Below are 57039 nucleotides of genomic sequence, written 5' to 3' on the forward strand. Positions count from 1 at the left end.
CCCGATGCATCCGTAGCTCAGCTGGATAGAGTACTCGGCTACGAACCGAGCGGTCGGAGGTTCGAATCCTCCCGGATGCACCATATTTTGAGGAAATGGCAGCAAGTGTGTCGTTTCCGAAGCGGCGGAAAAACCGCTTGCACCAGGGGGATAACGTTGCATTAGCAACGGCCCGCAGGGCGAGTCGAGAGACGAGTCATCCTCCCGGATGCACCATATCTCAGCAAAATCTCCACTTCATGTTCCACAAACACCTCCTCTTCTGAAAACCATATCCTGCGAACCCTCTCAATAAAGGCGTCTCAGCTTTCTCGTACCAGCAGCGACAAAAATCACTGTTTACGTTAAAGTAACTGTTTGTTATCCGCTTTGTGAGAACATGATGTACGAACGTTACGCTGGTCTGATTTTTGATATGGATGGTACCATCCTGGATACCGAGCCGACCCACCGTAAAGCCTGGAATGAAGTGCTGGGGCGTTACGGGATGCGTTTTGACGAGCAGGCAATGGTCGGGCTAAATGGCGCACCAACCTGGCGTATCGCGCAGTTCATCATTGAAGCTAATCAGGGCGATCTCGATCCGTATGCACTGGCGCAGGAGAAAACCGCAGTGGCTAAAATGATGTTGCTGGATTCAGTGCGCCCTCTGCCATTAATCGATGTTGTAAAAGAGTGGCACGGCCGTCGCCCTATGTCGGTAGGAACCGGCAGTGAAAGCGCTATTGCAGAAGCGTTATTGGCGCACCTTGGCTTGCGCCACTATTTCAATGCGGTTGTTGCCGCCGATCATGTTAAAAATCACAAACCTGCACCGGATACCTTCCTGCTTTGCGCCCAACAAATGGGTGTGGAACCGACGCGATGCGTGGTATTTGAAGATGCGGATTTCGGTATCCAGGCGGCGCGGGCCGCCGGTATGGATGCTGTTGATGTACGCTTATTGTGAGTGACAGCCTGTCGCTCCTGTCATTGTTTGCCAGTAGCTTCCTCAGCGCCACGCTGTTGCCTGGCAATTCTGAGGTCGTGCTGATTGCGATACTGCTCTCGGGTGTCAGTCAGCCCTGGCTGCTCGTAGTTATAGCAACAATGGGTAATAGCCTTGGAGGGCTGACTAACGTTATTCTTGGGCGTTTCTTTCCGCAGCGTAAAACATCGCGCTGGCAGGAAAAAGCGACTCACTGGCTCAGACGTTACGGCGCGGCAGCGCTGCTTCTGAGCTGGATGCCTGTTATAGGCGATGTGCTGTGTCTGCTGGCGGGCTGGATGCGCCTTTCATGGGGACCAGTGCTGTTCTTTTTATGCCTTGGCAAGGCGTTACGCTATGTGGCGATAGCCCTGGTAACGCTACAGGGTATGACGTGGTGGCACTAATTGGACTGAGTGAGTGACCTTTAATCGTCAACCATTACAATTATGCTTAATAAAATGATTATTACAGGCGGGAGGTCAACTTGATCCCGGACGTATCACAGGCATTGTCCTGGCTGGAAAAACATCCTCAGGCAGTAAAGGGGATCCAACGCGGTCTTGAACGTGAGACGCTGCGCGTAAACGCAGATGGCTCGCTGGCGACTACTGGTCATGCGGCGACGCTCGGCTCTGCCTTAACTCATCAGTGGATCACCACTGATTTTGCGGAAGCACTTCTGGAGTTTATTACGCCGGTCGATAGTGATATCGATCATATGCTGACCATCATGCGCGATATTCATCGCTACACCGCCCGCCAGATTGGCGACGAGCGGATGTGGCCGCTGAGTATGCCGTGCTATATCAAAGACGGCCAACAGATTGAGCTGGCACAGTACGGCACCTCTAACATCGGTCGCCTGAAAACACTCTATCGCGAAGGGTTGAAAAACCGCTATGGCGCGCTGATGCAAACCATTTCCGGCGTGCATTACAATTTCTCGTTGCCGATGGAGTTTTGGGAAGCGAAAAGCGGCGGTACCGATAAAGAAACGGTATCCGACGGCTATTTCCGCCTGATCCGTAACTATTACCGTTTTGGCTGGGTGATCCCGTATCTGTTTGGTGCGTCCCCGGCGATCTGTTCATCATTCCTGCAAGGGAAACCGACCACTCTGCCGTTTGAGAAAACGCCGAATGGTATGTATTACCTGCCGTATGCCACGTCGCTGCGCTTAAGCGATCTGGGCTATACCAATAAATCGCAGAACAACCTGGGCATCACCTTTAATAATCTGCACGATTATGTGGTGGCCCTGAAGCGGGCGATAAAAACGCCTTCGGAAGAGTACGCTAAAATTGGCCTGAAGAAAGACGATAAGTATCTGCAAATCAATACCAATATTTTGCAGATCGAGAACGAGTTGTATGCGCCGATTCGCCCGAAACGCGTAACCCGCAGCGGTGAAACGCCGTCGGATGCGCTGCTGCGTGGCGGCATTGAATATATTGAAGTGCGCTCACTGGACATCAATCCTTTCACGGCGATTGGCGTTGACGAGCAGCAGATTCGCTTCCTCGATCTGTTTATGGTCTGGTGCGTGCTGGCTGATGCGCCAGAGATGAGCAGCGACGAACTGCTGTGTACGCGTACAAACTGGAATCGCGTGATTCTGGAAGGGCGCAAACCTGGCTTGACGCTGGGTATTGGCTGTGAAACCGCGCAATTCCCGCTGGCGAAGGTTGGCAAAGATCTGTTCCAGGATTTGAAACGAGTGGCGCAGACGCTCGATGGCGTGTACGGTGGCAACGAATATGAGCAGGTGTGTGAACAACTGGTCGCCAGCTTCGATGATCCGGAGCTCACTTTCTCGGCGCGCATTCTGCGTTCGATGATCGATAACGGAATTGGTGGCACCGGCAAAGCACTGGGCGATCAGTATCGTTCACAGCTTCGCGAAGAACCGCTGGAAATCCTGCATGAGGAAGATTTTATCGCCGAGTGCAAAGCATCACTGGCGCGTCAGGCAGAAGTTGAAGCCGGGGATACCGAGCCATTTGAAGCGTTACTCGCGCGTCACGCCTGACAGAAAAGAAAAAGGCCACATCGCTGTGGCCAAAATTTCATCTCTGAAAATCAGGGATGATGATAACAAATGCGCGTCTTTCATATACTCAGACTCGCACGAAAAAGAAGAGTTCATTTTTTTTAAAAAAAATCACTGTCGGAGGTGACTAAATGCCATTGTTGGATAGCTTCACTGTCGATCATACCCGTATGGAAGCCCCTGCTGTCCGTGTAGCCAAGACCATGGACACGCCGCATGGCGATACCATCACCGTATTCGACCTGCGTTTCTGCGTGCCTAACAAAGAAGTCATGCCAGAAAAAGGGATCCACACGCTTGAGCATCTGTTTGCTGGTTTCATGCGTAATCACCTCAACGGCAACGGCGTTGAGATCATCGATATTTCGCCGATGGGTTGTCGCACGGGCTTCTACATGAGCCTGATTGGTACGCCGGATGAACAGTGCGTTGCGGATGCGTGGAAAGCGGCGATGGCCGATGTGTTGAAGGTGAAAGAACAGAACCAGATCCCGGAACTGAACGTCTACCAGTGCGGCACTTATACCATGCACTCGCTGGAAGAAGCACAGGAAATCGCCCGTCACATTCTTGACCGCGATGTCCGCGTTAACAGCAACGAAGAGCTGGCCCTGCCGAAAGAAAAATTGCAGGAACTGCATATCTAGTTAGTGCTGTCAGTGTAGCGCCCGGTAGCTCGCATACCGGGCCTGCTTTCGCGCCCCCACCTTGACCTTCTCCTTTACTCACCGTTCGTTGCATCCCTTCGCTCATGATTATCTGCGTAGCGCATGAGTAATACACTGTTTCGGCCAGCGGCGATCGGGCAGGGCGAAAGGGAACAAGGCGCGGCGAACCGCGCCAAAGATCAGTGCGCGCCGCCTCCGCCGCCACCGGCGCCGAAAGGTGGTTTGGCAAACCACACCAGGCTGAGCAGGAGCAGGAACACGCCCGCCGAGAACCAGAAGATCTCATTGGCGGAAATAATCAGCCCCTGATTGGTGATCTGCTGTGCTATCCAGCCGGAGGCCTGCTGTTGCGACATCCCCATGCCTTGCAGTTGGTTATACATCTCCTGCGCGTTGGGGTTGTACGGGTTGACCGACTCGGTGAGCTGCGCATGGTGCATCGACTCCCGGTTAGTCCACAGCGTGGTGGTGATCGAGGTCCCAATTGAACCGGCCAGCGTGCGGGTGAAGTTCGACAGGCTGGACGCTGCCGCCAGTCGCTCAGGCGGCAAGCCGGAGAGCGTAATGGTGGTGAGCGGCATAAAGAAACAGGCCACGGCGAAACCCTGAATAAATTGCGGCCAGGCCGAAGCGCCAAAGTCCATTCCCGGTTCGAAGGTATACGCACGCCAGTAGAAGCACACCGCATACATAATAAAGCTGAAGGTCACCAGACGACGCATATCCAGCTTATGGGCGAAGCGGCCAATAATCGGCGACAGCAGCACAGGGATTACCCCGACAGGCGCGGAGGCCAGCCCCGCCCATGTTGCTGTGTAGCCATACACCTCCTGCAATAGCTGCGGCAGCAGAACAATCGCGCCGAAGTAGAGCATATAGGCGAGGCTAATGCAGAGGCAGCCGATGGTAAAATTACGCGATTTAAACAGCGACAGATCGACTATCGGGTTCTCATCGGTCAACTCCCAGACCACTAAGAAACTGATTGCTACCACGGCGACAATCGTCAGCACGATGATCTCCGTCGAGTTAAACCAGTCCAGCTCTTTGCCCTGGTCGAGCATTACCTGCAAACTGCCGATACCGAGAATCAGCAGCGCCAGACCAATGCCGTCAATGCGTCGCTGTTCGGTTCGCGTCTCACGACCACGCAGGGTTTGCAGCGTCAGCAACACCACCAGCGCGCCGATCGGCACGTTGATAAAGAAGATCCAGCCCCAGTGGTAGTTATCACTGATATAACCGCCAAGGATCGGCCCGCAAATCGGCGCGACAATTACCGTCATTGACCACAGCGCCAGCGCGATGGAGCGTTTGGCTGGTGGGTAGTTGCTCAGCAACAAACTCTGGGAGAGCGGGATCAACGGCCCGGCGACAATCCCCTGGATCACGCGGAAGAAGATCAGCATCGTCAGGCTGCTGGAGACGCCGCACGCCCAGGAGGCGATAGCAAAGGCCACCGTTGACCAGAGGAACAGCTTCACTTCCCCGACGCGCTTTGCCAGCCAGCCGGTGATTGGGATCGAGATGGCGTTCGCCACCCCGAAAGAGGTGATCACCCATGTCCCCTGGCTCAGCGATGAGCCAAGGTTGCCGGCAATCGTGGGAATAGCCACGTTAGCGATGGTGGAGTCCAGCACCTGCATGAAGGTCGCAAGCGACAGCGCAATGGTCATAATGACCAGTTGCGCGCCTTCCAGCGGTTTCTGTTGCATTGCACTCACCTCAGATTAACCGGCGTTGGCTTTCACGATGTTTTCGATAAGCGTATTGACCGGGTCAAGGCTAATCTCCCGTGCGTTGCTTTCATACGCCGGGCTGCTGCGCACCTGGCTTGCCAGTACCTGACCTTCACGATCGGCGGTATCGATCTTCACCAACGTTGAGAGACCAATACGCAGTGGATGTTCGGCAAGTTGTTTGGCGTCCAGCTCAACACGTACCGGCAGGCGCTGAACCACTTTGATCCAGTTACCGGTAGCGTTTTGTGCAGGCAGCAGTGAGAACGCGCTGCCGGTACCCATATCGAGGCCGACCACTTTCCCGCTGTAGGTCACTTCATCGCCATAGATGTCGCTAACCACGGTAGCCGTCTGACCAATACGCATATGCGCAAGCTGTGTCTCTTTGAAGTTAGCGTCCACCCACAAATTGGTGGCCGGAACAACGGCCATTAATGCGGTGGTTGGGCTGATTTGCGCCCCAGGCTGTACCGCGCGACGTGAAACGTAGCCAGTGATCGGGCTGACGATTTTCGTACGTTGCAGCGCCAGCCAGCTATTGCGGACTTCAGTCGCGGCCTGTTTAACGGCCGGTTGATCTTCCAGCGGCGTATCAAGCACGATCGCCTGGTTGGCGTTGTATTGCTGAATGGCCACATCCAGATCGGCCTGCGCGCTGGTCACGGCATCACGGGCGTGTTGCAACTCTTCGCGGCCAATCAAATTGGCGCTACCCAGCGGAATACGGCGGTTTAAATCGCTCTGCGCTTGGGCGAGGGCGGTTTTTTTCACCTCGATGCTTGCGAGCAATTGCTTGCTATTGATCATCGACTGGCGGGTTTGACGAACGCTGCTTGCCAGTGCAGTCTGCGCTTTTTCAAACGCCTGCTGCGCATCGGTGGCATCCAGCGTAACTAATACATCTCCCTGTTTTACAAAATCAGTATTGTCAGCCCAGACTTTCGTCACGCTGCCGGATACCTGCGCCATGATTTGCACCTGGTTCCCTGCTACGTAAGCGTCATCGGTTTCTTCATAATGACGCAGTACCAAAAACCAATAAATTCCATATGCCACGGCAATAACAATAAAGAGCAAGGTCAGCATTAGAAGGGCACCCTTACGCTTGCCTCTCTTTTTAACCGGTTGCTGCGGGGGATTATTCTCCGCATTTGCGCTCATGCTTTTCTCCACGATCTTATTATTTGATGTCGACACAGCCGACCTTCTGTCAGAAAGGCCAGCATCAGGCTGGCCCTTATATTCTTATATCCTGGATATTCGAGCGGCTTGTCGCGTTAGCGCAGCGCCTCAAGAATGACGCCGTCTTCTTCCATCTTGTCGAGACGCGTAAGTAACTTACGTGTGATCTGCTCAAGCTGCGCTTTCTCCGCGTCGCTCAGGGAAGACCACAGTAGATGCAGACAGTTGTGCTGCGGGGGTAAAACCTGACGCAAGAATTCGTGACCTTTATCGGTCAGTTGCAGATACAGGCAGCGGCGATCGTTATCGCTTTCACGACGCTCGATCCAGCCGCGTTTTTCCAGCTCATCGGCGATACGTGTGGCATTGGTACGTGAAGAACCCAGAGCACTGCTCAATTCAGACGGCTGAATGCTGTGGTTTTCCTGTGACTCCAGCGTGATCAATGCCATAAACAACGTCTCGTTAATACCCTGCGCTTTCAGCATTTTGTTGCGGTTTTCCAGCAGCTTACCCTGCATATGCATGCAAAGACGGGTGAGCAAAATCTCCTGAAACGGAAAATCCTCATAGCGGCTGGCGCGAAACTTAAGCATTTGCTCTATGGGCGTAAACGAACTATCCATTTGTGTATGACCTCATTAGTTGCAGTCGATATAGTAACGACAGTGACAAATAAAGTAAATATATTATTGCTGCTAATAGATTTTCCTTATCTATACATCCGTCAGCAGTTTCCATGCGATTCCGTACGCAAGTGCGCTCAGTAGCGTGGGGAGAATAATGCTGTGTGTTCTCCAGAAACTCAGACCCAGCACCGCGAAGCCAACCAGCGTTGGCAGCAGGCGGCGGCCATCATGAATGATCTCTGGTACACATGACACCACCAGTAATGAACAAATAGAGGCGATACCGATGGTGTCCAGCAAGATGCCAGTGACTCCGCGTTTTATCGGGTTTGGTCGCCCGACGCGAATGTGCAGAGGAAGGTAGCGAAATAAAAAATTAACGCAGCCTACCAGCAGACCGAGCAGTAAAATTTCATGCCTCATCGGTGACCCCCTGATAAAACGCCTGCACCAGCGCGGCAACGCAGCCAGAACCGATCCCGGCAAGGATTGCCGCAGGGATAGAGAACAGCGTTAAACCGGCCAGCGCACCAAGCAGCGCGGCGGTGACACTCGGCGTCTGGCGACGCTGGAACGATGCCAGCAGGAAGCTCATAAACAGGGCGGGCAACATAAAACCTAATGCTGATTCAACTGCCGGATATCCCTCCAGCAGGCCGCTGCCGGAAAATGCGCCCAGCACCGTTCCTGCGACCCAGGAGAGCCATGAAAATAACGCGATGCCTATCATCCAGTTTTCGCTCCAGCGACGATTATCTCGCGCCAATTTGGCGGTTGCGGCGGCAAACACTTCGTCCGTCAGACCAAAGGCCCAGATCGCGGTTTTCGGATTTTTAAGCGGCTGCAGAATACGGCTGCGTAACGATGGGCCATACAGCACGTGGCGAACATCCATCGCCATGACGGTCAGCGCAGCAACCCACAAAGTGCTGCCCGCAGCAAGCAGGGTGGTAATCACAAACTGGCTGGCGCCCGCGTAGATAATGCAGGAGAAAAAGAGGCTTTCGGGAGGAGAAAAACCAAGTTTGCTGGCATTCATACCAAAGGCAAATGCAACGGGGATGTAGCTTAAAACGATGGGAAGACTGTCTTTGATGCCTTCCTGTAGTGTGGCTACTTTCACTGACCCGGAATCTGGGGGTATTGCTGAACTATCCATAGTGTTTGTTATATATCACCCACGTTAATATAACCGGGATAAACAAGTCCTGTAACCTTAACAGACTGAGGGACTTGTTAACACCCGGTTTTTAGTGGAATGATGTAAAGGTGAGCGCTTGCTTACATCGCTACTTGCTGGCGGTGAAAGCCTCGCCACCAGACCAGCAGATCCAATAGCGCCAGCGTACCGCCCGCTGCACAGACGCCCGTCCAGCCCGCATGCTGCCAGGCGAAGGCCGAGATCAACGAACCTGCCGCACCGCCAATAAAGTAGCTGGTCATATAACCGGCGGTCAGGCGGTTACGCGCGTCCGGTTTGATGCGGTAAATCACCGTTTGGTTGGTGATATGCACGCCTTGCACAGTGAGATCCAGCACGATGATGCCAATAATCAGCGCAATAACCGAGCTGTGACCAAGCCAAATGGCTACCCATGAAAGCAGCAGCAATATCAGACTGCCCGTGGTGGTGAGGTGCGATTTACCGCGATCCGCCAGGCCACCAGCCTGACGCGCACCTAATGCGCCCGCCGCGCCGACCAGGCCGAATAAACCGATCACCGCTTCGGAGAAGTTGAACGGCGGCGAGGCCAGCAGAAACGCCATTGAGGTCCACAAAATACTGAAATTGGCGAAACTCAGACAGCCGAGCAGGGCGCGGGTACGCAGCACTTTATCACCCGCGAACAGCGTAAAAATGGAGCCAAGTAGTTGCAGATAATTGAGGTGCGTTTCCTGTTTAAGCTTTGGCAGGCCGCGCCACAGCGCCAACGCCATCAGCACCATTAGCACGCTGGCGACCCAATACACTGTGCGCCAGCCGCCGAGACTGGCGAGTAATCCGGCAACGGTGCGCGCCAGTAAAATCCCCAGCAGCAACCCGCTCATGATGGTGCCGACCACTTTGCCGCGTTTATCCGGCGTGGCTAATGTTGCGGCCAGCGGCACGAGGATCTGTGCGACAACGGAGAATAACCCGGTCAGCGCAGTGCCGAGGACCATAAAGCTCAGCGACGAACTGCTGGCGGTAATCAACATGCCGCCCGCCGACAACAGCGTCATTACCACAATGAGTGTGCGCCGTTCAAACATATCGCCGAGCGGTACCAGAAACAACAAACCTGCGGCATAGCCAAGCTGGGCGGCGGTGACAATAAAGCCTGCCTGGTTAGGCGAGAGCGAAAAGGCATGAGCGATGGTGTCGAGCAGCGGTTGCGCATAGTAATTGCTGGCGACCGCAAGGCCGGTGGCAACGGACATCAGCGCGATCAACGCCGGGCTAAGAACGTGGTTTGCTTGTGTTGTCATAGAATGCGTAGTCAGATAATGGTTTTTTGAGAAACCTATCATAGTCAATCGCTTGAGAGGGCATGTTGTTATTTGTGCAGTCATCGCGGGGAAGTCGATGGCGCTTTGATTGCCGGATGGCGGCACAGCTTTAACCGGGCTGGGGGCTGTGTCCGAATGTGCAGCTCTGGCGGTATATTGTATGCAGACCAAATAAGCGAAAGCGCCATCCGGCATAAACCGAATAGCGCTTTATTGGAGGGGATTTACTTCTGCGCGGCCAGCGCTTCTTTTATCCAGCCGTCAAACTGCTGCTGGTGGGCTTTGATCCAGCCGTCAACATGACCCTGGATATCCGCTTCAGAGGCTTTGCCGTTATGCATCATCGCGTTTTGCGCATTGATGTCGGCAATAGGCAACTTCATCACCGAGAACAATTTCGCCGCTGCCGGGTTTTTCTCCGCCCAGGCTTTGTTGGCGACAATGTGCATGCTGCTCACCGGGAAGCCATAGTTCATGCCGTTCGGCAGTTTGGTGTCGATATCTTTCTGCTTACCCGGCAGGGAAGAGAATGGTACCTGCAACCAGACCACATCTTTACCCGGTTTCAATACATCGCTCACCCAGTAGGGTGTCCAGGTGTAATAAAGCACCGGTTTACCTTCTTTAAAGCGGGTAATAGTGTCCGCCATCATCGCAGCATAATTACCCTGATTATGCACCACGGTGTTACTCAACCCGTAAGCATCGATCTGGTGATTAATCACCGCTTCACAGCCCCAGCCGGGCGTACAGCCGGTCAGATCGGCTTTGCCGTCGCCATTGGTATCGAACAGTTTGGCGATTTTCGGATCTTTAAGCTGATCGATGCTTTTAATGTGGTACTGCTCGGCGGTTTTCTTGTCGATCAAGTAACCCTGCGCCGCACCGGTGACAAACACCCCGGAACGGTAGAACTTGCTGTCACCGCCCGCAGCGGCATACATGTCGTCATGCAGCGGCTGCCAGTTAATGGCGGTAAAGGTGACGTCACCAGCGGCAAGGGAGGTGTAACCGACGTTGTAATCCACTTCACTCGGTTTATTCACCGTATAGCCGAGTTTTTCCAGCCCGCGACTGACCAGCAGTGTCTGGAAGGTTTCTTCAGAAATGGTGCTCTGGAAGGGCTGTACGGTGATGCCTTTGCCGGGCAGGTCTGCAGCAAATGTGCTGGTAGAGACAAGGGTGGCAAACGCTGTGGCAAAAAGTACGCTATGTCGCATCGTTGTTCCTTATTGTTCAGGTGGGACGTGTTGACCCGGCGCTGAGCGCCGGGAAACAGGTTTATTTTGCGAATGGACGGGTCAGCAGACCCAACGGGCCGGTTTGATACCAGCGACGATTTCCGCGGCTGCGGGAATCGCGGCCGACAGCCTGCGTCAGACGGTCGAGAATGATGGCGAGGATGACGATCCCAACGCCGCCGACGGTCGCCAGCCCCATATCGAGGCGGCCAATACCGCGCAGTACCATCTGGCCAAGCCCGCCAACGGCGATCATTGAAGCGATCACTACCATGGAGAGGGCAAGCATCAGCGTCTGGTTAATTCCCGCCATAATGGTAGGCATGGCCAGTGGTAACTGTACTTTGAATAACATCTGACGCGGGCTGGCGCCAAATGAACGTGAAGCTTCAATCAAATCAGCCGGAACTTGGTTAATACCGAGTATTGTCAAACGCACCACCGGCGGCAGGGCGAAGATAATCGTCACTACCACGCCGGGCACGTTGCCGATACCAAACAGCATCACAATCGGCACCAGGTAAACAAACGCCGGCGTGGTCTGCATGGCATCCAGCAGCGGGCGAATGATTTTCGAAGCCCGTGGGCTACGCGCCAGCCAGATCCCCAGCGGCAAACCGATCATCACGCAGAACAGCAGCGCGGTCAGCACCAGCGCCAGCGTGACCATCGCCTGCGACCAGGCACCAATCGCGCCAATGGCAATCAGCGATACCAGCGTAGCAATCCCCATGCCGATGCTGCTCATCTGCCAGGCGATCAGCGAGAACACGATAATCGCGACCGGCGCTGGCATCCCCAGCAGCAGTTGCTGGAAAGCGCTCAGGATATAGTCGATAGGAATGCGGATCCCCTGGAACACCGGGCGGAAGTGCATAACTACCCAGTCGATCCCCTGCGTTACCCAACTATCCAGCGGGATCAGTGTTTTATGGAATGGATCCATAATATTGAAATGTTCTGGCGCGGGCGCTGGTGCACTGTGCAGCCAGTCGGCGCCGCTGCCGTCGGTGGGCGTGGCAGAACCGCCGCCCCAGGCATCTGCGGATTGCGCCGCGCTATCGGTTGCTGGCGCGCTATCCCATGGGTTATTTTGATCAGCCATTGTTTGCCCCCTCGCGATCTAAAGCCTGTAGCAGCATCCGTTTCGAGATGATGCCCACGTATTGTTGTTCTTCACCGACGACTGGCACGGCGCAGGGTGCCTGGCCGACATGGGAGAGCAACTCGCTGAGTGGCGTTTCCGCATCCACCGCAAGCGGGGAGTCAATTAACGCCGCCTCGATGCCCTGGTTCTGGCTGAGCGCCGCTTTCAGGGAGTCGATGGAGACAATGCCGACAAATTTATTGCCGCGTTCAATCACATAACCGTATTCACGGTCTTCATCCTGCAACAGTTTCAGCGCCGAGCGCGGGCCGAAACCCGGCGTTTTACGGATCAAACCCACCGGCGTTCGACGCGCAATATCTTTCGCGCTAAACACCTGGCTAATATCCACACCGCGGAAGAACGTACGCACATAATCATTGGCCGGATTATTCAATATTTCATCCGGCGTACCGACCTGTACCACTTCGCCGTTTTGCATAATGGCAATCCGGTCACCAATACGCATGGCTTCATCCAGATCGTGGGAAATAAACACGATGGTACGCTGATGTTTCGCTTGCAGTTTTACTAATTCATCCTGCATTTCCGTACGAATTAAAGGATCGAGCGCCGAGAAGGCTTCATCCATTAATAGAATATCCGGATTAATGGCTAATGCGCGCGCTAGGCCAACACGCTGGCGCATACCACCGGAGAGTTCATCCGGATACGCGTGCGCGTAATTTTCCAGCCCGACCTGACGCAGGGCGTCGAGCGCTTTTTCCTGCCGCGCCTGCGGTGCAATTCCCGCTAACTCCATACCAAATGCGGTATTATCCAGTACCGTCATATGGGGCATTAACGCAAACGACTGGAAGACCATCGCAATCTTTTTCCTGCGCACCTCACGTAATTCGGCGTCTGAGATTTTGGCGATATCCACGCCATCAATCAGCACCTGTCCACGGGTGGGTTCAATCAGGCGATTGAGAAGGCGTACCATAGTGGATTTACCCGAGCCGGATAACCCCATGATGACAAATATCTCGCCTTCTTCAATGGCCAGACTGGCGTCTTTAACGCCAAGCGACAGCCCCGTTTTTTCCAGAATTACTTCTTTTGAAAGTCCTTTTTCAATATATTTGAAAGCCCGCTGTGGATGCTCGCCAAATATTTTATATAGGTTTTTGATTTCTAATTTAATTGCCATGCAATAAAAGAGTTCCTGTTATTTATTGTGTCGATATCATACCTGGTGATAATAATTGACTGACTATACCCTAACATACTCAGAATCTGAGACAACCCTCAATTGCCGGGCATGCGCAATTTGACATTTGTAGAATCACCTCTATTTCCCATGAGATAAGGGCTGATGGCGGGTGATAATTTTTTCGAATTCGTCACGAAATCGCACCTGAAATGGCGTACTTCAGGTGAAAATGACAAGGAAATTACAGTGTAGTGCCTGCTTGGATATTATGCAGGAGAAATGTACATATATTCTCATAATAATAATAACCTTTTTCGCAGGCGGGATTTTTGAAAAGAATATTGGCGGGAATATTCCTCTCCCGGAAAGGGAGAGGTGCGAGCGGTTAAAAACTCCAGTCTTCGTCTTCGGTTTCGACGGCTTTTCCCATCACATATGAGGAGCCGGAGCCGGAGAAAAAGTCGTGGTTTTCGTCGGCATTTGGCGAAAGCGCGGCAAGGATCGCCGGGTTCACTTCCGCCATTTCCGCCGGGAATAACGCGTCATAACCGAGGTTCATCAGCGCTTTGTTGGCGTTATAACAGAGGAAGGCTTTCACCTCCTCGGCCCAGCCGCTCTCCGCGTACACATCTTCGGTGTATTGCAGCTCGTTATCGTAGAGATCCATCAGCAGATCCAGCGCGAAATTCTTCAACTCCTGGCGTTTTTCTGCGCTAACTTTCTCCAGCCCTTTCTGATACTTATAACCAATGTAGTAACCGTGTACCGCTTCATCGCGAATGATCAGCCGAATGAGGTCGGCCGTGTTGGTCAGTTTGCCGCGGCTTGACCAGTACATTGGCAGCCAGAAACCGGAATAGAAGAGAAAAGATTCCAGAAAAACGCTGGCGATCTTCTTCTTCAGCGGCTCATCGGCGCGATAGTGTTGCAGGACGATCTGCGCTTTGCGCTGCAATGCCGGGTTCTCTTCGCTCCAGCTATACGCAGCATCGACATCTTTGGTCTGGCATAGCGTGGAGAAAATTGAACTGTAGGAGCGGGCATGCACTGCTTCCATAAAACTGATGTTCGACAATACTGCTTCTTCATGCGGCGTTAGCGCGTCGCTCATTAACACTGGTGCGCCAACGGTATTCTGAATGGTGTCGAGCAGCGTCAGGCCGGTAAAAACGCGGATGGTAAGTTGTTGCTCTGCCGGGCTTAACGTCTGCCAGGCGGGAATATCGTTCGACAGCGGCACCTTCTCCGGTAGCCAGAAGTTACTGGTCAACCGGTTCCACACCTCCAGATCTTTATCGTCCTGGATTTTGTTCCAGTTCACCGCGCTGATACGTGTTAGTTGGCTCATCCTTTTCTCCTTATAACGCGCAGGACACGCAGCCCTGGATCTCAGTACCTTCCAGCGCAAGCTGTCGCAGGCGAATGTAGTACAGCGTCTTGATACCTTTCTTCCAGGCGTAGATCTGCGCTTTATTGATATCGCGCGTGGTGGCCGTGTCTTTGAAGAACAGCGTCAGCGACAGCCCCTGATCCACATGGCGCGTGGCTTCGGCATAGGTATCAATGATCTTTTCCGGGCCAATCTCATACGCATCTTCGTACAGCGCCAGGTTTTCATTGGTCATAAACGGTGCAGGGTAGTAAACGCGCCCGGTTTTGCCTTCCTTGCGGATCTCAATTTTCGACACAATCGGGTGAATACTCGATGTCGCATGGTTGATGTACGAAATGGAACCGGTAGGCGGAACCGCCTGTAAGTTCTGGTTATAAATGCCGTAACGCATCACATCTTCGCGCAATTGCTGCCACATCTCGCGCGTGGGGAGGGTGATGCCGGAACGGGCAAACAGCGCACGGACTTTCTCCGTTTTCGGTTGCCAGTTGCCTTCCAGGTACTGGTTGAAGTATTCGCCGCTGGCGTAGCGCGATGCCGGGAAACTGGCAAAATGTTGGCCACGCTCGCGAGCGATCATCATCGAGGTATGCAGCGCATGCCAGGTGATGGTGTAGAAATAGAAGTTGGTGAAATCGAGCCCTTCCGGGCTGCCATAGGCGATGCCTTCACGCGCCAGATAACCGTGCAGGTTCATCTGGCCCAGCCCAATGGCGTGCGAGGCGGCATTGCCAGTCTCAACAGACGGTACGGAGCGGATATGGCTCATATCGGATACTGCCGTCAGCCCACGAATGGCGGTTTCCACCGTGCGGCCAAAGTCCGGCGAATCCATGGTGTGAGCGATGTTTAGCGAACCCAGGTTACAGGAGATATCGTGGCCGATCGTGGCGTAATCGAGGTTTTCATCAAACGTTGAAGCGCTATTAACCTGCAAAATCTCCGAGCACAGGTTGCTCATATTGATGCGCCCGGCAATCGGGTTCGCGCGGTTCACCGTATCTTCAAACATAATGTACGGGTAGCCGGATTCAAACTGGATCTCCGCCAGCGTCTGGAAGAAGTCGCGGGCGTTAATATAGCTTTTGCGCACGCGAGCGTCGGCCAGCAGTTCATCATACAGCTCGCTAATCGCCACATCACCAAACGGCTTGCCGTGCAGGCGCTCGACATCATAAGGCGAGAACAGTGCCATCTGTGCGTTTTCTTTGGCCAGCCGGAAGGTGACATCCGGGATCACCACACCCAGCGACAGGGTTTTGATGCGGATCTTCTCGTCGGCGTTTTCACGTTTGGTATCGAGGAAACGCAGAATGTCCGGGTGATGCGCATGCAGATAAACCGCGCCCGCACCCTGACGTGCGCCAAGCTGGTTGGCGTAGGAAAAGGCATCTTCCAGCATCTTCATTACCGGGATCACACCGGAAGACTGGTTTTCTATACGCTTGATGGGGGCGCCCGCTTCACGCAAGTTGGAGAGCAAAAACGCCACGCCGCCGCCGCGTTTAGAAAGCTGTAATGCCGAGTTCACTGCGCGGCCAATCGATTCCATATTGTCTTCAATGCGTAGCAGGAAGCAGGAAACCAATTCGCCGCGCTGCTGTTTGCCGCAGTTAAGGAAGGTTGGCGTCGCGGGTTGAAAACGTCCGGAGAGGATCTCTTCCGCCAGTTGCCGCGCCAGCGCTTCATCGCCCTGCGCCAGCGTCAGCGCGACCAGGCAAGCGCGATCTTCAAAGTGCTCAAGATAGCGTTTGCCGTCGAAGGTTTTTAGCGTGTAGCTGGTGTAAAACTTCCATGCGCCAAGGAATGTCTGAAAACGAAAACCGCTGGCGTGTGCTTGCGCAATCAGAGCGATGACGAAAGCACGGTCATAGCGCGCCAGCACGGTAGCATCGTAATAACCTTCGTTCACCAGCCAGTTCAGCCGTTCATCCTGGTTACTGAAGGTGACGGTATTGGGGCGCACGTGATCCGCCATAAAAGCGTCAACCGCCTCGCGGTCTTTATCAAACTGAATACGGCCATCTTTATCATAAAGATTCAGCATCGCATTCAGCGCATGGTAATCCAGCGTTTCGTGTTTCACGCGCTCTGCGGTTGTCGTTGCCAAAATTCGCTCACTCCTTTACGCACATTGTCGATGTCCTGCTGCGTACCCATCAGCTCGAAGCGATAGAGATACGGTACGCCGCATTTCTGCGATACCACATCGCCTGCGCGACCATACGCTTCGCCAAAATTGCGGTTACCGGCGGCAATCACGCCGCGAATCAACGATCGGTTGTGCGGATCGTTTAAAAAGCGGATCACCTGGCGGGGAACTGCGCCTGCCGTTCCGCCGCCGCCATAACTGGGCACTACAAGGATATAAGGCTCGTCTACCTGGATGCGTTCTCGCTCATTGAGCGGAACACGCACCGCCGGCAACCCAAGCCGCGTAATAAAACGCTGCGTATTTTCGGAGCTGCTGGAGAAGTAGACGAGGGTACTCATGCGCTGGCCACGCTGGGGACGTTGTGCAGCCGGTTAATCATGTCCGGGCGAAAGCCGGACCAGCGCGTTTCCCCGGCGACAACCACCGGTAACTGACGAAAGCCCATCGCGCGAAGCTCATCGGCCGCTGCGGGTACATGGTCAACGTTCACCATTTCGAACGCCAGGCCACGGTTTTCCATGGCTCGTTTCGTGGCGTGGCATTGAACACAATTATCTCTAGTGTAAATAGTAATGTGCATGATTCGTATTTCCGAATGAAATGGAAGCACGGCGCGAAGGTTCGCGTCAGTTAATGTGTGTGTTACTGAAAAGAATACTAGATGTAGTTATTAAAATATTCAACCATACAATATATAGGAATTCATCATAGACTTTGTCCAAAGGATGGATGTAATGGGTAAGGGGATGGGTAAGAGTGATTTGTACGCATTTTATACAGGTATACAGCGATGCGATGGCCAATAAAAACCCCTGCGCGGGTTAACCGGGCAGGGGTTTTGCAAACAAAAAAGAGCGGGTTTAACGACGCAAACTGAGTAGCGCGCCTACGAAAATACCAATGGCGGCGGCCGCACCAACGCTGCACCAGGGTTTGTCTTTCACAAAGGTATCTGCGCAACCCACGGCGTCTCGTGCTGCTTGTTGCACACGGTTGCGGCCATGCAGACGTGCGCGGGTCTCTTTTAACAAAGCTTGCGCTTTACGACGCGCGCTTTCCGCTTCGTCTTTGGCGTCGCTGCCCCATGATTTAAGCACCTCTTCGAGGCTATCGGCTAATTGGCTGACATCGTTGTTGATATCCTCGACACCTTCATCAACATCACGGCGATTCGGTCTGTTAAACATAGGATCCTCCCTCGTTTTTGATATGAATTTTAGTTTAGACCATAATTTTTCAGGCCTTGCGGCAATCAGCTCTTTCACGTCCGTTTGTGGAATTTTCTGAATCACGGTCAATGCTTAGTCATGTAAGGTGGCGAGGCTGCAGAGAGATGACGAGGAAAATCTATGTATTTAAGACCCGATGAAGTGGCACGCGTTCTGGAAAACGTGGGATTTACAATGGATGTGGCGACGCCAAAAACTTATGGTTATTGTCGCGGTGAAAATTATGTTTATGTGAATCGTGAAGCGCGAATGGGCCGTACGGCGCTGGTGATCCACCCCACGCTGAAAGAACGCAGTTCGTCGCTCGCGGAGCCTGCCTCGGACATCAAGTTGTGCGATCACTACCAGAATTTCCCGCTCTATTTAGGCGGCGATTCCCAGGAGCATTACGGTATTCCGCACGGATTCAGTTCGCGCGTCGCGCTGGAACGTTTTCTGAAAGGATTATTTGGCGAACAGCACTAAACGATGGCAGGCATAGCCTGCCATCCGCTATCAGGCTTTGGCCTGGTGGTAACTGCTCACCCGGAACAGGCGTCGGCAGTAATCGAGGAAATAGCCGTAAACGGCGCCCATCATCATCGACAGCACGATATTGGAACTGACCGCAGCGACAATCTGATGCCAGTCCGCACCGACCGACCAGAGGATCGCTACATAAACCGGCGACTGGAAGGTGACATATGCCAGCACATCCGCCAGATTTTTCATCCAGCCTGCAGGGCTAATACGACGTGCATAACGCATAAAAGCATCGCGGTACAAACCATAAGGCCAGGCAATAATAATGTTTACCGGGATGGCGACCAGGCGCGATGAAAGTGACTGTTCGAAGCTCATTCCGGAGAGAAATATTTCAATCAGCATGTTCACTACCGAACAATAGACAACCATCGCAAAGGTGTCTGCTGCGGCGTGACGCAGGCGAGACTGCGAAGAGAACATGATGCTGCTCCTTGAGAATCAGCGAAAAGGCGAATAAACGGGTCTTTTAGCGTTTTGAAGTGGTTGGATTAATGTCAATAGAGTATCCATCTGGTTTGAAACTAACAACTAGCGATAAATTTTTATTTTCTTTTCTTTGTTGGATAAAGTGCTCTGCGTTTGTGCGTTTTTTGCATATTTCATTATTTTAACTGGAGTGGTTATCAAATCTATTCAATATCAAAAGCTTATGGATGGTATGAGAAAAAATGCAGCACTCTTAGGTGGGAATACACGGCGCGTTTTAGCGTACTCTGCTTCCGGCGTGTGGATAAAATAACTAACAGCATTTTTTATGCTGATAAAGGTGTTTTTGTAGCGTTTAGTTCTGATGTGGGGTGTGATTATTTATGCTTATGTTTTGCATAAAATAATAGTCAGAGCGGTGGATAACGCCCACCGCTGAGGGATTAACAGACGCCGAAATCGCCGTCTTCTTTATACGGCGAGACATCTTCCGCTTTCAGCGTAATTTTATCTGCCGTTTCATCGTAGACGGGAACTGCAACGATTTGATCCTGATGAACTTCAAGCACCTTAAGTTTTGGCCCGCCAACGCGCGGCTGCACAATATCGCCAATAGAAAACATACCTTCCTCCTTTCTCATTTGTTGTGCTTCTAACCTTAGCCTGGAGGCTGTTGAGGGTACAGCGTAAAAGAGGGTAAAAGCGTGCGAGGGAGGTGGCGGTGCATTACAGAGTGTCTATTCTTAAAGAGAAAGTCTGTTATTTCAACCACCTGGAATTTTCTGCACAGGAGGCAACATGGGTTTCTGGAGCATTGTTTTGACGATTATTCTTCCGCCGCTCGGCGTGCTGCTTGGCAAAGGCTTTGGCTGGGCATTTATTATCAATGTCCTGCTCACCTTGCTGGGCTACTTTCCCGGCCTGATTCACGCCTTCTGGGTTCAGACCCGCGATTAATGCAGCGGCGCGATAACCAGTATCGCGCCTTTCCGAAGTTATCAGAACGTTTCCCAGTTGCTGTCCCTGGTGGTCGCCGTCGGCGTGGCCGGGCGCAGCATTGTCGGTTTTGGCGTACCGGCTTTTTGCTCAGCAGCGTGTTGTGTTTATTCACGCTCTCTTTTGCCGCCTGTACGCTGCGGCTTGCCAGCGTACGCACGGCCACCACGGCAAACGTCCTGGTTAACCTGCGCGGGCGGCTTCTACCGCAGTGTTCAGCGCCAGAATATTGGTCTGGAAGGCGATACCGTCAATCACACTGGTGATATGTGCGATTTGTTGGGAGCTGTCGGAGATTTTGCTCATGGTACGCACCACGTTGCTGACCACTGCACCTCCACGAGCCGCCGTATTTAAGACTTAAATAAGTGCCCGGCATATCACATGCCGGGAAGTGCGTTACAGGTTGTTGTGCTGTTTTTTTACTGCCAGCGCAATACGCGGTTCCAGCAATTTCGCCACGGCGGCGAATACTGGCACTACCACTGAGTTACCAAACTGTCGGTAAGCCTGCGTGTCGGAAACCGGGATGCGAAACGGCTGTTCGCCGACTTTCTCAAAACCCATCAGACGGGCACATTCGCGTGGCGTCAGGCGACGCGGACGGCGCGCCAGGTTCTCTGCATTGCCGAAATCAGCTTCACCCAGCGTTTTATCCCAGCCGCGATCGACAAGGATCTCTGAACCGTCTTTGTGATAGCGCGCCGAGAGCGTGCGGGCCACGCTTGCGGTATTGGTGGGATCCACCAGCCCGAAACCGAAGCCATTCCCTTTTGCCGCATGTTTTTGCGCATAGCGATAGAGGTATTCCCAAAGCTTTGTCGACAGCACATATTTGCTGTCGACAGTCGGGTCGAGGAGTTGGCCGAAGGTCGGGCGCTGCGTGGGGTAGAAGCGGTCGATATCGCGCAGGGTAAAGCCTTCACTGAGCTGTAAATCGCGGCGAAAACCGACCAGCACAATGCGTTCGCGGTGTTGCGGTAAAAAGTGGCGGCCGTCAATGATTTTCGGGTCGTCTTTGCCGGAAACATCGGCATCGGCCACGTCATAGCCCAGTTCATCCAGCGTACTCATGATCACGCTGAAGGTTTTGCCTTTATCGTGACTTTTGAGGTTTTTGACATTCTCCAGTACGAAGATCGCCGGACGACGGGCTTTGATAATGCGCGCAACATCGAAAAACAGCGTTCCCTGCGCTTCGCACTCAAAACCGTGGGCGCGACCGAGGGCATTCTTTTTACTTACCCCGGCGAGGCTAAAAGGCTGGCAGGGAAAACCCGCCAGCAGCACGTCGTGCTCGGGGATCTGCTGTTTGATATGGGCGTAAGCCTGGGCTTCAGAAACGGCAGGATTGCCGCTCAGCGTCACTTCGCGGATGTCCTGATTAAAAATGTGTGTGGACTTATCGTTGTACCAGTTCGCTTTATAGGTACGCACCGCGTTTTTGTTCCATTCGCTGGTGAATACGCACTGCCCGCCGATAGCTTCAAACCCGCTGCGAATACCGCCAATACCAGCAAAGAGATCGATAAAACGGAAACGATAGTTGGGATGATGAGCAGGAGGCGAGGGGAGTAGCGCACGCAGTTGCGCCTCTTCGGCGGCGGTCAGCGTTTTTGCACTGCCTTTACCGTTTATCCAACGATTGAGTGATTCACGGCTCCATTCCGCTTTTCCCGCCTTTTTCAACTGCTCGGCCACATACTTTTGTCCGTAGATTTCAAGTACCTGCTCGAGTAATGCCCGGTCACGTTCCTGCTGTCGCTGTTGTTCAGTTTCTGCCTGCACCAGCAGGTCCTGCGCGAGTGAATCAAATTCCGCCATAGCGTCTCCTTGGATTGACGCTCTGAAATATATCACTCATTTGACCCGGAGGAAAAACGCCTGACAAGCCGTTATCGGCGGCACTTTTGCCTGCCAGGTGATAACGGCGGTGAATGCTTCTGCGCGGTGCGAACCGATGTGCCATTAGCAGAGAGCGGGAAACTTAAAAACTTGCTCAGCTCGCTGTCGGTTTTCATCCGATACGCCTTTTTTCACACTTTGTTCCATGGCATTTTCGCCAGCAGCAGCGCCATGCCGCACCAGCCGCTGATCCCGGCGAACAGCAGACCTGCACCGACGAAACCAGAGAGCAGGAAAAAGCCCGGATGCACCGCATAACCGAGTATCACGCCGAGCAGGATCAGACTGCCAGCGACCATTTGCACCTGCTGCATCAGCGGACGCGGTTGGCGTTTATCTTCCACCGTCGGCATGTGCGCCTGCTTCCAGCCATTCAGCCCTCCTTCGAGGATGGCCACCGGCGCTTGCCCTGCGGCACGTACCAGTGCATCGGCATTTTGCTGCGTACGTCTGCCGGATTGGCAATGGAAAATCACCGTTTGCGTGGGTGAGTCGGTGGCAATCGGCGCACCGTTCAGTAGTGCTTCCAGCGGCAGTAAAACGGCGCCTGGCAGGTGCTCGCGGCGAAATTCGTCAGGCTGGCGAATATCGATAAGCAGTGCGCCTGCCGCTTGCTGCGCGCGGGCGTCAGCCGCAGAGATCAGGGTATAAGACATATTTACTCCTGTGGGCAGTAGAGTCCCTTGAGTGTGTTGATAATTTTGCTAACCGCTTCATCTTTAATGAAGTAGTTGACCCGCTGCGCCTGGCGCAGGCTTTCAACCAGACCTTCCTCTTTCATTCGTGCCAGATGTTGCGACGTCGCTGAAGGGCTAAGGCCCGTGATGGTGCTCAATTCACCCGCAGAGGTGCCAGGCGCGTCGCAAAGCATGCAGAGGATCAGCAGCCGGTGTGGGTTGCTCATCGCTTTCAGCAAGCCAGACGCCTGCTCAGCCTGTTTCTGAAGTAACGGGATATCGGGTTTGGTCATGGCTTTTTAGTTTTTACTAAATTTAGATAAATCTAAAGTAAAGGGTAAAGGAATTCAAGCACAGAATAAATACTTAACACTTTTTGGTTGAATTCTCTCCAACACCTTCGTTTACTGGGGGTAATGTGTGGCGATGTTTCCGGAGAAGATCGTGAAGGTTTTGAAATATGCGCTCTGCGCTGTCAGCGTCTGGGTTAATGGCGCAAGCGCCTGGAGTAATGCCTTGCCCGTCGGGCCTGCGGCAGGCGATCAATCGCTTTCACCTTTTTATATCTGGGACGGTTCTTTGCCAGCGAACCCTGGCATGATGTTGCGCGAAGAGCCGCTGCCCGCACAGCCGGAAATCACCGCAGCCAGCATGACGCAACGCATTCTGTATACCTCGCGCGATAAACGCTGGAACGCCGGAATTGTGCCGGTCAGCGGTTCGCTTTGGTTCCCGAAAGGTAATCCACCCGCCGGAGGATGGCCAGTTCTCGCCTGGGCGCACGGTACGCTGGGTGTTGCTGATAGTTGTGCGCCATCGTGGACTAACCCGACAGCGCGGGACGCGCATTATATTAACTTGTGGCTCCAGCAGGGTTTTGCGGTTGTCGCCACCGATTATCAGGGGCTCGGCGGGCCAGGGCCGCACCCGTATATGAACTGGGAAACGGAAGGACGCTCGGTGCTCGACAGCGTACGCGCGGCGCTACAGGCGTATCCGCAGCAGCTCGCGAATAGCCTGGTGATCAGCGGCCAGTCGCAGGGATCGGGCGCGTCGCTTGGCGCCAGCCTGATTGCGCCGGATTACGCGCCGGAATTGAAACTGCGCGCCACTCTTGCTACGGGCGTGGTGGCAACGTTTCCGAATGGGCCGGTGAAACCCGGTAACGCACGCCCAGGCAATCGCGATCCGTCACGTTTTACCATGTTGCGATTGATTGGCGGCTCGCTGCCGGATGACGCACCGCCCGCTGAAAAATGGGTAACAGAAAAGGGAGCGAAGCTGCTGGCATTGGCGAAAACCACCTGTATGAGTGAGCTGGGCCGCTATGAGCACCGCGAAAAACTCGACGGCGGCACGGCATTTATCGGCGGTTCCGCGCAGGTCACTAACGCGCTGCTACCGGTAACAGATATGCCGGTCAAAGCCTTCCCGGCACCGCTATTTGCCGCCACGGGTCTCGCCGATCACACCTTATCGCCGCATCATCAATACGCCGCAGTGGCTGCACTGTGTGCTGGCGGCAATGCGGTCGAGTGGAAAACCTATCCCGGCATTACCCATAACGGCACCGTCAATGTCGCTTTTGCCGATGAACTGAAGTTTGTTCGCGGTGTGATGGAAAACACCCCACAGCCCAATAGCTGCGGTTCGTTGCAGCCACCAGGGAAATTGCAGCAGCCCATCAAGGGCGTGGCGTTTAATTAGCCGTACAAGGTTATGAGTGTACGTAATAGCTTCCTCTCATGTAAGTGTACATAGTACCTTTTTTGGTGTACTATGTACCTAAACAAGGAGGTGTGCTATTGGATCATGCACTGGAGTTTATCGAGACGTCGATATTTACCCGGCAGATAAAGCAAATTGCCACGGATGAAGAGCTAAAAGAGCTGCAAAAGGAACTCATTGAATCTCCAAAAAAAGGGATTTGATACCGAAAACCGGTGGGTTACGAAAAATCAGAATGTCTACGGGTTCACAGGGGAAAAGCAGCAGCGCCAGAGTTATTTACTTTTTGGCGACCAAAGCGGTTATCTATTTGATTATGGCTTATCCGAAAAACATCAAAGATAACCTGACTGATGCGGAAAAGAATGAATTGAAAAAACTGACGAAATTACTAAAAGGTGAGGTGTGACATGCATTTTTTTGACGAGCTAAAAACCTCTCTGGAAGAGGCTGTAGACATCAAAAATGGGGTTAAGGCTCCGGCAAATGTCACACGCTATGAGATAGCTGATGTAAAAGCGATTAGAGAGCAACTCAAGGTTTCACAAAGTGAGATGGCGAAAGCGCTGGGAACCAGTGTTGATACCATTAAAAGTTGGGAATCCAAACGGCGTAACCCGACAGGCCTGGCAGCCAAGGTGCTGGCAACGATTCAGGCAAATCCCGATTTCTTTCGCGAACTTGCCGCTCATTAAACAAAAGCCCGATGGCCAATGCTGATCATTTAAAGATCAGTAGACCGGGCAAGTGGCTCGTAAAAGGATTGTATGCTCACCATTGAGCCCTTTTTTGGGTATCGGATGGTCTGCGTCATGTACCGAGGATAGAGCGTTGAACCTATCCATATGGTAACTGGTAGGGCGTAATGATCGGCAAAATCAAAAGGATCTTCTTGAGATCCTTTTGAGCATCAATCTGATTGTTCTGATAGTTTAAGCTTTAATATTTTTCTAAATGTCGCATTTTGCCGTATCGCTCCAATCAAGCCTGTTACCGGGCAAAACCCCTGAATTCCGGGCCGCCATTACTGCGCATGGCGCCAGCGCAATGTTGCAGGTAGTACGCGCTGTGGCATGGTCGGTTCGTTGCCCTCAATCATTTGGGTGATGATCTCGAAGCAATCCTGTGCCAGACGCGGCACATTCTGCTCTACAGTGTCAATGTGCAGCGACAGCGAATCGTACAGGTAGTGATCGTCAAAGCTGGCGATATGGATTTCGCTCTCCAGCAAATGATGCTGGCTCATATAGCGCAGCACCCCTTCGAGCAGGCCGCAGGCGGCGGTAAACAGCGCTTTCGGCGGGCGACCCAGCCTGGCGCACAGCGCGGCGAACATCTCGTACCCGCTGCTCGGGTGGTAGTTACCGTGAATAATCCACTCCGGGCGCGGCGTTACGCCCGCACGCTCCAGCCCCTGCATAAATCCGGCGAGCCGATCTTTGGTGGGAGAAAGCCGTGGCTGACCGCCAAGAAAATAGATTTCATCGGGGGTTGCCCGCGCCAGACGCTCGACTAAATCCGCCGTCGGTGTTAGCGAATCAGTGATCACCAGCGGCAACTGTGTGTCATTTATATGGCGGTCAAACAGCACCACCGGCAACTGCTCGCTGAGTTTCACGTAGTCGGTATCGCTTTGCATGCTGGAGGCGACAATCAGGCCATCCACCTGGCGTGCAACCAGGTTATTAACCACCACAGTCTCCTGGCTGGCATTTTCGTCGGTACAGGCGATCAGCAGTTGCAGACCGGCCTCGCGGCAGAGGTTTTCCAGCTCATGGGAAAAAACGGCAAAACCGTAGTTGGTGATTTCTGGCACCACCAGCCCCAGCGTGTGGCTGCGGTTTTCGCGCAGCAGGCGGGCATAAATGCTCGGCTGATAGTGATGCTGTTGGGCGATCGCCAGTACGCGTTCGCGCGTCTCCTGCGCCACGCGCAGCTCTTTGCCGCGGCCGTTAAGTACCAGGCTGGCAGTGGCTTTCGACACCCCCGCTAGCGCAGCGATATCACTGATGGTAACGCGTTTTGTTTTTCGCACGGTTTTGCATCATTTAAGGAAACAAGAACTTATTCTATCATGCAAGAACGTAACGACCAGTAGTGGGTCTGTACTTCTGCGCCTCCGCGCAGGGTTAATTGCGCCGGATGCCTCGGGAAATAGCGGCTGCTCATCACCCCTTCGCCATCGTTGATAAAGATCTCCACGCTTGAGCGATCGCAGAGGATCTGCAACTTCTGCGCGCTACCGCGCCAGTAACGGTACAGCCATTCGCCGGTTTGCAGGCTGCGGCGGGCCAGACGCAGTTCGTTGCAACGCCATTCGAGAGTGAGCGTATCGGCGAAATTGAGTGTTAACTCGCCCTTACTTTCCAGCACCAGCTCAAGTTGCTCCGCCTCCAGTGCGGGCATCGCTTCTGCCATACCGCAATAGCACTGTTCTTCACCGCGCAGCGCCTGTAGCTCTGCCACTGGCTGCTGATAGAGCTTACCGTTACGTTCAGTCAGCTCACGCAGGCAGGTCATCTGGTGGATCCAGCCATTAGCCACGGTTGGCTGCAACATCTCTTCGCCGTCCGGTACGCCCATCCAGCCGACCAGCAGGCGGCGGCCATCATCGGCAAGCGTGGTTTGCGGGGCGTAAAATTCAAACCCGGCATCCAGTTCGGCAAACTCGCCGTGCTGATATTGCACACTGGCGTAATCCAGCGTGCCGCTGAGATACGCGCTTGGGTAGGTGTTGAGGTAGCGTTTCTCCTCGTGCGCCACACCCTGCGGGCAGCAGATCAGGAAGGTGCAGTTGCCAAGGGTGAACATGTCGGGACATTCCCACATATAGCCCGCATCGCCCAGCCCGTTCAGGCCGCTACCGGCGATTTCACCGAGGTTTTGCCAGTTCCACAAATTCTCTGAGCGCAGCAGCAGCACCTTGCCCTGTAACTGTAAATCCTGTGCGCCCAGTACCATGTACCACTGCCCGTCGTGCCGCCATACTTTCGGGTCGCGCACATGGCCGCTGTAACCGTGCGGCAAAGGAATGGCCGGGCCGAGCTTGTCGAAACCGCCGTCGCTGTTTTGTACTGCCAGGCACTGCCACGCGGTACGGGAGCCGTCGTCAAACTTCACGTTGCCGGTGTAGCACAGTGTCAGCACACCATTGTTATCAATGGCGCTGCCGGAGTAGCAGCCATTGCGGTCATACTCTTCGTCAGGCATCAGCGCGAGGGGTTCATGCTGCCAGTGGACTAAATCCGCCGAACTCCAGTGCGCCCAGCATTTGTGCAGGTGCTGGCAACCCAGCGCATTCCACTGGTAGAACAGATGATAACGCCCGGCAAACTGGATAAAACCGTTCGGATCGTTAAGCAGCCCGGTCACCGGCGCAAGATGCCAGGCGGGATAGTGGGGATCGGCCAGCGCTTTCGGCTGGCCTTTCATGACTGCCTGCAACATGGCAGGCAGCAGGTTTGTTGAAGCCATTATTCGGAGTCCGTTTTGTATTTCAGCAGGTAAGAGATAACAAACGCGGCGCTAAATGCAATCACCATCCCGATAACATAGTTGAGCAGCGAGCTGGCCTGCACAATCGCCATACCAGGGATGCCCGTCAGGCCGACCGCCGTCATATACACATGTACTGAAACCACCCACGCGCCGCCCGCAGCCCCGCCGATAAGTGCGGCAATAAAGGGTTTTACAAAGCGCAGGTTGATACCGAAAATTGCCGCCTCGGTAATGCCGAGCAGTGCTGAGAAAGCCGAAGGCAGAGTGATGGCTTTGATCTTCGCATCTTTCGTTTTAAACCACACCGCCAGGCAGGCGCCGCCTTGTGCGACGTTAGCCATCGCCCAGATCGGCAGCAGGAAGTTGACGCCGATAGACGGATTGCCCAGCAGCCCGGCTTCAATAGCGTGAAAGCTATGATGCACGCCAGTAATCACAATCACCGAATAGATCCCGCCGAACAGCATTCCGGCCAGCCAGCCTGCATGGCTAATCAACGTGCTGAGTACAAAGGAGATACCATCGCCCAGTGCGCGACCCGCCGGGCCGATAACCAGCATGGCGATAAAACCAGAGATAATCACCGTCAGGAACGGCGTCAGGATCAGATCCAGCGCATCCGGGATCACCCGGCGCAGTTGCTTCTCCAGCAGGCTCATAAACCACACTGCCAGCAGTACCGGAAAAACGGTTCCCTGGTAGCCGATCATCGCGACTTCGATACCGAAAAAATTCATGGTATGGAAGCCGGCCGCCACGCCCCAGGCGTTGGTCAGCGCCGGGTGCGTCAGAATGCCACCCAGTGTCGCGCCAAGATAGGGGTTACCGCCAAACTCGCGGGCGGCGGTAAAGCCAATCAGGATCGGCAGAATGATAAATGCCGCCGAACTGAACATGTCGAGCATGATGTACAGCGCGTTGTCCGGGTTAACCCAGCCGTAGGTTTTCACCATTCCCAACAGCCCCATCAGCAAGCCGGAGGCAACAATCGCCGGGATAATTGGCACGAAAATGTTCGACAGCAGGCGGGCAATACGCTGGAACGGGTTAAGCTTGCGCGCGGCGATATCGGCGGCTTCTGACTTACTCGACTCGTTGATCCCGGCCTCGGCGATAAACGCGGCGTAAACTTTATTCACCACGCCGGTACCGAAAATAATCTGCAACTGCCCGGCGTTACGAAAACAGCCTTTCACGCCGTCAATTTTGCCGATTGCTGCGGTATCGGCTTTCGCGTCTTCCACCAGCACTAAGCGCAGACGCGTGGCGCAGTGTGCGGCACTGGCGATATTATCCTTACCACCCAGCAGCGGCAGTAGCGCGCGGGCAATTTGTGCAAAATCCATAATAACCTCTGTGTTCTCGTTATTGTGGTGTTAACCCGGTTGAGACGACCCCCGCACCCCGCAGGGGCCGAACTCATTAGAACCAGGTCTCCATTTGGATGCCGAAGTTCCATTCGCCGCCGGATTTAAAGCCGTTGTTGCCAAAGGCATCATCGCTGGCGTACTTATCCAGACGGTGATCCCAGTTCATCCAGGTAGCGAACAGGCGGATTTCCGGGCGTTTGAGGAATTCGCCAACGTCGCTGGCTTTCAGCGTCGGGGCGACGGTCAGTTTATAGAAGCTACCGCTCACCGCGTTACGGCTGTTGTAGCCTTTCGGGCGCAGATCCATGTACTGGTAGCTGCCTTCATACTGCATTTCGAAGTTCTCGGTGATCCCCTGAATCAGGCGCAGGTTGGCGGTAGCCCACTGGTAGCTGTCACCTTTGACGTAGCGATCTTTACTGCTTTGTGCCAGTACGGCTGGTGCAATATGCCAGCCGCCGCCCAGCGGCGTGATGCCGTAGCTGGCCAGGCGCCAGGTGTTCGCTTCTGGCAACAGCGCGCCATCGGAACCGATCGATTTCACCTCTGCGCCCAGCCCGTGGCCGTAGAGCAGGGCAGTTTTCGCCGAGCCTTCCCGCAGCCCATAGAAGCTGCTGTTATGCAGGCCGAGAAGCGCATGTACGCCGGTATTCGCGGCATCGCCCTTCACTTTATTGCCGTCAAGATCGACCCGATCGTTATTATCTTTGGCACGCATACCGCTGACCATCAGTTGCAGCGGGCCGTAGAAGTTGTTTGACGACAGAATATAGTTCTGCGCCGTGTTTTCACTGTTCTCCATGTCACCGAAGGTGCGGCCGTAAATTGACAGGTTACTGTGTGTGTCATCGTTCCACTTCATGTCGTAGATCCCGGCGCCGGTCCCGGCGAGGAATACCACATCGGAGTCGATCCAGTGGATATCGAAGTTATCGCGGTCGAAACGTTTACCGGCCCAGATGGTGGAGTCTTTAAACGCGCCAGTAAAACTCGGCAGATGGCCGATTTCGGTAAACGCCTGACGCAGGTTGAGAGCGCTGCTGGATGCTGTCCAGTCGTTATAGGTTTTTTGCCCGTCGGCCAGCATCACCTTAAAGCGCGTAGTCGCGCCGTTTGCCAGCGTCTGTTTATGTTCGAGGTTCATCTCGACATAGGTATCTGGTTCGTTACCCAGGCGACCGACATTACCGCCGGTTTCACCTGCCGGGGTCAATGTTGGCCCGCCTTGCGTTTTGCTGGCGGAGTTGTTCATCAGCAAACCGGAACGGGCATAGCCGTGAAATTCAAACCCGCCTTCATCGGTGGCTTTTTTCTCCAGTTTGGCGGTGCGCTGCTCAACCTGGCTGGTGGTGGTTTGTGTTTGTTGCTGCGCGGCGGCCAGTTGTTGCGCCTGTTTTTCCGCCGTTTTGGCGCGGGTTTCTGCGGCATTCGCACGTTGTTCTGCCGCCTGTAAACGCTGTTCCAGCGCGGCAAGACGGGCTTCTATGCTGCTCATGCTGGGATCAGCAGCCAATGCAGAGCCAGAGCTAAATATCAAACCAAGGGTTACGGCAAGCGTGCTTTTTTTCATCGTGTTGCATCCCTAAGGAAGAGCTATCATCACAGGACTGTTTTTTTTGCTAAACCGGTTTAGGTGATGAATCATACCCATGACTAATTTCTTCACGCAATTAAATTTGCTAAACCGGTTTAGTGATTGTGAGACGGCTCGCAAAACGAAGCGGTACTCAGGCGAGTTATTCCTCCAGTTGATGATGATAGGGTAAGGCGGTCATCGCGCCTTTCGCCGTGGTGGCGAGCGCTCCGCAGCGTTGCGCGGTGGCAAGACGAGCGCCAAGTTGCTCCTGGTTATCCGGTAGCCCGTGCTGCGCCAGTTCCCACAGCAATCCGGCAACAAACGCATCTCCTGCGCCGGTGGTATCGACGCTGATAACCGGCCGCGTTGGCCAGGTGCTGAGTGCGCCGCGCAGGCAGGCTTTGACGCCTGCTTTACCCTGCGTTACCAGCAACAGCGGGATGGCAAAACGTTCGGCCAATTGCTGCATGCTGACGTCGATATCCGTCTGGCCGCTAAAAAAGGCCAGCTCGTCTTCCGAGAGTTTTACTACGTCCGCCAGCGTGAAGGCCTGGCTCAGCGCATCATGTAACTGCTGCGGATCGGCCCACAAATCGTGGCGGATATTCGGGTCGAAGCTGACAAATCCGCCAGCGCTGCGGATGCGCGTCATCGCCGTAAACGTGGTGCTGCGCGATGGCTCAGCAGAGAGCGCAATTGAGCAGCAGTGCAGCCATTCGCCGCGCTGAAAGGGCGGTAAATCATCCACAGCGAGAAACAGATCGGCGCTCGGTCGCACCATAAAGGTAAATGAGCGCTCACCCACTTCATCGAGCGCGACGACCACCGTGGAGGTGCGTTGCGTCGGGTCGGCAGACATAAATGCGGTATACACCTGCTCGGCGTCGAGGATTTGGCGCATAAAACGACCAAAAGGATCGTCACCGACGCGACCGATAAAACCGCTGTTTCCTTGCAAACGCGCAATGCCGACCGCCACATTTGCAGGCGCGCCGCCGGGACACTGCAACAAGCGCCCTGCGCCTTCCGGCAGTAAATCGACCACCGCATCACCCAGACACCAGACTCGTGCTGACATATCTCTCTCCCGCTTTAAAATAGTCGTTAAAACTTAACTAAACCGGTTTAGCAAATCAACTGCATCGTTAAGTTGTCATCTTTTTTTGCTAAAGTGCTGGGCGGATTTCCTTACTAAGGACGCGACAATGCCGCAACCGCTGTACGTTTTCGATCTCGATAATACCTTGATTTCTGGTGACAGTAGCACGATCTGGAGCCGCTACCTGGTGCGCGAAGGTTTTGCCGATGGCGCGGATTATTTACGCGATGAAGAGCGGCTGATGCAGGCTTACGCGCGTGGCGAAATGAATCTGCATGAATATGTGGCGCTGACCATGTCGCCGCTGCGCGATTTCCCGGTGGCGCTGGTGGGAAGCATGGTAGCGCTGTGTGTGGAAACGGAGATTGTGCCGCGCATCTACCCGCAGGCGCTGGCGTTAATCAGGGAATTGCAGGCCAGCAATCAAGCGATGCTGATTATCTCCGCGTCGGTCAGTTTGCTGGTGAAGGCGATTGCGCCGGTACTGGGCATTGAGCACGCGATTGGCGTGGAAGTGAAAACCGATAACGGGCGCTATACGGGGATCATCGACGGTACGCCAAGCTATCAACAGGGCAAAATTATCTGCCTTGAAAACTTTCTTGTTGATCACCCGCAGCATCGTGGGGCCGTGACGTTTTATACCGACTCGATTAACGATTTGCCGCTCTGCGAATACGCCAACCACGTATTTATGGTGAATCCCTGTCCGCAACTGGCGGCGCAGGGAGAACTGCGCCGCTGGCCGCAACTTAACTGGCAGCTTACTCCGGCTTAAACAGCGGCACTGATTTACCGATAATATAGCGTCGGCGCAGCCAGGCCGATGCCATATCCATCAGCATCACCACGACGACCAGAATCACAGTGATAAACATCACCACATCCCAGTTCCACAGCCGCATGTTTTCGGCATAAATCAGGCCGATACCGCCCGCGCCGACAAAACCCAGCACCGCCGCCGAACGGGTGTTCGACTCTATCTGATAAAGGCTCAGTGCAAGGAAAGTCGGGAATGACTGGGTAAAGGTGCTGAAACGGTGCTTTTGCAGGCCGCTCGCGCCGACGGCAGTCATCCCGCGTCCCGGCGAACGATCCACCGCTTCATGGCTTTCGGCGTACAGACGGCCAAGTAAACCGGTATCCTGCATGATAATCGCCAGTACCCCGGCCAGCGGTCCAAGGCCGACAGCGCGCACAAAAATCAGCCCCCAGATCGCCATATCGATGCCGCGCAGAATGTCGAACAGGCGACGCATACAAAACGCCACGGTGCCGAGTAACCCGCCGCGCATGATGTTGCGTGCAGCAAGGAATGAGAGCAGCAACGCCAGCATTGTGGCGGTGAGCGTACCGGCGAAAACAATCGCCAGTGTGATGCCAATCTGCGAGAAATAGTAGCCAAATGGCCAGTTGAGGAAATCGTGCCAGACAAACATGCGCAACAGATAGTGGCCTATCTGCTGTACGCCGCTAAGCGCCTGATCGAGCGAAATGCCGAATTGCATAAAAAACCACAGATAGTAGAGCGCAGCAGCCAGTGCGATCAGGCCGAGACGGCGCAGATAGCGCCCCTGCGCTTTGAACAAATCACTGTGCAGTTTACGACTTAAGGTCACGTTCGGTACGGTTTGCCAGCTTGTCATTTTTTCCCCTCCAGCACCCACTGGCGCAAACGGCCAGAGAGGGTATCGAGCGCAGAAACCACAATGATGATCAGCAGCAACGTAATGCTGACCTGATCGTAGCGGTCGAGTTTAATATTGGTCATCAGCTCCTGGCCGATACCGCCTGCGCCAACCAGACCAAGAATGGTGGAGGAGCGGAAGTTAATCTCCAGGCGCATAAAGCCGTAGGAGAAAAAAATCGGTTTGACCTGTGGCCACAGCGCGAAGCGGATGCGTTGCAGATGCGTGGCACCGCAGGCGGCCAGCCCGCGTACCGGACGATCCTGCGTACTTTCCACTGCTTCATAGAACAGTTTGGTCAGGCTGCCGACGGTGTGCAGCGCCAGCGCAAGGAAACCGGGAATCGCGCCAATGCCAAATGCCATCACGAAAATGACCGCCCACGCCAGCTCCGGCATGGTGCGCAAAAACGCCACCAGCGTGCGAATGGCAAAACGTACTGGCGGCGGTGACCAGGTATTGCTCGCCGCCAGAAAAGCCAGCACGCCAGCGATGACAAAAGAGAGCAGTGTGGAGGCCAGCGCCAGTTGCAGGGTTTCCCAAATCAGCGGTAACTGAATTGGCAGGCGATAACCCCAATACGCCAGCGAGCCTTTGGTGTGGCTGTCGGCAAATAGTTGCGACCAGTGCAGCGTCGGCACGGTTTCCAGCATGTAATCAAGGAAGTTGGGCAACGAGTGCCAGATAGTAAAAATATTAAATTCGGCGGCGTTTCCGGCGGCAAACCAGAGCGCCAGCAGCAGTAACGAAGAGGCCACAGTGTCGCGCTTCTGGCGCGTTCTGACCTGTTGGTAATAGTGCTCAAACTGCGTATTCGACGTGTTCATGCGTTGCAATAGCGTCCTGTATGGCAATCGAATAAAAGCCCCTGGTTCGACGCAGGGGCTTATTTCATGAGGTGCCGATTAGCGTGCAGTGACCAGCTCGCGTTTCATCTCGATAATCTGTTTGAAGTCATCCACGCTGCTCGGGCCGATATGCTGTGTGCCGCCCATCGCTTTCACGAAGCAGGCGTGATTATCGGTATCCAGTTTCTTCACGGCGGTGATGACTTTGGCTTTGAAATCCGCCGGCAGGCTGTTGCTTACCAGGATTGGGCCGTTCGGGATCAGCGGCGATTCCCAGATGATACGGATATCTTTCATCAGATTCGGATGATCCATGCGGATCAAGCGGTTAAAGGCGCCCGCGCTGTAGCCGGTATTGTAGTCGCCAACCAAAGATGTCCAGGTGACTGCGCCAGCGAACTGGCCGTTCAGCACGCCGAGAATGTCTTGCTCATGACCGCCAGAGAAGGTAACGCTGGAGAAGTAGTTGTTATATTTGTTGTCGGCATTGCCGCCGAATTTCTGTTTAAACGCGTAGTTCGGGATCAGGTAGCCGGAGGTGGAATCCGGATCCGCAAAGCCGAACGCTTTGCCTTTCAGATCTTCCAGCTTTTTGTACGGGCTATCGGCTTTCACGATCACCACTGAGTGGTAACCGCGCGATTGATCTTTATCGTCAACCGCAATACCCACGATATCGACCGCTTTCGGGTTGTTGATATACACCGAAGCGTAAGATGAAGGCGACATGCTCAGCACCACGTCAACTTTCCCGCCCAGCAGCCCCTGGATCACACCGGAGTAGTCAGAGGAGTTGCGCAGTTTGGTATCGACGTTCAGCTCTTTATCGAGAAACTCTTTCACACACTGGTTATCACCGATTTGCTGAGTCGCGTTCTGCCCGCCCAGAATCCCCAGATTCAATTCCTTTGGCTGCTCAGCGGCAGAAGCCTGCCATGCCAACAGAAGACCTGTCATCAATGCAGATAAACGTAATGCGACAGAAATAGGGTTTTTCATTGTCATTGCCTGTGTTGTCTCATTGGAAGGAATAATTAATGCAATTGGCTGATTTCATCGCCGTACAGCACGTGCAGAACATCCTGTGTCAGCCGGGAAGGGTGGTCGTCAAAAATAATGCGTCCTTGCGCCACGCCGATAACCCGCGTGCAGTATTCTTTTACCAGCTCAACAGAGTGCAGGTTGACCATCACGCTGATGCCCTGCTGGCTCACTTCGCGCAGTACATCCATGATGCGCTGGGTATTTTTGGGATCCAGCGAAGCGACAGGTTCGTCCGCCAGTAATAACGAGGGATTCTGGATCAGAGCCCGGCAAATCGCCACGCGCTGCATCTGCCCACCGGAGAGCGTCTCTGCGCGCTGTAATGCGTGTGGCAGCATGTTCAGCCATTCAAGCAGAGCGATGGCTTTCGCGCGGTCTTCGTCGGTGAAAATTTTAAACAGCGATTTTAGCGTTGATGTCTGGCTAAGACGTCCGAGCAGCACGTTGGTCAGTACATCCAGGCGCGGAACGAGGCAGAAATCCTGGAAAATCATGCCGCACTGGCTGCGCCACTGATTGAGTGCACGGCCTTTCAGGCGTGACACATCACGCGGCTCGTTTTCATCATCGGAGAAACTTAAGATCTCGCCCGCGCTGGCGCTGTGCGTGCCATTCAGGACATGTAATAACGTTGATTTACCCGCGCCGGAACGGCCAATCACGCCGACCATCTCACCGCTGTGCAGATCGAAACTGATATCGTGCAGCACGGTCTGGTGAGCGTTATACGATTTGCGCAAATTTCTGACGCTCAGCACCTTTTGTTTCGGCACGGTGTTTAAGTGATGCTGATATGAATTGGGGTGTTCAGAAAGTTCTGCCAATGCGCTGTTCATAAGTCTTCCGGTTTTTGTCATTCAACTGGCGTCCATTAACGGCACAACAGATGATCGTTTTATGACGAACAGGCGAACAAATAATGAATGCGAAGGTTTCGTTTAAGATTATGCTGGCCGCCGCAGGCGCGATAGATGGCGCATGCCCCATCGAACTGCTGCCATTGCGTTACTTTCTCCTTAAAGTTAACGGTCATCTACGCTTGTATCTGCCTGGCGATGGGGCGATATAAGCCACCAAGAGCCTGGCCCATTAGGCTATTTTATTTGCCATTTTGGTCCTGAGCAGTGCTCACACAAAATGCCATAACATTTTGAACGCCGCTTGCGGCGGCCCTTTAGGGCGAGCGAAGCGAGTCATCCTCACGTACTGCGTGTACGCTCCGGTTGTTGCGCGCTGTCCGTGCCCAAACTGGCTGCAACAATATACGCCTACTGGGCCAGGTTCTAAATGGGTTATTTTTACGTTATTTCCCATGACATTATCTTTTTCTTTCTGGTTATTTTTCTGCACGAGAAGGCGACCCGTGCATGATATTAAGAGGAGATTTAAGATTTTTCTTCCTGCTATTTTTTGTGCGGCAATAGCATATATTTAAACCACGCCACCATCACAAAAGTCAGAAAAAAAAAGCAATGTTATTGCATCGGTTGGCGTACTGTCTATATGTTAACTCTGTGTTTCAAAAATGATACCAGGGGGTTATATGGACAGGAAGATCGCAACGCTGGCCGCCGTTCTGGCCACCGCATTTACAGGTTCTGTGCTGGCGGCGGTGCCTGCGGGTTATCCAGCGGAATATCAGAAAATTGTCGATGCCGGGACGAAAGAAGGTAAAGTCGTTATTTATTCGACAACGGATACCAAAGCCGCAGGCCCGCTAATTAAAGGCTTTGAAGAGCAATATCCGGGAATCAAAGTCGAATATAACGATATGAACAGTACCGAGTTATATAACCGCTATCTCAGTGAGCAAGCCTCCGGTAGTGGTAGTGGCGATGTGGTCTGGAGTTCATCGATGGATACTGCGCTGAAACTGGCGACGGATTATGCCGCAGAATATGTTTCACCGGAAAAAGAGAAATTACCGAAATGGGCGGTGTGGCAGCAAAAAGCCTATGGCACCACTTATGAACCAGTGGTGTTTATTTATAATAAACGGCTGATCCCCGCAGGCGATGTTCCCGATTCCCATAGTGCACTGGCGAAATTAATTGCTGCGCAGAGCGATAAATTCAAAAATAAAGTCACCACCTACGATATTGAAAAATCCGGCCTCGGTTTTATGCTCGCTGTTCAGGACAGCAAAAGCGACAAAGACTATTTCGCGCATCTGGCTGATATCGCCAAAGGCGGCCTGACGGTGCAGTCTTCCACCGGCACTATGATGGAACGCGTCTCGTCGGGTGAAAACCTGATTGGTTACAATATCCTTGGCTCGTACGCCGAAGCGCGCATTAAAGGGGATAAATCGCTGGGGATCTCTTACCCGAAAGATTATGTGCTGGTGCTGTCGCGCGTGTCATTTATCAGTGCGGAAGCGGAACACAGCAATGCGGCGAAACTGTGGTTTGACTATGTGCTGTCGGAAAAAGGGCAGAGCATTCTCGCCAACCAGGCGGATATTCCTTCCTTACGCCAGGATATTGAAGGCAAAAACGATATTGATGGTATGACCAAATTGCTGGGGCAGGCGCTGAAGCCGATCCCGGTGAATGAGTCACTGCTGGAATATCTGGAGCCGAAAAAACGTCTGGAATTTATTAAACAGTGGCGCGAAGCCGCCGCCAAATAACCTCCATCACCGTTGTGCGTCGCTGCGATGCACAACGTTTTGCCTGGCGTGACAGAGCATAAAGGGATTATTTATGAATATCGTGCGCAGAAAATGGCAGGGGTTGCCGCGTGGCGTAACTGTATTAATTACCGCGCTGGTTATTTATATTCCGCTGTTATTTATTGTGGTGCAGAGTTTCCTCTCAGCCCCTTTTTTCGCCCGTAGCAAAGAGTTCAGCCTTGAATCCTTTGCCTTTATTTTTACCGATCCTGATTTTTATCTGGCGCTAAAATCCGGCTTTATTCTGGCTTTCGGGCTGGTGATTATTGCGATTCCACTCGGCGGCATCCTCGCCTTTCTGATGGTACGCACTGATTTGCCGGGGCGTAGGTTTATCGAACCGTTGATTCTGGTACCGATTTTCGTCTCGCCGATGGTGCTTGGTTTTGGCTATGTGGTCGCCGCCGGGCCGGTGGGCTTTTTCTCGCGCTGGGCGGAGGAGCTAATCGGTTTTGTGCCGTGGAACATCTACTCGATGTTCAGCATTGTGGTGATTGCCGGTTTAACCCATGTGCCCCATGCCTATCTTTATATCTCATCGGCATTACGCAGTGTCGGCTCGGATGTCGAAGAAGCGGCGCGCACCGTCGGCGCATCGCCGCTTCAGGTGATGACCGCCGTCAGCCTGCCGATGGTCCGCCCCTCGATGCTGTATGCCTGCGTGCTGCTCTTTTTCCTCGGTCTGGAAGTGTTCGGCCTGATGCTGGTACTCGGCGATCCTGAAGGCAACATGGTACTGGCAACGTATTTATATAAGTTGACCAACAAACTGGGTACACCGTCGTATCACCTGATGGCGGCGGTGGCGGTAGTGTTGATTTGCATCACCATTCCGTTGGTGATGTTGCAGCGCAGATTGATGCGCACCGCCAGCCGTTTCGTCACCATGAAGGGCAAAGCCTCGCAGGCGCGCGCGCTGCCGCTCGGCAAATGGCGCTGGGTGGCGGGAATGGTGGTGATGGCGTGGCTTACCGTTACCATCGGCGTGCCATTGATCGGCGTAGTGCTACGGGCGTTTATCGCCAACTGGGGCGTCGGCGTTTCGCTGTGGGACGAGGTTTCGCTCTCCACGTTTCGCAATATCTGGCAGCAGCCGAACCTGTTGCGCGCCATCGTCAACTCGATGGCCATTGGTGTGATTGGCGGTGCGCTGGCGGTGGTCTGCTATCTGTTCGTCGGCATTGCGATGCACCGCAAGCAGGATAATGTCACACGCTTTCTCGACTATAGCGTGCTGGTGCCACGTGCCGTGCCAGGGCTGCTGGCGGGGCTGGCGTTCTTATGGGTGTTCCTTTTCCTGCCGATGTGGCTGGATCAGTCGCTGAAAAACGGTTGGCTCTCCGGGCTGCCGGTGGCGCAGTGGCTGCGCGACAACCTGGTCGTCTGGCTACGTTCGTTGCGTACCACCATCTTCAGCGTCTGGCTGGCCTATACCGTGGTGTGGATGGCGTATGGTCTGCGCTTGATCTCCTCCACGCTGTTGCAGGTCGGGCCGGAACTGGAAGAGGCTGCACGCAGTACCGGCGCGTCGCGCGGACAGGTAACCCGTCATGTCACGGTGCCGCTGTCGCGCTACGGTTTGATCGGCTCCTGGTTGTTGATGTTCCTGATTTTTGAGCGTGAATACTCAACCGGTGTTTACCTGCTTTCTCCGGGCACTGAAACCATCGGCTCGATGCTGGTGTCGCTGTGGGCGGCGGGCGCGATCGATATCGTCGCTGCGCTGTCGTTTATCAATATTCTGCTGGTGGTCATCGGTCTTGGCGTGGCCCTGCGCTTTGGAGTGAAATTACATGATTGAGCTGGTTGTAGATAATCTGCATCTGACCTATGGTGACAATCCGGTACTGAAAGGCGTCTCCATGCAACTGAAACGAGGAGAAGTCGTTTCGCTGCTCGGCCCTTCCGGTAGCGGTAAAACCACGCTGTTGCGCGCCGTCGCCGGGCTGGAAAAACCGAGCCAGGGGCGCATCACCATTGGCAGCAATGTGGTGTACGACGGCAATCCGCGCAGTGAAGTACCCGCCGAAGAGCGCAATCTGGGGCTGGTGTTCCAGTCTTACGCCTTGTGGCCGCATAAAACGGTATTCGAGAATGTGGCTTATCCGCTTAAACTGCGCAAAGTCGCGTCGGCGGAGATCGCCCAGCGGGTGCAAACGGTGCTGGATCAACTCGGGCTGGGAAAGCTTGGTAAACGCCACCCACATCAACTCTCCGGCGGCCAGCAGCAGCGTGTGGCGATTGGCCGGGCGCTGGTCTATAACCCGCCGGTCATATTGCTGGATGAGCCGCTGTCAAACCTCGACGCCAAGCTGCGCGAGGAGGCGCGGGTATTTCTGCGCGAGCTGATCGTCAAACTTGGTTTATCGGCGCTGATGGTGACGCATGATCAAAATGAAGCAATGGCGATTTCTGACCGCATCCTGCTGCTGAACAATGGTGTTATCGAACAGCAGGGCACACCGCAGGAGATGTACAGTACGCCCTCGACGCTGTTTACCGCTGAATTTATGGGCAGTAATAACCGCTTGCATGGCAATGTCACTGAGGTGGTGGATGGAAAGGCGCGTATTGAAGGCGCGAGTTGGGCGTTGTGGGGCAAGGCCGGGCATGGCGTCGCTGTGGGCCAACCGGCGACGGCAGTGATCCGCGTGGAAAGCTTGCGCTTAAGCGATCAACCGCAGGACAACTCAATGGAACTGCCGATGCTTACCAGCATGTATCTTGGTGACCGCTGGGAATATCTGTTCCACACGCAGGGGGATGATTTTGTGCTGCGCGTTTACGGTACTCAGCCGCGCAGCGAGCAAATTTATCGCCTGGTGCTGCCCGCCGAACAGCTATGGATCTTCCCGAAAAGCGGTTCACCAGGGTAATGCCACCCAGCGGTAACCCAGCGCAATGGTGCCGACGATAATGGTGAAGATCGCAGCGAAATGCGTTAACAGATCCGGCGCACTGATGTGCGCCGGATGGCAGAGCGCCAGCAGCGTCAGCGCCATACAGGCCACACCCACGCCCGCCGCCGCCAGGCTACGCGCCGGGAACGGCGATCGGGTGCGGTGCAGGTAACCAATGACAATCGCCATCATCGGGGCGCTGACCACCACCATAAACAGATAGCAATTCGGCTCTTCAATGCTATCGGCAGACGCCTGCGAGTGGTGCAGATGCAGGTTAATCAGCGTGCTGGCGAACCAGATGCTGAACAGCGGCGCAAACCACTTCCAGCCAAGCGGCTGCTGCCCGGCAATGCTCAGCAAAAAAGCATTACGAATCGCCAGTGTTCCGGCGACAAAGGTCAACAGCAACTGCACGATAACCCACGACGCGCCGCTCTGCGACCAGTCGGTCAGGGTTCTGTTTAGCAACAAGCTGGCGGCAATACCGCACGGTAACGCCGTCGCCAGCCAGGCCATCACGCGCCAGCCCGGTTGCCAGGGGCGTTTTACCGGCGCGATAGAGCGGCTTAATTTCTCAATTAACAGGTCATGATCGGCCATGATGTGCTCCCAACCGACGAAGATTATTCAGGGCGCGATGCAGCAATGACTTCACGGCGGCAACCGTCAGGTTATTATGCGTCGCGGTTTCCGCAAGACTCAACTCCCGCAGATGAACATGCTCAATCACTTGCCGCTGGCGGTCAGGTAGCTGATTCAGCAACGCCGACAGCTCTTCCGGTGCTTGCGACGGCTCGCTGCTGGCTATCAGTAATGATGCGTCCTCACTGTCCACCTCCCGTTGCCAATGGCGACCACGCTTGCGCAGCGCATCGACGGTGCGGGCATGGGCAATCGCCATCAGCCACGGCAGGAAAGGGGCACTGGGATCGTAGGTATGACGCACCCGGTGCACGGTGAGCAGCACATCCTGAATCACATCATCTACCAGTATCTCGTCGGTAATCTGCTTGCGGGCAAGCGTGCGGATCACCGGTACCAGCGCTTTCAGCAGCCGCGTATAAGCCTGCTGGTCGCCTGCCTGCGCAAGCGCCATCAGGCGTGGCCATTCGTCACGCGTTGCCTCACTTTTTTGCATAATCTGCCATTAGGTTTTTTTCCCACTCGCCTGATTCAGCGCATTTACCACGATCGAGGGTGTCAGCACTTGCGGCAGGATCTTCGGCGCGCTGCCGTCTGCCGGGTAGACCACATAGAGCGGCAGGCTGCCCTGGCCCAGTTCGTTGAGCGCGTCATCTATATCCGCATTAAATTTCGTGGAGTCGGCCACCATATAGAGCGTCCCGGTCTGCACCAGCGCGGTTTTTACTGCCTGAGTGGAGAGCGACGTGCGCTCATTAACCTGGCAGGTGATGCACCACGAGGCGGTGAAATCGACAAAGATGGCTTTGCCATGTCCGCGATTCTCCGCCACCGTTTGCGGTGACCATTTCAGCTCGGCAATTTGCGCCGCAGGCAACGCGCTACCGCTTTTCACCACCGAGGGTAGCGGCACAATCGCGGCAATCAGCAGCACCGCCGTAGCGGCAAACAACACTTTATGCTCACGTCCGGCAAAGCGACGCTGTTGCGCCATACCGTACAGCCAGGCGGCAAAGCTCACCACCACCGATGCGGCAAGGATCGCCGCCAGCGCGGTCATTCCTGCCTGCTGCGCCAGCACCCACACCAGCCAGCCGAAAGCGCCGAACATCGGAAACGCCAGCCCGCGCTTGAGCGTATCCATCCACGCGCCGGGGCGCGGTAGCCATTTGCCGAGCGACGGAAACAGCGAAATCAGGCTGAAGGGCGCAGCAAACCCGAGCGCCAGCGCGAAAAATACCGCCAGCGCAACGGCGGGCGGCTGCACTAATGCGTAACCAATCGCGCCCGCCATAAACGGTGCAGCGCAAGGGGTTGCGACAATGATCGCCAGCGCGCCGGTTAGTGCCGCGCGGATAAATGCGCCGCGTTTAACCTCGATCTCTCCGGCGCGTTGCAGGCTGAGACCAACCTCAAACACGCCGAGCAAATTCAGTGCAGCGCCGAGGATCACCAGCGCCAGAAAGGCGATCACCAGCGGCGACTGGAGTTGAAAACCCCAGCCGACCGCCGTTCCGCCCGCACGTAATGCAAGCAGAGCCCCGGCCAGTATCATCATCGTTACCACGGTGCCGAGCAGAAAGCCGAACCCTTCCTGACGGATTTGCGTCGGGCCTTCAGCGTGACGGATTAAGCCCAGCGCTTTCAGCGAGATTACCGGAAACACGCAGGGCATAAAGTTGAGAATAATGCCGCCTGCGAAGGCGGCGAGCATAGCGGTCAACATAGCGATTCTCTGCAAGTCGGAGGGTTACAGCGCATCAGGAATGCGCGTTGGCATACTGTTTCACCGCTTCCATTGTTTTCTGAATATGTGTTTCCGGATTTCTGTCAGTGTAGCTCAGCAGGATCTTGCCATCCGGGGCGATGACAAACGAGGTGCGATCGGAAAGGGTTTTGCCGTTCATCTGCATTAGCGTGTCGTACTGGGCAGCCACTTTCGCACCCGGATCGGCGGTGACGGTAAATTTATCGCGGCACTCCAGCTTTGAGAACTCATCCACTTGATCGGTATTCCCGGCGGTGACGCCAATCACCGTGGCACCGAGTTTTTTGAAATCGTCAGTGGCTTCGGCAAAGGCATGCGCTTCAATGGTGCAGCCTTTACTGAACGCTGCCGGGAAGAAGTAGAGCACCACCGGCCCTTTTTTCAGCGCCTGCTGCAAGGAGAAGGTTAGCGGTTTCCCGGCCAGCGCACCTTGCAGTTGAAAATCCGGGGCTTGTGCTCCTGTGGGCAGGGCGGCGTGGGCATTGGCGATGTTAAGCAGTGCAGCGGCAGTAAGGCTAAGCACGAGTTTTTTTATCGGGGTCATGTTGCGCTCCAGTAGTGTGAGGATCGTTAACGCTCGTAGACAGTTCGCTGGTCACGGGGGAAAAGTTTCGCCGGGCAGAAAATTTTCTCCGCACTTCCGGGTTTCACTTATTTGCGTGGCGTGATTGTGCTGATTGTCGATTTGCGAGTGAAATTCGCCCTCGAATCCGCCAATGTTGATGACAATACCATTGTGATTCTCTTCAGCCTGAACAGCAGTCGCGTGTTGGAGATTGTCGTTGATGGTGCTGTCGCTGGAGGCCGTGCAGATTTAACCTGCGCCGGAATACCGTGGTTGTCAGGACTAAACATTCAGCAAAGCGAATTATAAAGGCAAATATCGGCTGCGATTTCTCATTTCTGAATGAGGATATGCTTATCATGCGGAAATGCTTTTTTGTGATACCGGCATTTATGCGCCGGGTAGCGAACAGGGTAATCTCACCAGCGCTGATGATAAAAACAAACCATTTTCCGCAGGTGTTCAGGCTAAGGTCTGGTAGTAATGCCCGGTCGATAAATCGCATAAATGAGAAAAACGAGGGAGTGATATGAAAAGAAACATCGCTTGTCTGACGTTGGCCATCACCGCTCTGCTGGGCAGCGCGGCTGTTCCGGCTTTTGCTGCGCTCTTTCCGGTGACGCCTGATTTATCGGTGCCGGTCAGTCAGTATGTGACGCAGGTTAACGCCGATAAAAGCATTACCTTTCGCCTTTTTGCGCCAGGCGCAAAACGGGTCTCGGTGATCACGGGTTCCACCCCGGACAGCTATGTTTCACATGATATGAGCAAAGACGCCAGCGGTGTCTGGTCCTGGAAGAGCGGGGCGCTGGCGCCGAACCTCTATGAGTACTATTTCGATATCGATGGCTTCCGCTCGGTGGATACGGGAAGCCGTTTTCAGAAGCCGCAGCGCCAGGTGAATACCAGCCTGATTCTGGTGCCGGGCAGTATTCTCGACGATCGCGCCGTTCCGCATGGCGATCTGTTGACGGTGGCTTATCACTCGAAAGAGTTGGGCTCCGAGCGGCGGGTCTATATCTGGACGCCGCCGGGTTATAACGGAAAAGGTGAGCCGCTGCCGGTGCTCTATTTCTACCACGGTTTTGGCGATACCGGCCTTTCTGCAATCGATCAGGGACGTCTGCCGCAGATCATGGATAACCTGCTGGCTGAAGGGAAAATCAAACCGATGTTGGTCGTGGTTCCGGATACGGAAACCGATATTGTGCAGGCGATCCCGGAAAATTTTCCGCCGAAAGAGCGCCGCAAATCATTTTATCACCTCAATGCCAAAGCGGCAGACCGCGAACTGATGCACGATATTATTCCGTTGGTCGACGCGCGGTTTAACGTACGCAAAGACGCAAGCGGACGCGCGCTGGCAGGGTTGTCGCAAGGGGGATATCAGGCGCTGGTTTCCGGGATGAACCACCTTGACAGCTTCGGCTGGCTGGCGACCTTGAGCGGTGTCACCACCACAACGGTACCTGACGCGGGCGTTAGCGCGCAGTTCACTAAACCCGCGTTGATTAATAAGCAACTGCATAATTTCACCGTTGTTGTCGGCGAAAAGGACTCCGTCACCGGGAAAGACATCGCCGGGCTGAAGAGCGAGCTGGAGAAAGAGGGGATTAAGTTTGATTATAAAGTGTACCCCGGCCTGAACCATGAAATGGATGTCTGGCGTCCGGCGTATGTCGAGTTTGTGCAGAAACTGTTTAAATAAGGTCGTGCGCCACCCAGTTTGCTTATCCTGGATGCGAGGATGAGTGAAGCCTGGTGAATGCCTTCCCGACAATGAACTTACTTCAGCACCATGGTGGTCAGGGGAGATTACCATGGTGTTGGGCTGGAAGTGGCTGGTTTTGCACAGGAAAGTAATGGCGATGCCATTTCTCTGTTTATACCCGTCATACTTCAAGTCGCAGGTGTGTTGGCTTTTTTATTCGGCTCATCCCTGAGCCTTACTCCTTCGGGGCCGCTGCTTACAGTGTTCAAATCTGCTCCCGGCAGATTTGTTGCTCACCCGAATCACTTACCTGAGTAAGCTCATCGGGATTCACTCTCTTGCCGCCTTCCTGCAACTCGGATTATTTTGGATATATAGCGTTAATCCATACTGGTGGGGACGAATCCTTTTAATCATCTTACTATTCAGTAAATTAGACGAAAAAAATGGAATATTTTTCAATTGCGCTGCTGTGCTAACTCCTGTCTGTAAGAAATTATTCTCATTCTTATTTTAATAGTAATAAGATGAATTTATGAATCTTTTATATAACGCTTTATTATTAAGCAAAGCGCAGCTATGCTTGAGGTGTTAATCTTTAAAGTTCAATGAAAAAATGTATTTGCCTGTTGACCCAAACGATTCTCTCCCAGGGTTTATATTTTTAACGATAAAGGTTCTCAGTTATGAAGGCATTTAAGACGTGATTTTGGCTGATGGTAAACCATAATGAAGAAAGAGTTTTTTATTGGGTTGACAATTCTTGCTGTTGTCTTCTTCGTGATGTCGATAATTTTATCCATCAATATCTGGATTACCCGTGTACAGACCATCAACGATCTTAATACCAATGTTTCGAATTTGAGCCATACTCTCAATCTTTATTCTGAGGGCATTATCCGTCAAGGTGAAATGTTCATAGACGATCTTTCGGACATAACGGAAATTTATGGTGAAGAAAAAAATAATATTACCAATATAAGAAAAATTCTTACCAGTCAGAATGAATTGCTGGAACAGATCAATAATGTTGTTATTTATGATGTTAATGGAAATAAGCTCATAGCATTACATGAAAGGATTTATGGCCGGGTCAATAGTGCAGACCGTTTTTTCTTCGTTTATCATCAGAACAATACGTCCAAAAAAATTTTTATTGGCCCTCCGGTAGTCAGCCGGACGAACGGGAAATGGGTGATAACCATCAGTCGCAGACTGGAAGATCACCAGGGCAGGTTTGCCGGTGTCGCCGTTCTCACCCTCAGCATTGAAAATTTCCTTGAAGCGTTTGGCAAGATCGATATTGGGCATGCTGGTGCTATTGCATTAACAAGCGAGTCCGGAATATTGCTGATACGTTATCCTTTTGATGAGAAAAACATTGGTCGGGTTATTTCCGATTCACCGCTTTTTACAACATATCTGAAGAATAGTGATTCCGGCACCGCAAGAAGTGTCTCTCGCTTTGACAATATCCAACGGATGTATGCATTTCAAAAAAATAAACGATATGGATTCGTTACCACTGTCGCCGTGAGTCTCGATGAAGGAATGTTGCCCTGGAAAAAACAATCAGAAATTCTGATTGTGATTGTTGTTTTCTTGATGGGGGGCGCTATAACTTCAGGTTATTTTCTTTTACGGGATATCTACCAGCGGGCGCGCAGCCATCATGAGTTATCAAAAACCACTGAATCACTCATGACAGCAAACAAGAAGTTAAGTGCTATGGCGGCCGAAGATAGTTTAACCGGGCTGGCTAATCGTCGAAAATTCGATGAGGCCTTGCCCCACGAAGTATTACAGTGCGCTGTAAATAATCATTCAATATCTTTGATGCTTATTGACATAGATTATTTTAAAAAATATAACGATAATTACGGGCATTTAGCTGGTGATGACTGTTTACGACAAGTAGCAACATCCATTAAAAAAACAGTAAAAGGTAGTTCTGCGCTGGTTGCCCGATATGGTGGTGAAGAGTTTGTTGTTATTCTTCCTGCAACAGATTTGATCGCGGCAGAAAAGGAAGCCCAAAAACTAATTCAAAATATTTGTCAGGAAAATATCTGTCATGAATATAGCCCGTTCGGAATAGTGACCGTAAGCATTGGTATTGCTTCTGGCCACGGTCTGGCAGTGAAAGGCAAGGAGAGAAAACTTATAGAATTCGCTGATGACGCGCTTTATCGTGCAAAATATGCCGGGCGTAATGGCTTTTTCTCCTCTACGCATCTGTTTTAGTGAATGTTCGAGTGGTCTTGATGAAGGCACGGCAGAGTATTGCTGGCTCTGCCGTGCTGATTTTTAGAAGGATGCGCGTTTGTACGCTTTATAGCGTGCATCCCAGTAGACATTTTCGAGACGTGTTTTTAATTCCTCTTCACTCATCACCGGGCCGACGCCCTCCTGCTGACCTGCATAGGCTACCTGCAGGGCGATGGCTTTCGATACGGTTTCAATGATATCGACAGGTGGCAACAGCCCTCCTTTCTCTGTATTCGCCAGTGGGGAGAATGCAGCAAGGGTTTTGCTGGCCACGCTCAGCATGGAGTCCGTGACGCGAGTTAACTTGCCCGCCAGGATGCCCAGACCCAGCCCCGGGAAAATATACGCATTGTTGCATTGGGCTATTTCGTACGATTTACCCTGATAAAAAACCGGCTCAAAAGGGCTTCCCGTTGCAATGAGCGCGGCTCCCTGCGTCCATTCAATCACGTCACGGGGCTGAGCTTCAGCGCGTGAAGTCGGGTTCGACAACGGCATGACAATGGGGCGGGAACAGTGACGATGCATCTCTTTCACGATTTCTTCGCTGAAAAGACCAGGCTGCCCGGAAACGCCAATCAGTACGTTGGGATGGACATTGCGCACCACGTCCAGCAGAGAAATATTCTCTGCATCGGTATCCCAGTCGGCGATAAGATGACGTGGCGTAACCAGCTTTTGTTGGAAGTCCAGCAAATTAGGCATGTCATCGGTCAACAGGCCAAAGCGATCAATCATAAAAATGTTGTTGCGTGCTTCATCCGGGGTTAGACCGTCGTCGACCATCAAGGCAATGATTTTCTCCGCGATGCCACATCCTGCGGAGCCACTGCCAAGGAAAACCACGCGCAGATCGCGTAAGCGCATTCCCGCAGTCTGCGAGGCGGCAATCAGCGTGCCGGTCGTGACCGCTGCCGTTCCCTGAATATCATCATTAAAACAGCACAACTGGTGGCGGTAACGGTTCAGAAGTTTGGTTGCATTTTTCTGGGCAAAGTCTTCAAATTGCAGGAGAACATTTGGCCAACGCGTTTTGATGGCCTCCACGAACATATCCATAAATTCGATATAGTCGTCGTCACTGATTCGCGGATGGCGCCACCCCATATACAGCGGGTTTTCAAGGTGCTTGCTGTTATTGGTGCCCACATCCAGCATGATAGGCAGCGTCGATGCCGGGTCAATTCCGCCGCAAGCGGTATATAACGAAAGTTTCCCAATTGGGATCCCCATCCCACCGATGCCCTGGTCGCCGAGACCGAGAATGCGTTCTCCATCAGTAACTACAATTACGCGAATATCATTCCGTGAAAAACTTTGCAGCATTTCATCGATGCGGTGCCGGTCCGGCCAGGAGATAAATAACCCTCTGGCGCGGCGATAAATCTCGGAAAAATGCTCACAGGCTTCACCAACTGTTGGCGTGTAGATAATTGGCAAGGTTTCCTGCATATGGCAGCGCAGAAGATTATAAAAAAGTGTCTCGTTGGTGTCCTGAATATTGCGTAAGTAAACATGGCGAGAGATGTCTTTTTTAAAATGACAAAATTGTTGCCATGCGCGTTCTGTTTGCTCTTCAATGGTTTCAACGTTATGCGGTAATAATCCATGCAGATTAAAGGCCAGACGTTCGTCGTCAGTGAATGCCAGCCCTTTATTAAGTAACGGATTTTCCAGTAACACGGCACCATTATAAGGCGTATAAAGCGTTTCTTTGCGTAACATTATTGCTGCTCCTGACTAAATAATAACGGCACGGCTGCCGATGTATCGGGGATAACAGAAAAGAGGCTCAAGAAATCAAATAGATCATTACGCCCTCAGTTAATACGCCGATTGCAGTGCCAATAAGAATGGAAGAGGATGCGGATTCGATATAAGTGTCGCTGCGCAGAGCGAACATGCCCGCAGCGATAGCAGAAGGTGTTGCACCAATAATCACGACCTGCTGCATTAAGGTGTGGCTCAGGCCAAATGTCAGCCCGGCGACTGCCATCATGGCGGGTTGGATCAGATTTTTGATGCTGATATTGGTAAACGTCTGGAGATTCAGCGACGGGCGTTCACCGTAAAACAACAGACCAAGGGCAAACAGCGACAGACCACCGGCAATTTTGCCAACCATCTCAATCGGCGCACTCAGCAGATGCGGTAACTGCACACCGGCCAGGCTCAGCACTACACCGGATACTGGGATCCAGACAATCGGGTTACGTACCGCCTGCAATAAATTCTGCATAATCAGTTTGCCCGGATGTAGCGTTTCGGTGTCGGTACCTTTATCGCCCATGCGGATTAAGATAATGGTCAATGGAATCATTAATACGCTGGTGACTAAGTTGCCAATCAGCACACCTAAAAAGCCTTCCGGCCCAATCAGCACGGCCAGTACCGGCGCGCCAAAATAGGCCATATCAGGAAAAGCGCAAACCAAAGACTGTATTGCACTGGTCTTGATATCATGACGAAAAACGTAACGCGACAGGATCAGCGTCAGTAAGTAAGAACCCATAAGGCCAATCACCAGCACAGCCATAAACGAGAAGTTTTTGATTTTGTCCGGGTTGGTGTTCAGTGCCCCGATAAAAAGATGAAATGGTAATGCAAAGCGAATCACCACCGTCGCTAATACAGTGGCATCCTTACGGTGCGTATATCCTAATTTTCCACTTAGCCACCCTAGTAACATAATAAATACTAAAGGAAATAAAGATTGTAAGAGTAGTGAAGGCATAAAATGTCCTGTTTTGTTTTAATTAAAATAGTTTTCAGGAAGAACTCTATCTATCGTATTTACTTTCAGAGGTGATTAGAATCACAATTCTTACGGTTTAATTAGTTTCAAAAGTAATACTTTAATTAAATGGAAAGGTTGGGGAGCTAAGTTTATATTTTTCCTGGAAGTATTTAATGCATGTGTTCGTGCGCTTACTTTATTTACGAATGGCCTGTTTAAGTTATTTAAATATGAATTACTACGGCACTCACAAATTCAATAAGCAGTAACCAGCGGTCACTTTACATACCGAAGATTATGTTATTTATTCAATCATAACTTTCTGGTAGTAACATTTATTTTATTGGCTTTATTTTTTCAAACATTTAATCCTATTACGAATAACCCAGCGGTTATTCCTGACCCACTGTTAATTATTAATAGCGAATCAGGTGAAATAATGAAAGATAATTCTCTCTCTTCCTCTGTTAACGCATCCCCTGTGGGTGCACAACAATCGCGCCTGCACGGGCTTGAAGTCGGCGCCGTACCCTTACTGCTATTTATCGGCATCGCTTCAGTTGTCGCCATTTCAGCTATCGCAGGTTTATTGCCGAAAAACATGATTGGCGGCCTGGCGGTGATCATGACGCTTGGTTTTGCCCTTGCCAAAATAGGCCGTATTTTGCCGGTGCTAAAGGATATCGGTGGGCCAGCAATATTGTGCCTGATGGTGCCCTCAACACTGGTTTATTTTGGCTTGTTTGAAGCGCATACGTTAGCCACCGTCCATTTGCTAATGAAGGAAGCCAACCTGCTTTATTTTGTCATTGCTTGTCTGGTCGTGGGCAGCATTCTCGGCATGAATCGGGTGATCCTGATCCAGGGCATGATCCGCATGTTCGTACCTTTGGTTGCCGGCACGGTAGCTGCGGTGCTCTCCGGGCTGTTGGTTGGCATATTATTTGGCTACACGCCGTATCACACTTTTTTCTTTATCATTGTGCCGATCATTGGCGGCGGTATTGGCGAAGGCATTTTACCCTTATCGCTGGCCTATTCCGCTATTCTCGGACACAGCCCGGATATTTATGTCGCACAGTTGGTGCCCGCAGCCGTGGTGGGAAATATTTTCGCCATCATCTGCGCGGGTGTACTGGCGCGTATCGGTCTCCGTCGTCCCTCATTAACCGGGAACGGGATGTTGATTCGTAGCGATAAAGATAATCATATTTTTGCCCAGTCCCATGGCCCGCAGCAGACCGATTTCCAGCTTATGGGTGCCGGGTTGCTCCTGATCTGCGCTTTCTTCATTGTCGGTGGGTTATTGGAAAAAGTAGTTCACATTCCAGGGCCCGTTCTGATGATCCTCTTTGCCGTACTGTGTAAGTACGCTCAGGTGATCCCCTCCAGCATGGAGCTGGGTGCACATAGCTGTTATAAGTTTGTCTCTGCGGCATTAGTCTGGCCGCTGATGATTGGGCTTGGCATGCTTTATGTTCCGCTGGAAAGTGTGGTCGCGGTGTTCTCTGTCGGCTACGTTATTGTTTGCGGCTCTGTTGTCATTGCCATGGCGCTCAGCGGTTATTTCATTGCCACAAAGTTAAATATGTATCCGGTCGAGGCGGCTATTGTGACCAGTTGCCATAGTGGCCTGGGCGGCACGGGAGATGTGGCGATCCTCTCGGCATCCAACAGAATGGGATTGATGCCCTTCGCACAAATTGCCACTCGCATTGGTGGTGCCTCAACGGTCATTCTTGCAACTGTGTTGTTAAGCTGGATTGTCTGAACCACAGCCCGCAGTCCGGCTGCGGGCGCCCGGCGCGATAAACCGCAGCGAATACAAAGATAAATTACGGGTGTGACAGGGTGAGGGTTGTAGCCATAGTGGCAACCTCCTTGAAGTAACGGTTAATGCTACCACCGGAGCTGCAAATCTCATGGGTGGTAGCCCGGACGGGGTTTGCAGTACCGGACTTCAAGGAAACCGGCCAGCCCGAAGGCTGCCCCGCCCGGGCCACCATTAACTGACAAAGGGAGTGGTGAAACACCACAGCCAGAAACAGGTGTGCCAGAGCCGCGACATAAAAAAACACGCTCGGCGCGTGTTGTGTCGCCTTGAAGTTAAACGGGCTGCAAATCCCGGCTGCCGATTTTGCGACAGCCGGGAAACTATACGTGCAAACGGCGAGCAGAAGCAGGGCTGAAAGCGACGTTTATCGAGAAGGCTCGATAAATGAAATATTTGCGACGGAAGGTTTGATGAGTTTTCGGTGAGGAAAATCTGGCGATTAAAAGGCTAGTATAGATCTAAAAAGGAAAGGTTGGGTTTGGCGTAATACTTACACACGTTGCTAATGAAAACATTACTACCATCGCGGTATGTTAATCGACGGGGAGCAGGTCACAATCAATTATGAAGTGTATCAATCAATAGAGTACTGGTCTGCCAACATAAACGTGGGTCTCAGTTCAATCACCATTAAACCCCTCTTTACTGAGCGTGATTTCTGATTGTGTTTTATCATTAGTAATGAAGAATGCAGGAGTTACCTTGCCGGGTTGCTCCCATCTCTCTTCAGAGCCTTCTGATGATACCTGTTGGTAACCGAGTTGCTGAAGGTACTGTCTCAACACTGAAATATCAGTGGCATCAGAAAAAACGACAGCACTGATTTCAGGCTTACCTCCATCCTGAGCACGAAACAGAAAGTGGTAACTATTGGTTATCTTTGGTGCATTACGGATGTCAGCATCGGTATAAAAGTAATATGCCCATAGATTATTTTTAGTAAAGCCAGAATGATTTTCTGCCTTTTTCTGCATACTGCAATCAAATAATAAAAAGGCAATAAATACAACTATGATGACGGCAATTAATCTTTTAATGTATTTCAATCTATTCTCACTCCATTAATAACATTTACGATGTTGGCTCTATCAATAATACGTACGGTATCAGAATTAAATCCTGTAAATGGAGTGACTCTGGTCATGAAGTCTGGTAAGTTAGCTTTATAAGGATTGTGAGGTGCTGTTTTATTTTGCGGGTCGGGGAGAGTAAAGGGCGGAATCCTCTGTTTTTATAGTTTCCTGTAGGTCCATAATAATCCCAACGCCTTAATGCCGCTTCTTTACTTACTGCGCGGAGTTTTGGCCAGTAGTTCTCGGGAATAATAGCTTTGTAGAAACCGAGTAAATCTGAAACTAAATCTTCACCACTGAATCCACTATCTGTATACCAGCTAAAAAAAGGCATGCTTTGCCAGTTTTCGAAGGCAATGGCTGTTTGCATCATCATGGCAAGTAATATGTTGTACTGTTCTTGAAGTGTTCTGCCATGTTTTATATTCCAGCGACAATATCTCCCTGTTGTGCTCTTAATGCTCTTTAATTTGTTAATAACTGATGATTTTATTTAATAGTTATTTATCCAGTTTTTGTGCCTTTTTACAAAGGAACGATTATCACTGTGATATGTTTTTAATATAGGTTTTTTCTTAAATGTCACTCCCCGCTACGCTTTCTCAGCCCAAAAAGACCGGCATCTGCCGGTCAGGGGGTTAATTAGCTGTGGGTTTATCACACTTAGGCAGCCAGTCGGCGTTGCCGCCTTTCTCTCCATCGAGACTATCCCGACGGTTCTGCTTGGGTGGTACAAAGCGGGGAAGGCAGGATGGTTTTACCGCTGCCCCCACGCGAGGAAAGGCGCTTTATTCACGTTTAAGTTTAACTATTTTTCCGTCTTTTATGTGATATTCGCCATCGGATACTGTAAATATAGTCCCCCTGTTTTTGCTATTGCTAATCGAAAAAACTCTATTTTTATCGATGCAGTTTATTTCTGTTTTCATATCATCAAAGCAGAGTCTGTCATAACCATCCGTTTTTTTGTAACCTTCTCCGAATAACCAAAATATAATAACGAAATATCCATCTTGTTCTGGTTTAGGAATGTTATATTTTTCTTTCAAAATGTCTTTATTTTCCAACCACCAGTTGATTTTACCCTTATTCGTAATGGGGAAGTCTTTTACTAAAATGTCAATATTACTTCCATCCTCATGAACCGCAACTATGTCCACTGGGCGTAGTGATAGCCAAAGCCAGTAACCAAGCAATACGCAGATGGTCAAGGTGAGCAAGGCAATAGTTTTTTTATTTTTCGTTCTCATTGCGGGTTCCGGTGATTTCTATAGTGGCTTCCATATTGGTCATAAATGGCCTGAAACCAAACTGATTATAACGCTGGAGTACAAACCAGATACGGAAAAATCGGAACTGGTTAAACTTAAACTTTGAAATATCATCAACGTCCAGGCCAAAGTGATCCTGAATCTGGTAATGCACCACCGCCCGGTAACGATTATTATCAATCTGTAGCGATTTTATTGTGATATGGGTAGCCCAGGTATCATGGACGGTGATACCCATGCCGTTAAAGTTATCCTGGAATCTGTCGAATTTAGGCAGTTTTCCTTTAAGGATAGCTTTGCGTAACTTATCTTTATTTTTTACCGGATAAATTTTATTTTCCCTGTCTATATTATCTTTGAGTGCCGCTTGTAACAGTAGCCTCGTACTGTTATCTGAATCGTTATCTCGAATAATATGCTCTCTTAGTGCTGAATCGAGGTACATACTGCGAAAGGGTGCACCGTTGGCTCTCTGCATATGGGTGATCATCTGTTTAATAAGATGGCTGTAAGGGCCATAAACAGAGAAAGCCTGTGACAGATGGCGGAATTCATCAAACAAGATATTGGTGCATTGCTGCCGGCTGATCTTTTCCCCTTCTCCACGGGAACCATGAAACATCGACTGCGGCTGGCTGAACGGAGTAATTTTCGTCAAGGTGTAAGGGTTGGCTTTGGTAGAGACATCCAGCAAATGATAATGCGTTTTTAATTGTGCTTCGGTTAAATCTCCACAGCGCATATCTTTCGCGCCGTAGTCGTCCATCCGGTTTTGGGTTTGAAAAATCGTGCAGGGAAACGCCAGTGCGGCCATCGTGATACATTCCTTGTGTAACCCGTCCGTTGAGGTCTTTACAGGGAATAATACGCGGAGACTGGCGGGAGTGTAAATCATACACTAATTCTGCCCGTAATTTTTTACAGATTCCGGGCAGGGTGATCTGATTATGCGCCAGGATATCAGCCCATCAGTTTGATAAAGGCATTGGTCACATTAATCGCGGTGCCTGTCCCAGCGTTAGCCGTAGTGCCTGAAACAGAATGCGAGTGTGCACTAATAGCGACTGTGGGCTTTTGGCAAGGCAGGTAAGCACAACAAGGCCAGAAACAAAAAGCGTAGGTAGCCCCGTTTCCGTTTTTTCTGCCTGTGGACAGGGGCTTTTTACCCATATTAGTAAGTAAAATCATTTGATTACGATATTATGGACAGAAGGACAGGCCGGAAGACCTAAAAAAGCATACAGGAAATAGAAAACATGCTTTTTTATGTAGTAATGGTTTTTGGTAGTACGCATTTTTGCAGTACAGGTTAATTACTACTAAACATACTACCCAAAGTTTGCGAGTTAAAATGATACTAAACGAATGTTAAAAGCATTAAAAAAGCCCTAACTCTTTATAATTAGGGCTTTTTATTTTCGATAGTTAGAGAACGCTATCGAGCTGGCGGAGTCTGAATTGGCGATGGTACTAAAAACCGGAGGGACTACACAGTCAATAAACGTATTAAATGCTTTCTCTAACCGCAATCGCGTACTGTTCTCTGTCGAATTATCTCTGAGAATTTGCTCCTTCAAAGCACTGTCCAGGTGCATACTGGTGAACGGTTTGCCATTATCGTACTGCATATGGGTGATCATCTTTTCGATCAGGTGTTTGTATGGGCCATAAATCGAGAACAGGCGCGATAAATCGCGGAACTCATCAAACAGGATCGCAGTGCACTGCTGGCGGGTAATTTTCTCACCCTCTCCACGGGAGCCATAAAACATAGATTGAGGCTGATTAAACGGGGTGATTTTCGTCAGGGTATAAGGATTGGCCCTGGTTGAAACATCTACCAGTCGGTATTGGGATTTTAACTGTGATTCTGATAAATCCCCACAGCGCATATCTTTAGCGCTGTAGTCGTCCATCCGGTTTTGCGTGGTGAATATAGTACAGGGAAACTGTAGTGCGGCCATCGTGATACATTCCTCGTCCGTTGAGGTCTTTACAGGGAATAATACGCGGAGACTGGCGGGAGTGTAAATCATACACTAATCCTGCCCGTAATTTTTACAGATTCCGGGCAGGGTGATCTGATTATGCGCCAGGATATCAGCCCATCAGTTTGATAAAGGCATTGGTCACATTAATCGCGGTGCCTGTCCCTAGTGCC

General features: G+C 52.4%; 56 protein-coding genes, 1 tRNA gene and 3 pseudogenes. 19 read left to right on the forward strand and 41 right to left on the reverse strand.

Annotated features, from left to right (window positions below):
- The first annotated feature begins 6 nt into the window (after positions 1-6).
- From GA0061070_RS06200 to luxS, 5 genes are all read left to right on the forward strand, one after another.
- A tRNA-Arg gene (locus GA0061070_RS06200) sits at positions 7-83 on the forward strand.
- Positions 84-382: 299 nt separating this feature from the next.
- Entirely contained in the window at positions 383-949 is a 567-nt protein-coding gene (gene yqaB / locus GA0061070_RS06205) for a fructose-1-phosphate/6-phosphogluconate phosphatase (RefSeq protein ID WP_090134581.1), read from the forward strand.
- Entirely contained in the window at positions 946-1374 is a 429-nt protein-coding gene (locus GA0061070_RS06210) for a YqaA family protein (RefSeq protein ID WP_090134583.1), read from the forward strand. Before yqaB ends, GA0061070_RS06210 begins: the two co-directional genes overlap by 4 nt.
- A gap of 80 nt (positions 1375-1454) precedes the next feature.
- Positions 1455-2999 (forward strand): glutamate--cysteine ligase, encoded by a 1545-nt coding sequence (gene gshA, locus GA0061070_RS06215; RefSeq protein WP_090134584.1) that lies wholly within the window; start codon positions 1455-1457, stop codon positions 2997-2999.
- A 152-nt stretch (positions 3000-3151) separates the two neighbouring features.
- The gene (luxS, locus tag GA0061070_RS06220; RefSeq protein WP_090134586.1) at positions 3152-3667 is read left to right on the forward strand and encodes an S-ribosylhomocysteine lyase; all 516 of its coding nucleotides are present in this window, start codon (positions 3152-3154) and stop codon (positions 3665-3667) included.
- A 200-nt stretch (positions 3668-3867) separates the two neighbouring features.
- Here luxS and emrB read toward each other — a convergent pair whose 3' ends face one another.
- The 14 genes from emrB to GA0061070_RS06290 form a co-directional block, all read right to left on the reverse strand.
- A complete protein-coding gene (emrB, locus tag GA0061070_RS06225; RefSeq protein WP_090134587.1) occupies positions 3868-5403 on the reverse strand; it encodes a multidrug efflux MFS transporter permease subunit EmrB in 1536 nt (511 codons plus the stop codon).
- Between the two features lie 15 nt (positions 5404-5418).
- Positions 5419-6591, reverse strand: coding sequence for a multidrug efflux MFS transporter periplasmic adaptor subunit EmrA (gene emrA / locus GA0061070_RS06230; protein ID WP_090134589.1), 1173 nt, complete (start codon positions 6589-6591; stop codon positions 5419-5421).
- A 116-nt stretch (positions 6592-6707) separates the two neighbouring features.
- Positions 6708-7238, reverse strand: coding sequence for a transcriptional repressor MprA (mprA, locus tag GA0061070_RS06235; RefSeq protein ID WP_090134591.1), 531 nt, complete (start codon positions 7236-7238; stop codon positions 6708-6710).
- Positions 7239-7328: 90 nt separating this feature from the next.
- Positions 7329-7664: an L-valine transporter subunit YgaH gene (ygaH, locus tag GA0061070_RS06240; protein WP_090134593.1), complete on the reverse strand. Its 336-nt coding sequence runs from the start codon at positions 7662-7664 to the stop codon at positions 7329-7331.
- Positions 7654-8400 carry an AzlC family ABC transporter permease gene (locus tag GA0061070_RS06245; RefSeq protein ID WP_090134595.1) on the reverse strand — a complete coding sequence of 249 codons (747 nt, stop codon included), beginning with the start codon at positions 8398-8400 and terminating at the stop codon, positions 7654-7656. The genes ygaH and GA0061070_RS06245 overlap by 11 nt, the downstream gene beginning before the upstream one ends.
- 122 nt (positions 8401-8522) lie before the next feature.
- Positions 8523-9710, reverse strand: a complete 1188-nt coding sequence (locus GA0061070_RS06250) for an MFS transporter (RefSeq protein WP_090134683.1) — start codon at positions 9708-9710, stop codon at positions 8523-8525.
- A gap of 245 nt (positions 9711-9955) precedes the next feature.
- The gene (gene proX / locus GA0061070_RS06255; RefSeq protein WP_090134597.1) at positions 9956-10951 is read right to left on the reverse strand and encodes a glycine betaine/L-proline ABC transporter substrate-binding protein ProX; all 996 of its coding nucleotides are present in this window, start codon (positions 10949-10951) and stop codon (positions 9956-9958) included.
- 61 nt (positions 10952-11012) lie between these two features.
- Complete coding sequence (proW, locus tag GA0061070_RS06260) at positions 11013-12077, reverse strand: glycine betaine/L-proline ABC transporter permease ProW (RefSeq protein WP_090134599.1); 1065 nt, start codon at positions 12075-12077, stop codon at positions 11013-11015.
- Positions 12070-13272 carry a glycine betaine/L-proline ABC transporter ATP-binding protein ProV gene (gene proV / locus GA0061070_RS06265; protein ID WP_090134602.1) on the reverse strand — a complete coding sequence of 401 codons (1203 nt, stop codon included), beginning with the start codon at positions 13270-13272 and terminating at the stop codon, positions 12070-12072. Before proV ends, proW begins: the two co-directional genes overlap by 8 nt.
- Before the next feature lie 388 nt (positions 13273-13660).
- On the reverse strand, positions 13661-14623 hold the full coding sequence (gene nrdF / locus GA0061070_RS06270) for a class 1b ribonucleoside-diphosphate reductase subunit beta (RefSeq protein ID WP_090134604.1): 963 nt from the start codon (positions 14621-14623) through the stop codon (positions 13661-13663).
- A gap of 10 nt (positions 14624-14633) precedes the next feature.
- The gene (gene nrdE, locus GA0061070_RS06275) at positions 14634-16778 is read right to left on the reverse strand and encodes a class 1b ribonucleoside-diphosphate reductase subunit alpha (RefSeq protein WP_090134606.1); all 2145 of its coding nucleotides are present in this window, start codon (positions 16776-16778) and stop codon (positions 14634-14636) included.
- The gene (nrdI, locus tag GA0061070_RS06280; RefSeq protein ID WP_090134607.1) at positions 16751-17161 is read right to left on the reverse strand and encodes a class Ib ribonucleoside-diphosphate reductase assembly flavoprotein NrdI; all 411 of its coding nucleotides are present in this window, start codon (positions 17159-17161) and stop codon (positions 16751-16753) included. The genes nrdE and nrdI overlap by 28 nt, the downstream gene beginning before the upstream one ends.
- Positions 17158-17403, reverse strand: a complete 246-nt coding sequence (gene nrdH / locus GA0061070_RS06285) for a glutaredoxin-like protein NrdH (protein ID WP_090134609.1) — start codon at positions 17401-17403, stop codon at positions 17158-17160. The genes nrdI and nrdH overlap by 4 nt, the downstream gene beginning before the upstream one ends.
- A 280-nt stretch (positions 17404-17683) precedes the next feature.
- Positions 17684-18010: an ElaB/YgaM/YqjD family protein gene (locus GA0061070_RS06290; RefSeq protein WP_090134610.1), complete on the reverse strand. Its 327-nt coding sequence runs from the start codon at positions 18008-18010 to the stop codon at positions 17684-17686.
- Between the two features lie 162 nt (positions 18011-18172).
- On the opposite strand from GA0061070_RS06290, the gene GA0061070_RS06295 reads away from it, so the two are divergent.
- Positions 18173-18517: a DUF2002 family protein gene (locus GA0061070_RS06295; RefSeq protein ID WP_090134612.1), complete on the forward strand. Its 345-nt coding sequence runs from the start codon at positions 18173-18175 to the stop codon at positions 18515-18517.
- Between the two features lie 30 nt (positions 18518-18547).
- On the opposite strand, the gene alaE is transcribed toward GA0061070_RS06295, so the two are convergent.
- Both alaE and GA0061070_RS06305 read right to left on the reverse strand, forming a co-directional pair.
- Positions 18548-18997 carry an L-alanine exporter AlaE gene (gene alaE, locus GA0061070_RS06300; RefSeq protein WP_090134614.1) on the reverse strand — a complete coding sequence of 150 codons (450 nt, stop codon included), beginning with the start codon at positions 18995-18997 and terminating at the stop codon, positions 18548-18550.
- Positions 18998-19446: 449 nt separating this feature from the next.
- Positions 19447-19626 carry a YodC family protein gene (locus GA0061070_RS06305; RefSeq protein WP_090134616.1) on the reverse strand — a complete coding sequence of 60 codons (180 nt, stop codon included), beginning with the start codon at positions 19624-19626 and terminating at the stop codon, positions 19447-19449.
- A gap of 175 nt (positions 19627-19801) precedes the next feature.
- Between GA0061070_RS06305 and GA0061070_RS06310 the strand changes: the two genes are divergently transcribed.
- On the forward strand, positions 19802-19960 hold the full coding sequence (locus tag GA0061070_RS06310) for a YqaE/Pmp3 family membrane protein (RefSeq protein WP_090134618.1): 159 nt from the start codon (positions 19802-19804) through the stop codon (positions 19958-19960).
- Between the two features lie 136 nt (positions 19961-20096).
- Here GA0061070_RS06310 and GA0061070_RS06315 read toward each other — a convergent pair.
- The 4 genes and pseudogenes from GA0061070_RS06315 to GA0061070_RS06330 form a co-directional block, all read right to left on the reverse strand.
- A pseudogene (locus GA0061070_RS06315) lies at positions 20097-20350 on the reverse strand (methyl-accepting chemotaxis protein); the annotation flags it as partial.
- A 48-nt stretch (positions 20351-20398) separates the two neighbouring features.
- Positions 20399-21823: a DNA cytosine methyltransferase gene (locus tag GA0061070_RS06320; protein WP_090134620.1), complete on the reverse strand. Its 1425-nt coding sequence runs from the start codon at positions 21821-21823 to the stop codon at positions 20399-20401.
- A gap of 212 nt (positions 21824-22035) precedes the next feature.
- Positions 22036-22560, reverse strand: coding sequence for a rhodanese family protein (locus GA0061070_RS06325; RefSeq protein ID WP_090134621.1), 525 nt, complete (start codon positions 22558-22560; stop codon positions 22036-22038).
- Positions 22561-22562: 2 nt separating this feature from the next.
- Positions 22563-22874, reverse strand: coding sequence for an ArsR/SmtB family transcription factor (locus GA0061070_RS06330; protein WP_090134623.1), 312 nt, complete (start codon positions 22872-22874; stop codon positions 22563-22565).
- Between the two features lie 151 nt (positions 22875-23025).
- Here GA0061070_RS06330 and GA0061070_RS06335 point away from each other — a divergent pair, with 151 nt between their 5' ends.
- The 3 genes and pseudogenes from GA0061070_RS06335 (at position 23026) to nadS (ending at position 25004) form a co-directional block, all read left to right on the forward strand.
- On the forward strand, positions 23026-24288 hold the full coding sequence (locus GA0061070_RS06335; protein ID WP_244153049.1) for a lipase family protein: 1263 nt from the start codon (positions 23026-23028) through the stop codon (positions 24286-24288).
- A 98-nt stretch (positions 24289-24386) separates the two neighbouring features.
- A pseudogene (locus tag GA0061070_RS06340) lies at positions 24387-24718 on the forward strand (type II toxin-antitoxin system RelE/ParE family toxin).
- A gap of 1 nt (position 24719) precedes the next feature.
- Positions 24720-25004: a NadS family protein gene (nadS, locus tag GA0061070_RS06345; protein WP_090134625.1), complete on the forward strand. Its 285-nt coding sequence runs from the start codon at positions 24720-24722 to the stop codon at positions 25002-25004.
- 329 nt (positions 25005-25333) lie between these two features.
- On the opposite strand, the gene GA0061070_RS06350 is transcribed toward nadS, so the two are convergent.
- The 5 genes from GA0061070_RS06350 to GA0061070_RS06370 form a co-directional block, all read right to left on the reverse strand.
- Positions 25334-26344 carry a substrate-binding domain-containing protein gene (locus tag GA0061070_RS06350; protein WP_090134626.1) on the reverse strand — a complete coding sequence of 337 codons (1011 nt, stop codon included), beginning with the start codon at positions 26342-26344 and terminating at the stop codon, positions 25334-25336.
- A 29-nt stretch (positions 26345-26373) separates the two neighbouring features.
- On the reverse strand, positions 26374-27783 hold the full coding sequence (locus tag GA0061070_RS06355; protein ID WP_090134628.1) for a sucrose-6-phosphate hydrolase: 1410 nt from the start codon (positions 27781-27783) through the stop codon (positions 26374-26376).
- On the reverse strand, positions 27783-29153 hold the full coding sequence (locus GA0061070_RS06360; RefSeq protein ID WP_090134629.1) for a sucrose-specific PTS transporter subunit IIBC: 1371 nt from the start codon (positions 29151-29153) through the stop codon (positions 27783-27785). Before GA0061070_RS06360 ends, GA0061070_RS06355 begins: the two co-directional genes overlap by 1 nt.
- A 76-nt stretch (positions 29154-29229) precedes the next feature.
- Positions 29230-30747 (reverse strand): carbohydrate porin, encoded by a 1518-nt coding sequence (locus GA0061070_RS06365; protein WP_090134631.1) that lies wholly within the window; start codon positions 30745-30747, stop codon positions 29230-29232.
- A gap of 166 nt (positions 30748-30913) precedes the next feature.
- Complete coding sequence (locus GA0061070_RS06370) at positions 30914-31831, reverse strand: aminoimidazole riboside kinase (RefSeq protein WP_090134633.1); 918 nt, start codon at positions 31829-31831, stop codon at positions 30914-30916.
- Positions 31832-31958: 127 nt separating this feature from the next.
- On the opposite strand from GA0061070_RS06370, the gene GA0061070_RS06375 reads away from it, so the two are divergent.
- Positions 31959-32630 carry an HAD family hydrolase gene (locus GA0061070_RS06375; protein WP_090134634.1) on the forward strand — a complete coding sequence of 224 codons (672 nt, stop codon included), beginning with the start codon at positions 31959-31961 and terminating at the stop codon, positions 32628-32630.
- Here GA0061070_RS06375 and phnE (GA0061070_RS06380) read toward each other — a convergent pair.
- From phnE (GA0061070_RS06380) to phnC, 4 genes are all read right to left on the reverse strand, one after another.
- Positions 32617-33498, reverse strand: a complete 882-nt coding sequence (gene phnE / locus GA0061070_RS06380) for a phosphonate ABC transporter, permease protein PhnE (protein WP_090134636.1) — start codon at positions 33496-33498, stop codon at positions 32617-32619. The two genes, GA0061070_RS06375 and phnE (GA0061070_RS06380), sit on opposite strands and share 14 nt — an antisense overlap.
- Positions 33495-34367, reverse strand: coding sequence for a phosphonate ABC transporter, permease protein PhnE (phnE, locus tag GA0061070_RS06385; RefSeq protein ID WP_090134638.1), 873 nt, complete (start codon positions 34365-34367; stop codon positions 33495-33497). Before phnE (GA0061070_RS06385) ends, phnE (GA0061070_RS06380) begins: the two co-directional genes overlap by 4 nt.
- Before the next feature lie 78 nt (positions 34368-34445).
- The gene (gene phnD, locus GA0061070_RS06390) at positions 34446-35387 is read right to left on the reverse strand and encodes a phosphonate ABC transporter substrate-binding protein (RefSeq protein WP_090134639.1); all 942 of its coding nucleotides are present in this window, start codon (positions 35385-35387) and stop codon (positions 34446-34448) included.
- Between the two features lie 35 nt (positions 35388-35422).
- The gene (gene phnC / locus GA0061070_RS06395; RefSeq protein WP_090134641.1) at positions 35423-36268 is read right to left on the reverse strand and encodes a phosphonate ABC transporter ATP-binding protein; all 846 of its coding nucleotides are present in this window, start codon (positions 36266-36268) and stop codon (positions 35423-35425) included.
- 83 nt (positions 36269-36351) lie between these two features.
- On the opposite strand from phnC, the gene GA0061070_RS25110 reads away from it, so the two are divergent.
- From GA0061070_RS25110 to GA0061070_RS06415, 4 genes are all read left to right on the forward strand, one after another.
- Positions 36352-36501: a hypothetical protein gene (locus tag GA0061070_RS25110; RefSeq protein WP_167353542.1), complete on the forward strand. Its 150-nt coding sequence runs from the start codon at positions 36352-36354 to the stop codon at positions 36499-36501.
- Between the two features lie 474 nt (positions 36502-36975).
- Complete coding sequence (locus tag GA0061070_RS06405) at positions 36976-38064, forward strand: ABC transporter substrate-binding protein (protein WP_090134643.1); 1089 nt, start codon at positions 36976-36978, stop codon at positions 38062-38064.
- 73 nt (positions 38065-38137) lie between these two features.
- Positions 38138-39907, forward strand: coding sequence for an ABC transporter permease (locus tag GA0061070_RS06410; RefSeq protein WP_090134645.1), 1770 nt, complete (start codon positions 38138-38140; stop codon positions 39905-39907).
- On the forward strand, positions 39900-40982 hold the full coding sequence (locus tag GA0061070_RS06415) for an ABC transporter ATP-binding protein (RefSeq protein WP_090134647.1): 1083 nt from the start codon (positions 39900-39902) through the stop codon (positions 40980-40982). The genes GA0061070_RS06410 and GA0061070_RS06415 overlap by 8 nt, the downstream gene beginning before the upstream one ends.
- Here GA0061070_RS06415 and GA0061070_RS06420 read toward each other — a convergent pair.
- Genes GA0061070_RS06420 through GA0061070_RS06435 form a run of 4 tightly spaced genes read right to left on the reverse strand, consistent with a single transcriptional unit; the run spans position 40971 to position 43963 of the window.
- The gene (locus GA0061070_RS06420; protein WP_090134649.1) at positions 40971-41609 is read right to left on the reverse strand and encodes an NrsF family protein; all 639 of its coding nucleotides are present in this window, start codon (positions 41607-41609) and stop codon (positions 40971-40973) included. The two genes, GA0061070_RS06415 and GA0061070_RS06420, sit on opposite strands and share 12 nt — an antisense overlap.
- Entirely contained in the window at positions 41596-42147 is a 552-nt protein-coding gene (locus GA0061070_RS06425; protein WP_090134651.1) for a sigma-70 family RNA polymerase sigma factor, read from the reverse strand. The genes GA0061070_RS06420 and GA0061070_RS06425 overlap by 14 nt, the downstream gene beginning before the upstream one ends.
- Before the next feature lie 9 nt (positions 42148-42156).
- On the reverse strand, positions 42157-43377 hold the full coding sequence (locus tag GA0061070_RS06430; protein ID WP_090134653.1) for a protein-disulfide reductase DsbD family protein: 1221 nt from the start codon (positions 43375-43377) through the stop codon (positions 42157-42159).
- Positions 43378-43411: 34 nt separating this feature from the next.
- The gene (locus GA0061070_RS06435; protein WP_090134655.1) at positions 43412-43963 is read right to left on the reverse strand and encodes a peroxiredoxin; all 552 of its coding nucleotides are present in this window, start codon (positions 43961-43963) and stop codon (positions 43412-43414) included.
- Positions 43964-44074: 111 nt separating this feature from the next.
- Between GA0061070_RS06435 and GA0061070_RS06440 the strand changes: the two genes are divergently transcribed.
- The 3 genes from GA0061070_RS06440 to GA0061070_RS06455 all read left to right on the forward strand — a co-directional run bounded on the left by GA0061070_RS06440 (position 44075) and on the right by GA0061070_RS06455 (position 47939).
- Positions 44075-44293 (forward strand): CheW domain-containing protein, encoded by a 219-nt coding sequence (locus tag GA0061070_RS06440; RefSeq protein ID WP_425256039.1) that lies wholly within the window; start codon positions 44075-44077, stop codon positions 44291-44293.
- Between the two features lie 220 nt (positions 44294-44513).
- Complete coding sequence (locus GA0061070_RS06445) at positions 44514-45692, forward strand: esterase (protein ID WP_090134657.1); 1179 nt, start codon at positions 44514-44516, stop codon at positions 45690-45692.
- Positions 45693-46424: 732 nt separating this feature from the next.
- Positions 46425-47939 carry a sensor domain-containing diguanylate cyclase gene (locus tag GA0061070_RS06455; protein WP_090134661.1) on the forward strand — a complete coding sequence of 505 codons (1515 nt, stop codon included), beginning with the start codon at positions 46425-46427 and terminating at the stop codon, positions 47937-47939.
- A gap of 63 nt (positions 47940-48002) precedes the next feature.
- On the opposite strand, the gene GA0061070_RS06460 is transcribed toward GA0061070_RS06455, so the two are convergent.
- Together GA0061070_RS06460 and GA0061070_RS06465 are read right to left on the reverse strand one after the other, a co-directional pair.
- On the reverse strand, positions 48003-49688 hold the full coding sequence (locus GA0061070_RS06460) for an NAD-dependent malic enzyme (RefSeq protein ID WP_090134663.1): 1686 nt from the start codon (positions 49686-49688) through the stop codon (positions 48003-48005).
- 67 nt (positions 49689-49755) lie between these two features.
- A complete protein-coding gene (locus tag GA0061070_RS06465; RefSeq protein WP_090134665.1) occupies positions 49756-50697 on the reverse strand; it encodes an AEC family transporter in 942 nt (313 codons plus the stop codon).
- Positions 50698-51139: 442 nt separating this feature from the next.
- On the opposite strand from GA0061070_RS06465, the gene GA0061070_RS06470 reads away from it, so the two are divergent.
- A complete protein-coding gene (locus GA0061070_RS06470) occupies positions 51140-52471 on the forward strand; it encodes a 2-hydroxycarboxylate transporter family protein (RefSeq protein ID WP_090134667.1) in 1332 nt (443 codons plus the stop codon).
- A gap of 67 nt (positions 52472-52538) precedes the next feature.
- Here GA0061070_RS06470 and GA0061070_RS06475 read toward each other — a convergent pair.
- From GA0061070_RS06475 to GA0061070_RS06500, 6 genes and pseudogenes are all read right to left on the reverse strand, one after another.
- Positions 52539-52883 (reverse strand): annotated as a pseudogene (locus tag GA0061070_RS06475) (ash family protein); the annotation flags it as partial.
- A gap of 271 nt (positions 52884-53154) precedes the next feature.
- Positions 53155-53580, reverse strand: coding sequence for a hypothetical protein (locus tag GA0061070_RS06480; RefSeq protein WP_090134671.1), 426 nt, complete (start codon positions 53578-53580; stop codon positions 53155-53157).
- 94 nt (positions 53581-53674) lie between these two features.
- The gene (locus tag GA0061070_RS24680) at positions 53675-53983 is read right to left on the reverse strand and encodes a hypothetical protein (RefSeq protein ID WP_139109734.1); all 309 of its coding nucleotides are present in this window, start codon (positions 53981-53983) and stop codon (positions 53675-53677) included.
- 412 nt (positions 53984-54395) lie between these two features.
- Complete coding sequence (locus GA0061070_RS06485; RefSeq protein ID WP_090134673.1) at positions 54396-54857, reverse strand: DUF943 family protein; 462 nt, start codon at positions 54855-54857, stop codon at positions 54396-54398.
- Entirely contained in the window at positions 54841-55692 is an 852-nt protein-coding gene (locus tag GA0061070_RS06490; RefSeq protein WP_090134675.1) for a YPO3983 family protein, read from the reverse strand. The genes GA0061070_RS06485 and GA0061070_RS06490 overlap by 17 nt, the downstream gene beginning before the upstream one ends.
- Positions 55693-56290: 598 nt before the next feature.
- Complete coding sequence (locus GA0061070_RS06500) at positions 56291-56842, reverse strand: DUF3289 family protein (protein ID WP_341844370.1); 552 nt, start codon at positions 56840-56842, stop codon at positions 56291-56293.
- Positions 56843-57039: the final 197 nt, after the last annotated feature.

This window comes from Kosakonia oryziphila (genome assembly GCF_900094795.1).
Classification (GTDB): Bacteria; Pseudomonadota; Gammaproteobacteria; order Enterobacterales; family Enterobacteriaceae; genus Kosakonia; species Kosakonia oryziphila.

Coding starts and splice junctions, on each gene's coding strand:
- GA0061070_RS06485 (WP_090134673.1), bottom strand. CDS start 54,857: ATGAGAACGAAAAATAAAAAAACTATTGCCTTGCTCACCTTGACCATC.
- GA0061070_RS06420 (WP_090134649.1), bottom strand. CDS start 41,609: ATGGCCGATCATGACCTGTTAATTGAGAAATTAAGCCGCTCTATCGCG.
- GA0061070_RS06430 (WP_090134653.1), bottom strand. CDS start 43,377: ATGTTGACCGCTATGCTCGCCGCCTTCGCAGGCGGCATTATTCTCAAC.
- mprA (WP_090134591.1), bottom strand. CDS start 7,238: ATGGATAGTTCGTTTACGCCCATAGAGCAAATGCTTAAGTTTCGCGCC.
- proX (WP_090134597.1), bottom strand. CDS start 10,951: ATGCGACATAGCGTACTTTTTGCCACAGCGTTTGCCACCCTTGTCTCT.
- GA0061070_RS06320 (WP_090134620.1), bottom strand. CDS start 21,823: ATGGCGGAATTTGATTCACTCGCGCAGGACCTGCTGGTGCAGGCAGAA.
- alaE (WP_090134614.1), bottom strand. CDS start 18,997: ATGTTCTCTTCGCAGTCTCGCCTGCGTCACGCCGCAGCAGACACCTTT.
- GA0061070_RS06305 (WP_090134616.1), bottom strand. CDS start 19,626: ATGTTTTCTATTGGCGATATTGTGCAGCCGCGCGTTGGCGGGCCAAAA.
- proW (WP_090134599.1), bottom strand. CDS start 12,077: ATGGCTGATCAAAATAACCCATGGGATAGCGCGCCAGCAACCGATAGC.
- GA0061070_RS06445 (WP_090134657.1), top strand. CDS start 44,514: ATGAAAAGAAACATCGCTTGTCTGACGTTGGCCATCACCGCTCTGCTG.
- GA0061070_RS25110 (WP_167353542.1), top strand. CDS start 36,352: ATGAATGCGAAGGTTTCGTTTAAGATTATGCTGGCCGCCGCAGGCGCG.
- nadS (WP_090134625.1), top strand. CDS start 24,720: ATGCATTTTTTTGACGAGCTAAAAACCTCTCTGGAAGAGGCTGTAGAC.
- GA0061070_RS06490 (WP_090134675.1), bottom strand. CDS start 55,692: ATGGCCGCACTGGCGTTTCCCTGCACGATTTTTCAAACCCAAAACCGG.
- GA0061070_RS06325 (WP_090134621.1), bottom strand. CDS start 22,560: ATGTCTTATACCCTGATCTCTGCGGCTGACGCCCGCGCGCAGCAAGCG.
- GA0061070_RS06295 (WP_090134612.1), top strand. CDS start 18,173: ATGTATTTAAGACCCGATGAAGTGGCACGCGTTCTGGAAAACGTGGGA.
- phnC (WP_090134641.1), bottom strand. CDS start 36,268: ATGAACAGCGCATTGGCAGAACTTTCTGAACACCCCAATTCATATCAG.
- GA0061070_RS06465 (WP_090134665.1), bottom strand. CDS start 50,697: ATGCCTTCACTACTCTTACAATCTTTATTTCCTTTAGTATTTATTATG.
- emrB (WP_090134587.1), bottom strand. CDS start 5,403: ATGCAACAGAAACCGCTGGAAGGCGCGCAACTGGTCATTATGACCATT.
- phnD (WP_090134639.1), bottom strand. CDS start 35,387: ATGAAAAACCCTATTTCTGTCGCATTACGTTTATCTGCATTGATGACA.
- GA0061070_RS06250 (WP_090134683.1), bottom strand. CDS start 9,710: ATGACAACACAAGCAAACCACGTTCTTAGCCCGGCGTTGATCGCGCTG.
- phnE (WP_090134638.1), bottom strand. CDS start 34,367: ATGAACACGTCGAATACGCAGTTTGAGCACTATTACCAACAGGTCAGA.
- GA0061070_RS06355 (WP_090134628.1), bottom strand. CDS start 27,783: ATGGCTTCAACAAACCTGCTGCCTGCCATGTTGCAGGCAGTCATGAAA.
- GA0061070_RS06245 (WP_090134595.1), bottom strand. CDS start 8,400: ATGGATAGTTCAGCAATACCCCCAGATTCCGGGTCAGTGAAAGTAGCC.
- ygaH (WP_090134593.1), bottom strand. CDS start 7,664: ATGAGGCATGAAATTTTACTGCTCGGTCTGCTGGTAGGCTGCGTTAAT.
- GA0061070_RS06365 (WP_090134631.1), bottom strand. CDS start 30,747: ATGAAAAAAAGCACGCTTGCCGTAACCCTTGGTTTGATATTTAGCTCT.
- GA0061070_RS06500 (WP_341844370.1), bottom strand. CDS start 56,842: ATGGCCGCACTACAGTTTCCCTGTACTATATTCACCACGCAAAACCGG.
- GA0061070_RS06435 (WP_090134655.1), bottom strand. CDS start 43,963: ATGACCCCGATAAAAAAACTCGTGCTTAGCCTTACTGCCGCTGCACTG.
- nrdF (WP_090134604.1), bottom strand. CDS start 14,623: ATGAGCCAACTAACACGTATCAGCGCGGTGAACTGGAACAAAATCCAG.
- GA0061070_RS06370 (WP_090134633.1), bottom strand. CDS start 31,831: ATGTCAGCACGAGTCTGGTGTCTGGGTGATGCGGTGGTCGATTTACTG.
- GA0061070_RS24680 (WP_139109734.1), bottom strand. CDS start 53,983: ATGATGATGCAAACAGCCATTGCCTTCGAAAACTGGCAAAGCATGCCT.
- nrdH (WP_090134609.1), bottom strand. CDS start 17,403: ATGCACATTACTATTTACACTAGAGATAATTGTGTTCAATGCCACGCC.
- GA0061070_RS06360 (WP_090134629.1), bottom strand. CDS start 29,153: ATGGATTTTGCACAAATTGCCCGCGCGCTACTGCCGCTGCTGGGTGGT.
- GA0061070_RS06330 (WP_090134623.1), bottom strand. CDS start 22,874: ATGACCAAACCCGATATCCCGTTACTTCAGAAACAGGCTGAGCAGGCG.
- emrA (WP_090134589.1), bottom strand. CDS start 6,591: ATGAGCGCAAATGCGGAGAATAATCCCCCGCAGCAACCGGTTAAAAAG.
- GA0061070_RS06415 (WP_090134647.1), top strand. CDS start 39,900: ATGATTGAGCTGGTTGTAGATAATCTGCATCTGACCTATGGTGACAAT.
- GA0061070_RS06375 (WP_090134634.1), top strand. CDS start 31,959: ATGCCGCAACCGCTGTACGTTTTCGATCTCGATAATACCTTGATTTCT.
- proV (WP_090134602.1), bottom strand. CDS start 13,272: ATGGCAATTAAATTAGAAATCAAAAACCTATATAAAATATTTGGCGAG.
- GA0061070_RS06455 (WP_090134661.1), top strand. CDS start 46,425: ATGAAGAAAGAGTTTTTTATTGGGTTGACAATTCTTGCTGTTGTCTTC.
- phnE (WP_090134636.1), bottom strand. CDS start 33,498: ATGACAAGCTGGCAAACCGTACCGAACGTGACCTTAAGTCGTAAACTG.
- luxS (WP_090134586.1), top strand. CDS start 3,152: ATGCCATTGTTGGATAGCTTCACTGTCGATCATACCCGTATGGAAGCC.
- yqaB (WP_090134581.1), top strand. CDS start 383: ATGTACGAACGTTACGCTGGTCTGATTTTTGATATGGATGGTACCATC.
- nrdI (WP_090134607.1), bottom strand. CDS start 17,161: ATGAGTACCCTCGTCTACTTCTCCAGCAGCTCCGAAAATACGCAGCGT.
- GA0061070_RS06460 (WP_090134663.1), bottom strand. CDS start 49,688: ATGTTACGCAAAGAAACGCTTTATACGCCTTATAATGGTGCCGTGTTA.
- GA0061070_RS06425 (WP_090134651.1), bottom strand. CDS start 42,147: ATGCAAAAAAGTGAGGCAACGCGTGACGAATGGCCACGCCTGATGGCG.
- GA0061070_RS06410 (WP_090134645.1), top strand. CDS start 38,138: ATGAATATCGTGCGCAGAAAATGGCAGGGGTTGCCGCGTGGCGTAACT.
- GA0061070_RS06470 (WP_090134667.1), top strand. CDS start 51,140: ATGAAAGATAATTCTCTCTCTTCCTCTGTTAACGCATCCCCTGTGGGT.
- GA0061070_RS06310 (WP_090134618.1), top strand. CDS start 19,802: ATGGGTTTCTGGAGCATTGTTTTGACGATTATTCTTCCGCCGCTCGGC.
- GA0061070_RS06405 (WP_090134643.1), top strand. CDS start 36,976: ATGGACAGGAAGATCGCAACGCTGGCCGCCGTTCTGGCCACCGCATTT.
- GA0061070_RS06290 (WP_090134610.1), bottom strand. CDS start 18,010: ATGTTTAACAGACCGAATCGCCGTGATGTTGATGAAGGTGTCGAGGAT.